The sequence below is a fragment of the Arthrobacter sp. 05L421 genome, from assembly GCF_056397785.1.
In genome coordinates this window covers 56808-114000 of record NZ_JBFTOC010000010.1, presented here as the reverse complement: position 1 = coordinate 114000, position 57193 = coordinate 56808, and the positions used below count along the sequence as shown (strand labels likewise).

General features: G+C 68.0%; 48 protein-coding genes (2 of these 48 only partly in view). 17 read left to right on the top strand and 31 right to left on the bottom strand.

Annotated elements, in window-relative coordinates:
• From AC1DKQ_RS13315 to AC1DKQ_RS13305, 3 genes are all read left to right on the top strand, one after another.
• Positions 1-1509 carry the 3' portion of an ABC transporter substrate-binding protein gene (locus AC1DKQ_RS13315; protein ID WP_476919256.1) on the top strand. It extends 147 nt beyond the left edge of the window, so the window shows 1509 of its 1656 coding nt (coding positions 148-1656); the start codon falls outside the window, past its left edge; it ends in the stop codon at positions 1507-1509.
• Positions 1510-1587: 78 nt separating this feature from the next.
• Entirely contained in the window at positions 1588-3090 is a 1503-nt protein-coding gene (locus AC1DKQ_RS13310) for a malate:quinone oxidoreductase (RefSeq protein WP_476919229.1), read from the top strand.
• A gap of 105 nt (positions 3091-3195) precedes the next feature.
• Positions 3196-6411 (top strand): efflux RND transporter permease subunit, encoded by a 3216-nt coding sequence (locus AC1DKQ_RS13305; protein WP_476919228.1) that lies wholly within the window; start codon positions 3196-3198, stop codon positions 6409-6411.
• Here the strand turns inward: AC1DKQ_RS13305 and AC1DKQ_RS13300 are convergent.
• The 5 genes from AC1DKQ_RS13300 to AC1DKQ_RS13280 form a co-directional block, all read right to left on the bottom strand.
• Entirely contained in the window at positions 6408-10679 is a 4272-nt protein-coding gene (locus tag AC1DKQ_RS13300; RefSeq protein ID WP_476919227.1) for a Pls/PosA family non-ribosomal peptide synthetase, read from the bottom strand. The genes AC1DKQ_RS13305 and AC1DKQ_RS13300 overlap by 4 nt on opposite strands.
• Positions 10680-10694: 15 nt before the next feature.
• Positions 10695-12146, bottom strand: coding sequence for an aspartate kinase (locus tag AC1DKQ_RS13295; protein WP_476884718.1), 1452 nt, complete (start codon positions 12144-12146; stop codon positions 10695-10697).
• Between the two features lie 78 nt (positions 12147-12224).
• The gene (gene ectB, locus AC1DKQ_RS13290) at positions 12225-13496 is read right to left on the bottom strand and encodes a diaminobutyrate--2-oxoglutarate transaminase (protein WP_476884717.1); all 1272 of its coding nucleotides are present in this window, start codon (positions 13494-13496) and stop codon (positions 12225-12227) included.
• 461 nt (positions 13497-13957) lie between these two features.
• Positions 13958-14881, bottom strand: coding sequence for a M20/M25/M40 family metallo-hydrolase (locus tag AC1DKQ_RS13285; RefSeq protein WP_476919226.1), 924 nt, complete (start codon positions 14879-14881; stop codon positions 13958-13960).
• A gap of 148 nt (positions 14882-15029) precedes the next feature.
• Complete coding sequence (locus AC1DKQ_RS13280) at positions 15030-16484, bottom strand: MFS transporter (RefSeq protein WP_476885664.1); 1455 nt, start codon at positions 16482-16484, stop codon at positions 15030-15032.
• Positions 16485-16693: 209 nt separating this feature from the next.
• Between AC1DKQ_RS13280 and AC1DKQ_RS13275 the strand changes: the two genes are divergently transcribed.
• Together AC1DKQ_RS13275 and AC1DKQ_RS13270 are read left to right on the top strand one after the other, a co-directional pair.
• On the top strand, positions 16694-17818 hold the full coding sequence (locus AC1DKQ_RS13275) for an LLM class flavin-dependent oxidoreductase (RefSeq protein WP_476885663.1): 1125 nt from the start codon (positions 16694-16696) through the stop codon (positions 17816-17818).
• Positions 17818-18279: a MarR family winged helix-turn-helix transcriptional regulator gene (locus tag AC1DKQ_RS13270; protein WP_476885671.1), complete on the top strand. Its 462-nt coding sequence runs from the start codon at positions 17818-17820 to the stop codon at positions 18277-18279. Before AC1DKQ_RS13275 ends, AC1DKQ_RS13270 begins: the two co-directional genes overlap by 1 nt.
• A 6-nt stretch (positions 18280-18285) precedes the next feature.
• Here AC1DKQ_RS13270 and AC1DKQ_RS13265 read toward each other — a convergent pair whose 3' ends face one another.
• The 3 genes from AC1DKQ_RS13265 to AC1DKQ_RS13255 all read right to left on the bottom strand — a co-directional run bounded on the left by AC1DKQ_RS13265 (position 18286) and on the right by AC1DKQ_RS13255 (position 21478).
• On the bottom strand, positions 18286-19089 hold the full coding sequence (locus AC1DKQ_RS13265; RefSeq protein ID WP_476885662.1) for a transglutaminase-like domain-containing protein: 804 nt from the start codon (positions 19087-19089) through the stop codon (positions 18286-18288).
• Positions 19090-19174: 85 nt separating this feature from the next.
• Positions 19175-19984: a hypothetical protein gene (locus AC1DKQ_RS13260; protein WP_476885661.1), complete on the bottom strand. Its 810-nt coding sequence runs from the start codon at positions 19982-19984 to the stop codon at positions 19175-19177.
• A gap of 30 nt (positions 19985-20014) precedes the next feature.
• The gene (locus AC1DKQ_RS13255) at positions 20015-21478 is read right to left on the bottom strand and encodes a M20/M25/M40 family metallo-hydrolase (RefSeq protein ID WP_476885660.1); all 1464 of its coding nucleotides are present in this window, start codon (positions 21476-21478) and stop codon (positions 20015-20017) included.
• A 124-nt stretch (positions 21479-21602) separates the two neighbouring features.
• Here AC1DKQ_RS13255 and AC1DKQ_RS13250 point away from each other — a divergent pair, with 124 nt between their 5' ends.
• Positions 21603-22277: a DUF1684 domain-containing protein gene (locus AC1DKQ_RS13250; protein WP_476885659.1), complete on the top strand. Its 675-nt coding sequence runs from the start codon at positions 21603-21605 to the stop codon at positions 22275-22277.
• Positions 22278-22281: 4 nt separating this feature from the next.
• Positions 22282-22767: a GtrA family protein gene (locus AC1DKQ_RS13245; RefSeq protein ID WP_476885658.1), complete on the top strand. Its 486-nt coding sequence runs from the start codon at positions 22282-22284 to the stop codon at positions 22765-22767.
• Between the two features lie 78 nt (positions 22768-22845).
• Here AC1DKQ_RS13245 and AC1DKQ_RS13240 read toward each other — a convergent pair whose 3' ends face one another.
• From AC1DKQ_RS13240 to AC1DKQ_RS13220, 5 genes are read right to left on the bottom strand one after another with little or no spacing between them, the layout of a single operon-like run.
• Positions 22846-24012 (bottom strand): cysteine desulfurase family protein, encoded by a 1167-nt coding sequence (locus AC1DKQ_RS13240; protein WP_476919225.1) that lies wholly within the window; start codon positions 24010-24012, stop codon positions 22846-22848.
• Positions 24013-24020: 8 nt separating this feature from the next.
• On the bottom strand, positions 24021-24980 hold the full coding sequence (gene nadC / locus AC1DKQ_RS13235) for a carboxylating nicotinate-nucleotide diphosphorylase (protein WP_476885656.1): 960 nt from the start codon (positions 24978-24980) through the stop codon (positions 24021-24023).
• On the bottom strand, positions 24977-26839 hold the full coding sequence (gene nadB / locus AC1DKQ_RS13230) for an L-aspartate oxidase (RefSeq protein ID WP_476919224.1): 1863 nt from the start codon (positions 26837-26839) through the stop codon (positions 24977-24979). The genes nadC and nadB overlap by 4 nt, the downstream gene beginning before the upstream one ends.
• The gene (gene nadA, locus AC1DKQ_RS13225) at positions 26836-28143 is read right to left on the bottom strand and encodes a quinolinate synthase NadA (RefSeq protein ID WP_476919223.1); all 1308 of its coding nucleotides are present in this window, start codon (positions 28141-28143) and stop codon (positions 26836-26838) included. Before nadA ends, nadB begins: the two co-directional genes overlap by 4 nt.
• Positions 28140-28793, bottom strand: a complete 654-nt coding sequence (locus AC1DKQ_RS13220) for an NUDIX hydrolase (protein WP_476885670.1) — start codon at positions 28791-28793, stop codon at positions 28140-28142. The genes nadA and AC1DKQ_RS13220 overlap by 4 nt, the downstream gene beginning before the upstream one ends.
• Before the next feature lie 304 nt (positions 28794-29097).
• Between AC1DKQ_RS13220 and AC1DKQ_RS13215 the strand changes: the two genes are divergently transcribed.
• Positions 29098-29757, top strand: a complete 660-nt coding sequence (locus tag AC1DKQ_RS13215; protein WP_476919222.1) for a maleylpyruvate isomerase N-terminal domain-containing protein — start codon at positions 29098-29100, stop codon at positions 29755-29757.
• Positions 29758-29817: 60 nt separating this feature from the next.
• On the opposite strand, the gene AC1DKQ_RS13210 is transcribed toward AC1DKQ_RS13215, so the two are convergent.
• On the bottom strand, positions 29818-30291 hold the full coding sequence (locus tag AC1DKQ_RS13210; RefSeq protein WP_476919221.1) for an Lrp/AsnC family transcriptional regulator: 474 nt from the start codon (positions 30289-30291) through the stop codon (positions 29818-29820).
• Between the two features lie 183 nt (positions 30292-30474).
• On the opposite strand from AC1DKQ_RS13210, the gene AC1DKQ_RS13205 reads away from it, so the two are divergent.
• The 5 genes from AC1DKQ_RS13205 to AC1DKQ_RS13185 all read left to right on the top strand — a co-directional run bounded on the left by AC1DKQ_RS13205 (position 30475) and on the right by AC1DKQ_RS13185 (position 35251).
• Positions 30475-31887, top strand: coding sequence for an amino acid permease (locus tag AC1DKQ_RS13205; RefSeq protein WP_476919220.1), 1413 nt, complete (start codon positions 30475-30477; stop codon positions 31885-31887).
• A gap of 106 nt (positions 31888-31993) precedes the next feature.
• Positions 31994-33031 (top strand): thiamine pyrophosphate-dependent enzyme, encoded by a 1038-nt coding sequence (locus tag AC1DKQ_RS13200; RefSeq protein ID WP_476919219.1) that lies wholly within the window; start codon positions 31994-31996, stop codon positions 33029-33031.
• Positions 33024-34097: an alpha-ketoacid dehydrogenase subunit beta gene (locus AC1DKQ_RS13195; protein ID WP_476919218.1), complete on the top strand. Its 1074-nt coding sequence runs from the start codon at positions 33024-33026 to the stop codon at positions 34095-34097. Before AC1DKQ_RS13200 ends, AC1DKQ_RS13195 begins: the two co-directional genes overlap by 8 nt.
• Positions 34090-34419 (top strand): biotin/lipoyl-containing protein, encoded by a 330-nt coding sequence (locus tag AC1DKQ_RS13190; protein ID WP_018775751.1) that lies wholly within the window; start codon positions 34090-34092, stop codon positions 34417-34419. Before AC1DKQ_RS13195 ends, AC1DKQ_RS13190 begins: the two co-directional genes overlap by 8 nt.
• A gap of 4 nt (positions 34420-34423) precedes the next feature.
• On the top strand, positions 34424-35251 hold the full coding sequence (locus tag AC1DKQ_RS13185) for an alpha/beta fold hydrolase (protein WP_476885647.1): 828 nt from the start codon (positions 34424-34426) through the stop codon (positions 35249-35251).
• Between the two features lie 92 nt (positions 35252-35343).
• Here the strand turns inward: AC1DKQ_RS13185 and AC1DKQ_RS13180 are convergent, their stop codons facing one another.
• The 3 genes from AC1DKQ_RS13180 to AC1DKQ_RS13170 all read right to left on the bottom strand — a co-directional run bounded on the left by AC1DKQ_RS13180 (position 35344) and on the right by AC1DKQ_RS13170 (position 38941).
• The gene (locus tag AC1DKQ_RS13180; protein WP_476919217.1) at positions 35344-36678 is read right to left on the bottom strand and encodes an MFS transporter; all 1335 of its coding nucleotides are present in this window, start codon (positions 36676-36678) and stop codon (positions 35344-35346) included.
• A 191-nt stretch (positions 36679-36869) separates the two neighbouring features.
• A complete protein-coding gene (gene hpaB / locus AC1DKQ_RS13175) occupies positions 36870-38324 on the bottom strand; it encodes a 4-hydroxyphenylacetate 3-monooxygenase, oxygenase component (protein WP_476919216.1) in 1455 nt (484 codons plus the stop codon).
• Positions 38325-38401: 77 nt separating this feature from the next.
• Entirely contained in the window at positions 38402-38941 is a 540-nt protein-coding gene (locus AC1DKQ_RS13170; RefSeq protein WP_476885644.1) for a flavin reductase family protein, read from the bottom strand.
• 178 nt (positions 38942-39119) lie between these two features.
• Between AC1DKQ_RS13170 and AC1DKQ_RS13165 the strand changes: the two genes are divergently transcribed.
• Positions 39120-39836 carry an IclR family transcriptional regulator gene (locus AC1DKQ_RS13165; protein WP_476885643.1) on the top strand — a complete coding sequence of 239 codons (717 nt, stop codon included), beginning with the start codon at positions 39120-39122 and terminating at the stop codon, positions 39834-39836.
• 79 nt (positions 39837-39915) lie between these two features.
• Here AC1DKQ_RS13165 and AC1DKQ_RS13160 read toward each other — a convergent pair whose 3' ends face one another.
• From AC1DKQ_RS13160 to AC1DKQ_RS13135, 6 genes are all read right to left on the bottom strand, one after another.
• Entirely contained in the window at positions 39916-41349 is a 1434-nt protein-coding gene (locus tag AC1DKQ_RS13160; protein ID WP_476919215.1) for an MFS transporter, read from the bottom strand.
• A gap of 149 nt (positions 41350-41498) precedes the next feature.
• The gene (locus AC1DKQ_RS13155) at positions 41499-44585 is read right to left on the bottom strand and encodes an AAA family ATPase (protein WP_476919214.1); all 3087 of its coding nucleotides are present in this window, start codon (positions 44583-44585) and stop codon (positions 41499-41501) included.
• A complete protein-coding gene (locus AC1DKQ_RS13150) occupies positions 44582-45763 on the bottom strand; it encodes an exonuclease SbcCD subunit D (protein ID WP_476919213.1) in 1182 nt (393 codons plus the stop codon). The genes AC1DKQ_RS13155 and AC1DKQ_RS13150 overlap by 4 nt, the downstream gene beginning before the upstream one ends.
• Positions 45764-45848: 85 nt before the next feature.
• Positions 45849-46868 (bottom strand): MIP/aquaporin family protein, encoded by a 1020-nt coding sequence (locus tag AC1DKQ_RS13145; RefSeq protein WP_476919212.1) that lies wholly within the window; start codon positions 46866-46868, stop codon positions 45849-45851.
• Between the two features lie 172 nt (positions 46869-47040).
• Complete coding sequence (locus tag AC1DKQ_RS13140) at positions 47041-47382, bottom strand: DUF202 domain-containing protein (protein WP_476919211.1); 342 nt, start codon at positions 47380-47382, stop codon at positions 47041-47043.
• Positions 47379-47735: a YidH family protein gene (locus tag AC1DKQ_RS13135; RefSeq protein ID WP_476919210.1), complete on the bottom strand. Its 357-nt coding sequence runs from the start codon at positions 47733-47735 to the stop codon at positions 47379-47381. Before AC1DKQ_RS13135 ends, AC1DKQ_RS13140 begins: the two co-directional genes overlap by 4 nt.
• Positions 47736-48057: 322 nt before the next feature.
• Between AC1DKQ_RS13135 and AC1DKQ_RS13130 the strand changes: the two genes are divergently transcribed.
• A complete protein-coding gene (locus tag AC1DKQ_RS13130; protein ID WP_476919209.1) occupies positions 48058-49248 on the top strand; it encodes an ADP-ribosylglycohydrolase family protein in 1191 nt (396 codons plus the stop codon).
• A gap of 446 nt (positions 49249-49694) precedes the next feature.
• Here AC1DKQ_RS13130 and AC1DKQ_RS13125 read toward each other — a convergent pair whose 3' ends face one another.
• Both AC1DKQ_RS13125 and AC1DKQ_RS13120 read right to left on the bottom strand, forming a co-directional pair.
• Positions 49695-50273: a DUF4395 domain-containing protein gene (locus AC1DKQ_RS13125; protein ID WP_476919208.1), complete on the bottom strand. Its 579-nt coding sequence runs from the start codon at positions 50271-50273 to the stop codon at positions 49695-49697.
• A gap of 138 nt (positions 50274-50411) precedes the next feature.
• Positions 50412-51428, bottom strand: a complete 1017-nt coding sequence (locus tag AC1DKQ_RS13120; protein ID WP_476919207.1) for a 3'-5' exonuclease — start codon at positions 51426-51428, stop codon at positions 50412-50414.
• A 103-nt stretch (positions 51429-51531) separates the two neighbouring features.
• Between AC1DKQ_RS13120 and AC1DKQ_RS13115 the strand changes: the two genes are divergently transcribed.
• Positions 51532-52299: a VTT domain-containing protein gene (locus AC1DKQ_RS13115; RefSeq protein WP_476885669.1), complete on the top strand. Its 768-nt coding sequence runs from the start codon at positions 51532-51534 to the stop codon at positions 52297-52299.
• Positions 52300-52407: 108 nt separating this feature from the next.
• Here AC1DKQ_RS13115 and rdgB read toward each other — a convergent pair whose 3' ends face one another.
• The 6 genes from rdgB to clpS all read right to left on the bottom strand — a co-directional run bounded on the left by rdgB (position 52408) and on the right by clpS (position 56780).
• Positions 52408-53085: an RdgB/HAM1 family non-canonical purine NTP pyrophosphatase gene (gene rdgB, locus AC1DKQ_RS13110; protein ID WP_476919206.1), complete on the bottom strand. Its 678-nt coding sequence runs from the start codon at positions 53083-53085 to the stop codon at positions 52408-52410.
• Positions 53082-53840, bottom strand: coding sequence for a ribonuclease PH (gene rph / locus AC1DKQ_RS13105; RefSeq protein ID WP_377985165.1), 759 nt, complete (start codon positions 53838-53840; stop codon positions 53082-53084). Before rph ends, rdgB begins: the two co-directional genes overlap by 4 nt.
• Positions 53841-53923: 83 nt before the next feature.
• Positions 53924-54721 carry an MBL fold metallo-hydrolase gene (locus AC1DKQ_RS13100; protein ID WP_377985166.1) on the bottom strand — a complete coding sequence of 266 codons (798 nt, stop codon included), beginning with the start codon at positions 54719-54721 and terminating at the stop codon, positions 53924-53926.
• On the bottom strand, positions 54718-55752 hold the full coding sequence (gene murI, locus AC1DKQ_RS13095) for a glutamate racemase (RefSeq protein WP_476885668.1): 1035 nt from the start codon (positions 55750-55752) through the stop codon (positions 54718-54720). Before murI ends, AC1DKQ_RS13100 begins: the two co-directional genes overlap by 4 nt.
• A gap of 103 nt (positions 55753-55855) precedes the next feature.
• Positions 55856-56422: a DUF2017 domain-containing protein gene (locus AC1DKQ_RS13090; RefSeq protein WP_476885631.1), complete on the bottom strand. Its 567-nt coding sequence runs from the start codon at positions 56420-56422 to the stop codon at positions 55856-55858.
• Positions 56415-56780 (bottom strand): ATP-dependent Clp protease adapter ClpS, encoded by a 366-nt coding sequence (clpS, locus tag AC1DKQ_RS13085; RefSeq protein WP_377985169.1) that lies wholly within the window; start codon positions 56778-56780, stop codon positions 56415-56417. Before clpS ends, AC1DKQ_RS13090 begins: the two co-directional genes overlap by 8 nt.
• Positions 56781-56817: 37 nt before the next feature.
• On the opposite strand from clpS, the gene AC1DKQ_RS13080 reads away from it, so the two are divergent.
• Positions 56818-57193, top strand: the 5' end (the start) of a protein-coding gene (locus tag AC1DKQ_RS13080; protein WP_476885630.1) for a nicotinate phosphoribosyltransferase. The gene runs 953 nt beyond the window's last position; only the first 376 of its 1329 coding nucleotides appear in the window; its start codon is at positions 56818-56820; its stop codon lies off the right edge, out of view.

The window sequence follows — 57193 nt, the reverse complement described above, 5'->3', positions numbered from 1 at the left end:
GGCTCGGAACCGCTGGGGCTCGATCCTGCCCTGGTCTCCGACGTCGAGTCCTACCGCGTCACCCGGCAGGTCCTGGAAGGCCTTGTGGGCGTGGACCAGACCACCGGCGAGCCCACGCCGCTGCTGGCCACCGAGTGGTCCCAGACCGATGACGGCCGGACCTACGAGTTCAAACTGCGCGAGAACGTCAAGTTCCAGGACGGGACGGCGTTTGATGCCGCCGCTGTCTGCACCAACTTCAACCGCTGGTTCAACTTTTCGCCGGCCCTCCGCAAGCAGGCCTCGGGCACCACATTCAAGGGTGTGTTCAAGGCCCACGCGGACCAGGCCCCGCTGTCCATCTACAAGGGATGCACAGCCGTGGCGCCGGACAACGTGCGGATCGGCCTCACCCAGCCCTTCACGGGATTTCTCCAGGCCCTCACCCTCCCGGCCTTTGCGATCTCTTCGCCCAAGGCCCTCGCCGCCGAGCACGCGGACGTCCTGAACCAGAGCCGGGGAGGGCAGGCGATGTCCGCCTACGGCCTCCACCCGGTGGGCACCGGACCGTACGTTTTCGGCTCCTGGGACTCGGACAGAGTCACCCTGGCCAGCAACAAGGACTATTGGGGCGACAAGGGTCAGATCGGGACCATCAAGTTCGTGACCTACGATCAGCCGCAGACCCGGATGCAGGCACTCCTCGAAGGCAAGATCGACGCCTACGACGCGGTCACGGTCGGAAACTTCGATCAGCTGGTCAAGAGCGGTAAGCAGATCATCCAGCGGGACCCCTTCTCCGTGATGTACCTGGGCATGAACCAGGAAGTTCCCATCCTGCAAAACCTCAAGGTGCGCCAGGCGATCGAGATGGGTCTGGACAAGGACACGCTGATCCGCAGGTTCTTCATCGACAACACAGCCCAGGCGTCCCAGTTCGTTCCGCCCAAGCTCAGCGGCTTCAACAACAACGCCGCTGCGCTCGGCTACAACCCGGGCAAGGCCAAGGAACTCCTCGCCGAGGCCGGCTACAAGGGTGAGGTGCTGAAGTTCTATTACCCGCTCAACGTCACGCGGCCTTACCTGCCGACGCCGGAGAAGGTGTACGCCGAAATCAGCCGTCAACTGACCGCCATCGGGCTCAACATCAAGCCCGTGCCCGTGGACTGGGCGGACGGCTATCTGCAGAAGGTCACCTCCCCGGGCGACCACGCCCTGCACCTGCTGGGCTGGAACGGCTCCTATTCAGACCCCGACAATTTCGTGGGCCCGCTCTTTGGCGCGAACACCGGCGAATTCGGCTACCAGGACCCCCAGGTCTTCTCCAAGATCGCCCGGGCCCGGGGCCTGCCGGACGGCACGGACCGCACTGCGCAGTACCAGACCATCAATGCGCAGATCGCGGCCACGGTGCCCGCGGTGCCCATTGCCTTCCCGATCTCGGCACTGGCGCTCTCGGACCGGGTCCTGAAGTACCCGGCGTCGCCGGTGCTTAATGAAGTTTTCACAAAGGTCGAGCTAAAGCCTTGACGCACGGGGCCAATTTCAGTTAGTGGGCGGTGCGGGATATTCTGTGACAGCCAGAGCCGCTGCTATCGGAGACTGATTGTGACTTTCATTTCCAAGACCCAACATGCCGACGTCGTCCTGATTGGCGGCGGCATCATGAGCGCCACTCTCGGTGCTTTCATCAAGCAGCTTGAGCCGAACTGGACCATCTCGCTCTTCGAGAAGCTCGACGAGCCGGGACTGGAAAGCTCCGGCCCGTGGAACAACGCCGGCACCGGACACGCGGCCCTGTGTGAGCTTAATTACTCCCCCGCAGCCAAAGACGGCTCGGTGGACCCCGGCAAGGCCCTGAACATCAACGAGCAGTTCCAGCTGTCCCGCCAGTTCTGGTCCCACCTCGTCTCGAATTCCCTGATCGGCTCCCCCAAGGGCTTCATCAACACCGTTCCGCACATGAGCTTCGTGATCGGCGAGGACCACGCCAAGTTCCTCCGCACCCGCTACGAGGCGCTCAAGCCGAACCCGCTGTTCCGGTCGATGGAGTACTCCGAGGACCACGCCCAGATCGCCAAGTGGGCCCCGTTGATCGTCAAGGGCCGCGACCCCAAACAGCGCGTCGCGGCAACCCGCGCAGCCGAGGGCACCGACGTCGATTTCGGCGCCCTGACCCGCGAGCTGACCACGTACCTGGGCAACAACGGCGTGGAGATCAACTACGGCCACAACGTCAGTGACATCAAGCGCGCCTCCGGCGGCGGCTGGGACCTGTCGCTCAAGCACCCGCAGTCCGGTGAGCACGGCTCCATCCACGCGAAATTCGTGTTCGTCGGCGCCGGCGGCGGCGCCCTGCACCTGCTGCAGGCTTCCGGCATTCCGGAGAGCAAGGGGTTTGGCGGCTTCCCCGTCTCCGGCCAGTTCTTCCGCTGCACCGACGAGGCCCTCGCGGCCCAGCACAGCGCGAAGGTCTACGGCCAGGCATCTGTCGGCGCCCCGCCCATGTCCGTGCCGCACCTGGATACGCGCTACGTCAACGGCAAGCGCTCCCTGCTGTTCGGCCCCTACGCCGGCTTCTCCACGAACTTCCTCAAGAACGGCTCCTACCTGGACCTGCCGCTGTCCATCCGCCCCTCCAACATCATCCCGATGCTGGCCGTGGCCAAGGACAACATGGACCTCACCGCCTACCTGATCAAGGAGGTCGCCAAACGCCACGGCGACAAGGTCGAGGCCCTGCGCGAGTACTACCCCGAGGCCCAGGACGGCGACTGGGAGCTCATCACCGCCGGCCAGCGGGTCCAGATCATCAAGAAGGACCCGAAGAGGGGCGGCGTGCTGCAGTTCGGCACCGAGGTCATTGCCGGACGTGACGGCACCATCGGTGCCCTGCTCGGCGCCTCCCCGGGCGCGTCCACGGCCGTGCCGATCATGATCGAGCTGCTCCAGAAGTCCTTCCCCAAGAACTTCAAGGGCTGGCAGTCCAAGCTCAAGGACATGATGCCCGGCTACGGTGTCAAGCTCAACGACAACCCTGAGCTCGCCGCGCGCCTGGAGGCCGAGACGGCCAAGACGCTGCAACTCGAGCAGGTCTCCGCCCGCAACTAAGCCGGGTGTCGGGCCCTGGCTGGTCTACACTGCTGGTTTGGGACCGCTGCAACTCCTTGACGTCCCCGTTGGCAGTACGTTCTCGATCCACCAGGAGACCATGAGATGTTCCGGCTCGCAAAGCTCTCGCTCGCCAACCGGGCCCTGATCGCGCTGATCACCGTGTTCGCGTCGGTATTCGGCGTGATCACGATGTCCTCGCTGAAGCAGGAGCTCATCCCGTCCATCGAGTTCCCGCAGATCACCGTCATCTCCTCGATGCCCGGCGCGTCGCCGGAGGTGGTCGACAAACAGATCAGCGCCCCGCTGGAAACGGCCCTCAACGGCGTCGAGGGCCTGGAGTCGACGTCGTCAACTTCGCGCAACGGCGTCTCCCAGATCACCCTGGCGTTCACGTACGGCACCAACCTGGACCGGGCCCGGAATCAGATCGACCGCGCAATCTCCAACGCCAAGCAGGCCCTGCCGAAGGTCGTCCAGCCGCAGGCGATCGCCGGGAGCATCAGCGACTTCCCGATCGTGTTCCTGGCCGTGTCCTCGGATAAACCGCTCAGCGAACTGAACGCCGACCTCGCCCGGCTCAGTGTCCCCCGGCTGCAGAAGCTCGACGGCGTCAGGGGCGCCGACGTCACCGGCGGCGCCACCAAGCACATCCAGATCCTGCCGCGGCCCCGGGACCTGGCGGCGTCGGGTGCGAGCATCCAGTCCATCAGTGAGGCGCTGAAGAACAACGGCGCGCTGGTTCCGGCCGGCACCATCGAGGAACAGGGCAAGACCCTCTCGCTGCAGATCGGCAGCCCTGTCGACTCCCTCGACGCCATCAAGGCCCTCCCCCTGGGCGCTGCCCGCGATGCGGCGACCATCGGCAGCGTGGCCGACGTCAGCTTGGTCGAGGACGCCCGCACGTCCATCACGCGGACGAACGGCAAGGAAACCCTTGCCCTGTCCGTGACCAAGAAACCCGAGGGCGACACTGTAGCGATCTCCCACGCGGTCAAGGACGCCATCCCGCAGCTCGAGGCAGAGCTTGGCTCCAACGCCAAGTTCACCCCGGTCTTCGACCAGGCACCGTTCATCGAGAAGTCGATCAAGGACCTCACCACCGAGGGCTTGCTGGGCCTTGGCTTCGCCGTCGCCGTGATCCTGGTGTTCCTCATGTCCGTGCGCTCCACCCTGGTCACTGCCGTGTCCATCCCGCTGTCACTGCTGATCACGTTCATCGGCCTCTCGGCCACCGGCTACTCGCTCAATATCCTGACTCTGGGCGCGCTCACCATCGCGATCGGCCGCGTGGTGGACGACTCGATCGTCGTCATCGAGAACATCAAGCGGCACCTGAGCTACGGCGAAACCAAGATCACGGCAATCCTGACCTCGATCCGCGAAGTGGCCGGCGCCATCACGGCCTCCACCCTGACCACTGTGGCCGTATTCCTGCCGATCGCCTTCGTGGGCGACCTGGCCGGCGAGCTGTTCCGGCCGTTCGCCCTGACTGTGACCATTGCCCTGCTCTCGTCGCTGCTGGTTTCGCTGACCATCGTGCCGGTGCTGGCGTACTGGTTCCTGCGCACGCCCGCCGACTCCGCTGCTGGTGCCCGTGCCGCTGGTTCTGGGGATGGTTCAGGCGCTGGGCCTGCCGCTGGCATTGCGGCAAAGGCGCATGAAGCCGAGCAGCGCACGCTCCTGCAGCGCGGCTACCTGCCCGTCCTCGCCGGTACCCAGCGGCACCCGGTCCTCACGCTGATCGCCGCGGCTCTGGTGCTCGGCGGAACCGTGGCGATGTCCCCGCTGCTCGCCACCGATCTGCTCGGCCGCTCCGGCGAGAACAGCATGACCGTCCGGCAGGCCATGCCGGCGGGCACCAGCCTGGCCGAGGCCAGCGCATCGGCGATCCGGGTTGAGAGTATCCTGCGCGGCATCGACGGGGTCAAGGACGTCCAGTCCACCACCGGCAACGCCCAGACCGGTTTCTCGGCCCTGCTCTCCAGCGGCGCATCGAATTCGACGTTTACGGTGGTGACGGACGAGAAGGCAAACCAGGGCAAGCTCCAGGACACTGTCCGCAGCGAGCTCGCCCAACTCGGCGACGCCGGCAAGATCACCGTCGGTTCCCAGCAGGGCGGCTTCGGGACGTCAGCGACCGTGGACATCACTCTCAAGGCGGCCTCGACCGCCGACCTCCGGACGGCCAGTGACGCGATGGTCAAGGCCATGGACGGGGTCCCGGGCAGCAGCGAGGTGGCCACCAACCTGGCCGCCAGCCAACCGGTGGTCCAGGTCAAGGTGGACCGGGCCAAGGCCGTCGCCGCCGGCCTGAACGAGGAGCGCGTGGCCGGGGTCCTGGCCGCCACGATCAGCCCGATTCCGGCGGGGACGATCCGCATCGACACCAACGACTTCCCGGTCCGGATCGGCGAAGGCACCCGCTTCACGAGTATCGCGGCGGTTGCGGCGATCCCGCTCCCGACGGCGGCCGGCACCGTGCCGCTGGGCAGCATCGCCTCCGTGGAACAGGTCGACGTGCCTGTCTCCATCACCGCCAGCAACGGCCAGCGCACCGCCCGGGTCTCGGTGACGCCGTCGGGTGCCAACCTCGGCGCGGTCAGCACCGAAGTGCAGAACCGCCTCAAATCAGTCCAGCTGCCACCCGGGGTCACCGCCACCATCGGAGGCGCCACCACCCAGCAGGCCGACTCGTTCCGGCAGTTGGGCCTCGCGCTGCTGGCCGCCGTCGCGATCGTCTACGTGATCATGGTGGCTGCGTTCAAATCCCTCATCCAGCCGCTGATCCTGCTGGTCTCCATCCCATTTGCGGCGACCGGAGCCATCGCCCTTCTCGTCGTGACCGGTGTGCCGCTGGGGCTGCCGTCGCTGATCGGCATGCTGATGCTGGTGGGCATCGTGGTGACTAACGCGATTGTGCTGATCGACCTCATCAACCAGTACCGCCAGCCCCGCAACGGGGAGCCCGGGATGGGCGTGGCGGACGCGATCACGCATGGCGCGCGCCAGCGCCTCCGCCCCATCCTCATGACGGCCCTGGCCACGGTGTTTGCCCTGACGCCGATGGCACTGGGCCTGACCGGCGGCGGCGGCTTCATCTCCCAGCCCCTGGCAATCGTGGTGATCGGCGGCCTGATCTCCTCAACCGCCCTCACGCTCATCCTGGTCCCCGTGCTGTACCGGCTCGTGGAAGGACGGCGTGAACGCAAGGCCCTGCAAAAGTCCCTGCCCCGCGGGCGTCATTCCGCGCCGGCCGTGGCCGAGGACTTCCCGGATGACTTCCCCGAAGACGCTGCCCTACCAACGGGTTCGCACTAGGAACCAGAACTCGGTGCCCCGGCCTTGTCCCGCGATGCCCGGTGCGTTCCGTGGGCACCATGGGTTCCGTGGGCTCCCTTGGGGAGTTTCGGCCGGCCACTGGCCGCCGCGGCTGCGTCCCTGTGACGGGGTCCGCTGGACGCCAGGGCCGCGATGGTTGCGGGCGCGGACGGGTTTACCTCGCGAGCCGGGTTCCCGGAATACGTAGCATTCTCCGGGACGTCTTCGCCCTTCATCAGAAGGGCGTCGGCACCGAGTGACGAACCGTCGCGCATAGTTATCCCGTAGTTGGCCCAGGAATCCACGCCCAGGGAGCAGCGGTTGCCGATCACGATGTAGTCGGACTTGAACGCGCCGTCTTCCATGGAATGGCCCTGGAGGGTTGTTCCTTCATTGAAGGCACAGTGATCACCAATCGTCACAAGTGTTTTCTCCGGCAGGTTGGCGCCTGCATCGTAGAGCCGCTTGCCAACTTTGACGCCCAACATTCTCCAGATCAAGGGCTTGAAGGGCGTTCCGTTGAAGGCCGGCATGGCCAGGAGCTTCCAGAGACGCTCGTGCCGCCAGAAGTAGGGGTCGTAGATAGAGCAGTATTGCGGCTTCAGGCGGCGGAAGCCCATGACCGAGCGCTCCACCAATGCGGTAAACAGCACCCGGAACACCAGCAGGACGAGCATCATGGCGGCAATCACCGGCACACCGACAAGGCTGAAGGCCGACACGGCAACGGCGCTGAGAAGCGTGGCGACGAAAAACAGGAACCAGCGCACCGCCAGGAACAGAACCATGCTCACGATGTTATGCCGGTTCTTTGCCGGGAGAGCCCGGTTCCTGGCGTCCTCCATCTTTTGTTCATCAAACTGGGCGTCACGCTGAACCGACCGCGGAATCTCGAAAGGAGGTGACCCCAGCAGCCCCACATCCCTCCGGATCGGGCCGTCAATCGGAATCATCACCTTGGTGGCCAGCAGACAGTTCTCCCCGACCCGGGATCCGATCGGAACCGAGATGGCGTTACCGAGAAAGTTGTGGCCGGCGAGGCGGACGGTCGAAAGCCGGAACGAGGTGCTGGAGAAATCGGCGTTCATCATGTTCAGGCCGTCCGCAACCATTGTTCCGGTCCCCACTGAGTTCAGGAACGGCGACTCGTGGGCCAGCGTGGGGCCGAAGTTTGACCCGGTTTGTTCCACCTTGCCAAGGTTGTACCCCAGCGCCTTTAGGTAGTGCACGATGTAGGAACTGTCGCCAAAGACGTCTTTGTACAGCCTGACGTTCGAAACGCGGGAGCTCAGCCGCTGGATGGTGAAGTGCACCCCGTACAGCGGATAAACCTTCTCCGGTTTGATGAAGCGCTTGAGTAAGCGCGGGACCGTGAAGACCGTGATCAGGCCGGTGATCAGTCCGACAACAAAGAGCACCAGTGAGGCGGCGAGTATGTCGATGAAGAAGCTCAGGGCGCCCAGCTGCAGGTGCCCCGTACTCAGATAGGACGGCAGGAGCGCCGCCAGCGCGAGGATGGCGGCCGGAGCCACCAGGACGAGCCGGTTGAATAACTGGAACAGGCTGAAAACGACTCTCCGGCGCGTGCTGCAGTTCATGGCGGGGACCCGCCGGTATTCGGTGGTGGTTCGCGCCGCAGGTGAACCGTGCCAGCTCTGCCCGTCAGGAACAGCCTGCGGTGTCTGCAGCGATGAGGCGTGGCCCAGCTGAGTGTCGTCCCCCATCGACGTGCCGATGTCCAGGGTGGTCTTCTCCGACACCAGGGCATTTTTGCCCAACGTCACCGGACCGGTGTCAATCATGCCCGAGCGTGCCCGGTAGCACTGGAACGAAGAGTTCTTGTGGATGACGGTATTCTCACCGATGGTGAGCAGGTCCGGGCACGCGGGCACTTTCCGGGAGAAGATCACCACGCCCTTGCCGATCTTGGCCCCCAGGAGCCTCAGGTAAAGCACGTAGAGCGGTGAGCCGACAAACAGCACGAGAGGGTTCGCGCGCGTAAGGGTCTTCGCAGCCCAGAACCGCAGGTAGGCCAGGCTCCATAGTCGAATGTGCCCCGGCTTCCACCGCCCCACCAGAATCCACTTGGCGAGGATCGGGGTCACGGAAAGGATCAGGAACATGGCGGCGCCAAAACCAATGGACCGCAACCACATGTCCAGCAGGTCGCTTCCCCCTGAGGTCCACTGGTAGCCGATAACCAGCAGCCAAGCGGCGTACATCATGTAACCGAGGAAAACCAGCAGTTGGATCGCACCACAAAGACCGTACTGGAAAGCGCTCACCGGGAGCATCGATGCCGGGGCTACAGCGTCGGCCTCAGGTACGGCCGCGCTGTGAACAGATTCGCTGTGCCTGGATTCGAGACACGCGGCAAGCTGCCGAACCGTCGGGTTCTCATAGATATCCTGCATCGCTGCTGCCGGCAGGGCGGTTTCTTTCCTGATGCGGGCACAATAGCGCGCCATCAACAACGAGTCCGCACCCAGGTCGTTGAAAAAATGGGCATCGGTGGAGACCTTGTCAAGACTCAGCACGGCGCCAAGCTGCGCTGCCAGGGCCTCTTCGGCGGCGGTCGTTGGGGCGGTATAGGTCCCGGCGGCCGCCTGGCTGATCCTGTGCTCTGGACGAGGCAACCGCTTCCGGTCCACCTTGTCACTTGCCATCATGGGAATGGCGTCCAGCTCTTCAAAATAGGCCGGGACCATGTACCCGGGGAGCCTGGTGCGCAGCATCCGGTGGAGGTCGTGGGCGTCAACGCCCGCAACGTCCTGGCGCAGCGTGTAATAGGCGGCCAGTTCCACGGTTCCTTGTTCCGGCTCATAGGTCTGAACGACTGCCTGCGCGATCCCCGGGAGCTGCAGGAGCACCGATTCGATTTCGCTCAGCTCGATGCGGTAGCCGCGTATTTTGACCTGGGTATCGATCCGGCCGAAGTATTCGAGTTGCCCGTCGTCGTTCACGCGTCCGAGATCCCCGGTGCGATAGATCCGGCCGGAGGGGTTGTTCTCGATTCCCAGGAAATCCGGGACAAACGCGCGGTCCGTCAGGTCCTGACGGTTTACGTACCCCCGCGCCAGGCCAACCCCTGCCAGGCCGATTTCCCCGGTTTCGCCGCGCGGCAAGACCCGGAGCTCAGCGGGATCCACAATAACCGCCGTGTACGTGGGCAGCGGCACACCTAGTGAGACGGGCAGGTCCGGGTCGAGGACCGACCACGTGGCGGTCACGGTTGCTTCGGTCGGGCCATAAACATTAAGGAAGCGACGGCCGGGGCGATGCCAGCGCATGACGAGGTCCTTGGGGCAAGCCTCCCCGGAGACCAGCAGGAACCGCAAATCGGGCAGATCTTCGTCAAGTGTCGCGAGCAGCGTGGGAACACAGCAAAGAGCTGTGATCCGTTTTTCCTGCAGGTACTCCGCGAGCTCGGCACCGAGCATGCTGGAACGTCCCGGCTTAGGCACCAGGGTGGCTCCAACCATCCAGGCCACCCAGATTTCCTCGACCGAAAAGTCAAAAGCGATCGTCATGCCTTGGTACACGCGGTCGGTGGACTGAATGCCGTAAATGTCGGAGGCCACCCGGACAAAATTGCAGATGCTTGCTTGGTCCACCGCCACGCCCTTCGGCCGGCCCGTCGAACCAGAGGTGTAGATGATGTAGGCCAGCTCATCCTTCGTCCCGCCAAGTTCCGCATCGTCTAGCCGGGCGGTGTCCTGAGCGTCAATCTGCGCCTGCACCTCGTCAACACTTACCGTCACAGCGGCCACTTCGGGCATCAGGTCCTTCAAATGTGACAGTGAGAGGATCATCGCCGCATTGGCGTCTTCCACAATGTACTGGAGACGGTCGGGCGGAAACCCCGGATCAAGGGGAACATAAGCCGCGTGGATCTTCAGCACGGCAAGCATCGCCACATAGGCCCGCCAGGGCTGGTCAAACAGCAGCGCGATGCGGTCACCGGGCCGGGCCCCGCACACCAGGAGATGGCGCGCCAGCTGGTTGGCCCGTTCGTCCAGTTCCGCGTAGGTCAGGACGATGTCCCCGGCATCCACGGCAACCTGGGCGGCCAGCCCCTGTTCCCGCAACCGGTCACAGCTGTCCTCAAAAAGTTGGTCCAACCGCTCGCCCCGGCGCCACCGCGCCGCGTGATCCAGCGCAGCCGACGTCAGGATGGTTCCCCCCGCCAAACCACCGATCACCGACATTTTTCCGCGCAACTCAGGGGGTTTGGTGAGGCTGTTGCCGATCCTCGCGGTCTTGCCCATCCTTTAGCTCCTTCGCTAGAAGTGACGTGCCACTGTTCTGTCCCCCTGCGGGACAGGGGTCAGATCCTCGTCAGAAATTGCAGCCCACGTCTCGATCGGGGGGCCAACAGTGGGCATGAGGTGGTCCTCATGAGCCACCATCGCGTCCTCGGCCGCCGGGGCCATGCCGAATGCCCGTCGGACGGCCCGCTCGGCGTCCGCGAGCCGGTGGGCGGGTGTGACGGCACCCACTGAGGTCTCGGATATGTCGAAGAGATCGAGGTCAACGTTGGCGTCCGAGAGGGCCTTGAGAAAGGTGCAGAAAATTTCAGGGGAAGAGCGCATACCCAGCCCGGTGATGGACACCCTGCCCACCTCGCTGTCGTGCTGCAAACCCTGAAAACCAATTGTTCCCTTTTCAGCATCCAGCACCGCCAGGGCTGTGCCCGCATGGGCGGCCGGCACGATCAGGGCAACGTCGGAACGCTTCGAGCCCGGGCCGGCCGTGTTCTGGACAATTGCCTGGACGTGCGCTCCCGAACGCGAGAGGACGTGCAGGATGCGCGCCATGCTGTCCGGCTGGTCAGGAATTCCAACAACTGTGATTTTCGACGCCGAGTTGACCCCGGCCACGCCGGTCACCTCCGGTTGCTCCCGCGCGGGCTGGAGGACTGGATGACGGTCAAGGCCTGGCAGGATCAACGTCCCAGGCTCGGGCACGAATGAAGACCGCACATGGATTGGAAGACCGAACCGGCGGGCATATTCAACACACCGCAGATGCAGTACCTTGCACCCGGAGGCCGCGAATTCAAGCATTTCCTCGCTCGAGAGAACCTCGATCTTTCGCGCTGTCGGGACAACCCGCGGGTCCGCGGTGTAGACGCCGTCGACGTCCGTGTAGATTTCGCAAATGTCGGCCCCGAGTGCTGCGGCCAGCGCGACCGCGGTGAGATCCGAGCCGCCGCGACCGAGCGTGGTGACCCTGTTCCGCTTCTGCGTCCTGCCCTGGAATCCTGCCACGATGGGAACTTCACCACGGTTCAAACTGTTGCGGACGCGGTCCGGCCTGACATCAGTAATGTGTGCCTTGCCATGGATGCTGTCGGTAATGAGGCCGGCCGCACTGCCGGTAAAGGTGCGGGGCAGTTGGCCGAGATCCGCCAGGGCTATCGCCAAAAGTGCCGAGGACACAAGTTCGCCGATGCTCAGAAGGGCGTCAAGGTCCACAGCAAGCGGCCGGGCGGAAACTTCCGCAGCAAGGTCGCATAGTTCATCGGTGGTGTCCCCCATGGCGGACACCACGGCCACGACCCGGTAGCCGTTGGTCCGCGTTTTGGCGATCCGCTCGGCTGCCCGGAGAATACCCGCGGCATCCGCCAGGGATGAACCGCCAAATTTTTGTACGATGACACTTCCCGGGCGAATCGCCCGGTCGGTTTCCGCTAGATCACTGTCGTTAAGAGCTGTTTCCTTGCGGGTACCCATTTCTCTCCCCGAAATCTACTTCGATTCTTGCAAGCGGTACTGGCCCCTGTGGGCCCTCTCTGCCCTCTGTACGGATCCTCAAATGGTTGATCCCAAGGCCACCGGCTCTCCGGTCACTGTCACTGCGGCTGCAGCGAGAATATCGAGTCCCTTCTGCAGGTCTGCGGGGCTGATTGTCAGCGCGGGCATCGTCTTGAGGACCTCACCTTCCGGGCCCGAAGTTTCCACCAGCAGGCCCCTGGCAAACGATTCAGCCGCAATCCTTCCCGCCGTCTGAGAGTCGGGGTAGTAGACACCTGCGAGCAATCCCCGGCCACGGACGGTGGCGCCTTCGACGCCCGCCGCGATCTGTGTAAGCCCCTCGTGCAGTTGCGAAACGAGCCCTGCGACCTTCGACTGGAAGCTGCCGTCCTGCCAGTAGTGTTCCAGGGCAGCCGCGCCGGTGACGAACGCCGGGTTGTGCCCCCGGAATGTTCCGTTGTGCTCGCCAGGCTGCCAAATGTCCAACTCGGGTTTGAACAGGGTCAGTGACAAAGGCAGTCCAAAGCCCGAGATGGATTTCGACAGGCAGACGATATCAGGGGTGATGCCCGCCTCTTCAAAACTGAAAAATGTCCCGGTACGTCCGCATCCGGCCTGAACGTCATCCACGATGAGCAGGATGTCGTGTTGGCGGCAGAGCTCCGCAAGGCCTCGCAGCCAGGACGCCCGGGCGGCCCTGAGCCCACCCTCGCCCTGGACAGTTTCCACGATCACCGCAGCGGGCTTGTCGAGTCCCGAGCCCCTGTCCTCCAAGGCCTGCCGGAGCCACAAAAAGTCCGGTACCTGACCGTTGAAAAAGCCGTCATAGGGCATGCTGGAGGTGTTCGTCAGAGGAACGCCGGCTCCTTGCCGTTTCATTGAATTGCCCGTAACTGACAGCGATCCCAGCGTCATCCCGTGGAAGGCATTGGTGAAGCTCACGACATGCTGCCTGCCGGTGACCTTCCGGGCGAGCTTCAGGGCCGCCTCCACGGAGTTTGTTCCCGTCGGACCGGGGAACATGACTTTGTAGTCCAAATCCCGCGGTTTGAGGATCAACTCCCGGAACGTTTCCAGGAAGCGCCGCTTGGCGGGCGTCTTCATATCGAGTGAGTGGACGATTGAGCCCGACAGGAGGTAGTCCACCAGCGGCCGCAGCAGTGCCGGATTGTTATGTCCGTAGTTCAGCGCGCCGGCGCCGGAAAAGAAATCCAGATATTCTCTGCCGTCTTCGCTGTAGAGGCTGCTGCCGGCCGCACGATCAAACACGGTGTCCCAGCCGCGGCAGTAGCTGCGAACCTCAGACTCCAAACTTTCGAAGATATCCATCTGTCGATCCCCCGTACTTCCGACTAGCGAAGTTTCCTGAGCGTAAACCCAACTCAGGCTTTCTAGATGACGGGCTCGGAATGGAGACAGCGCAGCATCTGTGGCGCACTGACCGTTGGTTTACGGGCCCCTATTTATTCACGTATTGAGGTTTTCTATACGTGAACTGGGCAGATCACTTGCGCTGCCCGACTGCTTATTCGTTCCTTATCGTAAACTCAGCAATCTCACAGCACCTGAGTAGCGGGTACCTGTTTTTTCCGCTGAAATGGCTGATTAACTACCCGAATCAGCGAAGGTCCAAAGCCTCTAGCCGCGCCTGGCTCCTTGGAAAAATGCGCCGGCGGCGGGGCACCCTTGGACGTGGACGCCGACGGCCCGGACGCCCGGCTCGCAGACGCCCGGGACGCCCGATGACGGCGGATGGGACGGCTTTTGGAACGGCTGATGGGAGCAGTCGTTTAGCTGGGCTTGCCCATCGCGTAGGCCACGGTGGCGTAGGCCAGGGCGCCCGACATTTCCTTGAGCAGTTCCGGGTTGGTGTTGGCGACGGTGTCGCAGGCCTCGTGGTAGCAGGGGTCAAGGACCTTGCCGGCCGCCCCGCCAAAGGACTGCGCCTGGGCCTGGGTCTTCCTTTCCACATCGCCGGTGAACAAGCCGCCGCCGGGAATGCCGGCCGAGAGGAAGGCGTCGTAGTCGGAGCCGCCGTCAAAGGGCGTGGTCTCGGCGGTCAGCGCGTTCTCCTGGAAGTAGCGGAACAGGATGTCCTCGATCGCCTTGGACCCAGCCGGGCCGGCGTGGCCGAAATCGGATCCGTCCCCGTCATGCACGGACCGCACACCGTTGGGCGAGGCCGCCATGTCCACGTTCAGGTTCGCCGCGGTCTGGCCGACCTCGGCCTGGCTGAGCTCGTCGACGTAGTGCTGGGACCCGTACAGCCCGTCCTCCTCCCCGCCCCAGAACGCGAACCGGACCCTGTTGGCCGGCTTGATCCCGGCCTCCTTCATCCACCGCGCGGTTTCCAGGACCGCCGCTACCCCGCTGGCGTTGTCGTTGATGCCCGGGCCCTGGCGCACGGAGTCCAGGTGCGCGCCCACCACCACGGTGTGTCCGGCATCGCCGCCGGTGTCGGCGAGGATATTGAAGGATTCCACCCGCGGCTTGCCCCGGCCATCGCCCCGAAAGGAGAAGGTCTGCCGCACCGGTTCATACCCGGCCGCGCGCAGCTGCTCCTCCACATAGCGGCCCGATTCCTCATATCCGGACGTGCCCGAAGCTCGGTTGCCGCCATTGGCATCGGCAATGCGCTGCAGCGCCTGCATGTGCCCCGCCATGTCCCGGGACTTGAAATCCTCCAGCACGGTGCGCGCGTCCACGGTGCTCACAGGATCCAACCGCGACGCAGTACATCCCGAAAGCAGGACACTGATCGCCACCACGACGGCCGCGGCCGCCGCTCTTCCCCGTCTGATCCCTCGTGTACCCGTCACGGTACGAACATACTTCGTCAGTAGTCGAGGAGGAAGGGTCCGGCTAGTGCGAGCCGGCCGGGAGGCGTGGGACGACGGCGGCGGGGTCGGAGAAGGCCAGGCGGGGTACCAGCACCAGGGCGGCGGCCGCGGCCAGCCCGGTAACCCCGCAAATGGTCCATACCGTGAGGTAGCCAGCGAGCGGCGCAGCGCTCTGCCCGGCGTCTCCCGCGCCGGCCCCGGCGTCGGCCAGGACGTGGCTCAGCAGGGCGATGCCGAACACGGCGGACGCGAAGGCCCCGCCGATGGTCTTGGTGGTGTTGGTCAAGCCCGTGGCCATCGCGGTGCGATTGAGGGGCGCCGCCGCAGCGGCCGCCGAGGGCAGCGCCGCGACGAGGGCCCCGGAGCCGACGCCGGCGATCGCCATGTTGGCCAGCGCCTCGGCGAGGCTGTCATGGAAGGGCAGGAACAGCAGGTAGCCCAGGCCCACGAGCGCGGCGGCGCCCACGAGCGTCCAGCGCGGGGTGAGGCGGCGGGTCACCACCGGGTACAGCAGGGCGCCGACGAGCAGCGCCAGCACGTAGACGCCGATGATGATGGATACCTGCCCGGCGCGCAGGCCCAGACCGTAGCCGTGCAGCGCAGGGTCCGTCCGGGCAAACGTGGACAGCGGAGCCTGGGCGCCCAGGACCGAGACGCCGAAGAGCCCGGCGGTCAGCTGGACCGGCCGCATGGATTTGCTGCGCAGCATCCTGATGTCCACGAGCGGATCTGCCTGGCGCAGCTCGAACCGCGCGAACGGGATGAACACCAGAATCCCGGCTCCCACCAGCGCCCACGGCCACCAGGCACCGGCTCCGTTGAGGCGCATGAAGGTCAGCCCCGAAATGATGAGCAGCAGTCCGACGGCCAGCAGCGTGAAGCCGCGGGTGTCCACGCGTCCGCCGCTGCGCTCAAGGGACTCCGGCACGCCGAACCGGATGGCGAACCAGCACGCGGACACGGCCACCGCCGGAACCAGGAGCACCAGCTGCAGCTGCCCGGCGAACACTTCCACGAGCGCGCCGGCCGCGAGCGCCCCGGCGATGACACCGGCCTCCAGCGCTCCGACCAGTACACCGGCCGCCCGCCGGGTGCGGGCGGCGCCGTCGGGCAACTGGTGGACGCGGCTGAAGATCAGCGCGATTTCCAGCGGCAGCCAGACCACGTAGAAGCCCTGGAACGACCACGCGGCCAAGAACGTCCAGAAGTCCGGGGCGAGCGCGACGCCCCAGGAGGCGGCGGCGGTGACCAGCGTGGAAGCCAGCAGGATTTTCCGGTGCCCGTACATGTCTCCGAGCTTGGCCAGCACCGGCACCGCGAGGGCACTGACCATGAGCTGCGCGGCCTCGAACCAGTTGACGTCGGCGTCGTGGATCCCCAGGTGCCGGGCGATATCGGTGAGGATGGGCGTGTAATAGCCCTGCAGGATTCCGCTGGTGAGCTCTACCAGACACAGAAAAGCTACGACACGTCGCAAGGGGGGCCTTCCGGGCGGGCAGGCACCTCATGGCCAGCCGATTGATTGCATCCTAGGCCCGCGCTCCCCCGCACGCGGGAAACCCGGCCGGAACGGTGCGGGAATATTCGTCCGCACCGGGCGTTATACCCGTCGATAGATGCAAATGCATGTAAATCAGTTATAGTAGAAGCAGCTCCCGGATCACCCCGGCCACGGAAAGGCACATCATGCAGATCGGCGTATTCAGCGTCAGCGACATCACCACCGACCCCACCACGGGCCGCACCCCGACGGAGCACGAGCGCATCAAGGCGTCCGTGGCGATCGCGAAGAAGGTCGAAGAGATCGGCATGGATGTCTACGCCTTGGGCGAGCACCATAACCGGCCGTTCTTCTCCTCCTCCCCCACCACCACGCTCGCCTACATCGCGGCCCAGACCGAGCGCATCATCCTTTCCACTGCCACCACGCTGATCACCACCAACGACCCGGTGAAGATCGCCGAGGACTTCGCGATGCTCCAGCACCTCGCAGACGGACGCGTGGACCTGGTCCTGGGCCGGGGCAACACTGCCCCCGTCTACCCCTGGTTCGGCAAGAACATCCAGGACGGGATCGAACTCGCGATTGAGAACTACTCCCTGCTGCGCCGCCTCTGGGACGAGGACACCGTCAACTGGTCCGGCAAGCACCGCACCCCGCTACAGAACTTCACCTCCACGCCCCGCCCGCTCGACGGCGTCGCCCCCTTCGTGTGGCACGGCTCGATCCGCACGCCGCAGATCGCCGAAGTGGCCGCATACTACGGTGACGGTTTCTTCGCCAACAACATCTTCTGGCCCAAGGAGCACTACCAGCAGCTGATCAGCCTCTACCGCGAACGCTACGAGCACTACGGCCACGGCAAGGCGGACCAGGCCATTGTGGGCCTCGGCGGCCAGTTCTTCATGCGGAAGAATTCCCAGGATGCCGTCAAGGAATTCCGCCCCTACTTCGACAACGCCCCGGTGTACGGCCACGGCCCCTCGCTGGAGGACTTCACCTCCCAGACCCCGCTGACGGTCGGGAGCCCGCAGGAAGTGATCGAAAAGACCCTGACGTTCCGGGAGTACTTCGGCGACTACCAGCGCCAGCTTTTCCTGATCGACCACGCCGGCCTGCCGCTGAAGACCGTCCTGGAACAGCTGGATCTCTTCGGCGAAGAGGTGCTGCCGGTGCTGCGCAAGGAATATGCCGCACTCAAGCCCGCACATGTCCCCGAACCGCCGACGCACGCCGGCCGGGTGGCTGCCGCACTGGCAGCGGACACCGTCGACGCCGCCGAGGCGGAGCCCACCACCAAGGGTTCATGATGCCGGCCAAGACCACAGAATCGCCGGTACGCCTGGCCGCGGAAACCTGGGAATCCCTGTTCCGGGCCCAGGTGGCGGTGATGCGCAAGCTGCAGGCGGCGCCGGCGTTCAAAGCCCTGGCGCTCAACGAGTACGACGTCCTGTTCACGCTCTCGCGCTGCCCCTCCGGGTGGCTGCGCCTGAACGAGCTCAACGACAACGTCCTGCTGAGCCAGTCCAGCCTCAGCCGGCTGGTGGAGCGGCTCGAGAAGCGCGGGCTCGTCGAACGGACGCCGGCCCCCGATGACGGCCGCGGGATCCTCATCCGGCTCACCGACGACGGAAGGGACCTGCAGAAGCAGATCGGCCGGGAACACGTGCGCGACATCGCCGCCCTCGTGGGCCCGGCCCTCTCCGCCGCCGAACAGCAGGAGCTGCTGCGGCTGACCGAGAAGCTCCGCGCCTCGGTTGCCGTGCGCTAGGCCTGTCTACTGGATGGCGACGAGCTTCGCCGGGTCTTCCAGCGGCAGCTCATCGACGACGGCGGTGACGCTGAGTTCCTTCAGGGACAGGCTGCCGCCCACGGTGGACAGGAAGGCGGTGTCCGAGGAATCCCGCCCGGCCGTGATCCGCAGCATGCTCTCCCGCGGTGCCAGCCCTGTCGGATCTATGACGTGCCAGGCACCGTTGATGTGCGCTTCGGCGACGGCGTGGAAGTCCATCGGGGTCAGGCCAGGGGCATAGACGGCGGCCAGCCGGGCCGGGACGTTCTTGGAACGCAGCAGGGCAATGGCGAGGTGGGCAAAGTCCCGGCAGACGCCGCGGCGGTGCAACAGGGTTTCGACGGCGCCGTCGGTCCCCCGGGAGGATCCGCTGACGTAGCGCAGTTCGCTGAAGACCCAGTTGCGGATGGCGTGCAGCAGCTCTTCGCCCTGAAGCCCGCCGAATTCGGCATAGGCAGTCGGCAGCAGCCGGTCCGATTCCGCGTAGCGGCTGGGCCGGACATACCGGATCAGTTCCATCAGCCCGGGTTCCTCGGGACGGGCAAAGCCGGTGACGGTAGCCGAATACTCAACCAGCACGTCCGTGGGTTCGGCAAATTCCATGTAGTGGAAGCGCCCGCCGTGATGGTCCGAGAGTTCGGTCAGCGGCACGTCCTCGCCTCCAGCGGTCACCGTGAGCGATTCCTGGACCGAGCCGTACCCGGCGTTCCGGGCCACGGCCACGGCCAGAGCCACCTTGGTTTCGGCTGCGGTCTTGAAGGCCAGGCGGGCGGCTACAGCGCGTTCCATGAATCTCCATGTCTCCGGGATGTGGGATGTGAGGCGGGTGCGGGGAAGTCGCCGTCAACGGCCCGGGATGTGCGGGCGGGCGGGACTAGTTCTTGATCTTCAGAGACATTAGCATCCGCTGGACGTCGGCGAATTCGGACCCCTCGTTGACGTACTTGGCAGCCTGGTCGAGAGTGTCGAATGCCTTTGCGGGGGCGACCTTCCGGTCCGGCGCCAGCGTCTTCAGCACCGTCAGATCCCCAAACGAGTAATCCCCCTTGCCGGCCGGGCCACGGACCACATTCTGCAACGCGCAGCTCTTGCCGCCGGCGCCGCCCACCACGTTGGTGATGCCGTAGGAGCCGAAGTACTTGTAGCCCTGGATAACCCGGAACACCACGTGCGGGTCAAGGGTTCCCTCGCCGCCGGCGTGCGGCAGGTCAACAGGCACGCTGCTGACCACGACGTAGTCCCGTGCGGCGCCACCCGGGCAGGACGGCGGCGGCTGCGGAGGCAGGCCGGTCTGCAGGGTGGCCAGATAAGCGCCTTTGGCGTCTTTGACGATGATCTTCAGCGCCCCCGGCAACGTACCCGCGTCGGGAGCAACGGACTGGACTATCCAGTCCTGCGGCACTTCAAAGCTGACCGTCTTTGCCGGATCGGTAAAGACTTTCCAGGCCGCCGCACTCGAGCCCGGGGCGGCGGAAGCGCTGGCCGACGACGCCGCCGCGGGGCTGGCCGTCGACGTCGTACTCTCCGTCGCGCCGCTCCCTGCTGTCCACGCCGGACTCCCCTTGCCGTCGCTGCTGCAGCCCGTCAGGGCTGCCGCCGCGACCACGAACGCCGCGCCGGTGCGCAGCACAGCGCTCCGGATTCCGCCGGTGCCTGGTCCTCGGGGTGGCGCGGTCCCAGTCATGATGCCAGCGTAGCCGGGGCGCCGCATGGCTCAGAGTTTCCGCATCAGTGTTTCGTAGAAGCGGACCCCCTGGTCCAGCGTCTCGAGGGAAATTTTCTCGTCCACGGCGTGGATGGAGCCGCGGGCCCGGACGTCCATGAAGAACGGCGCGAACCGGTACACGGCACCGCAGATCCCGGTGAAGCGGCGGGAGTCCGTGCCGCCCATCATGATGTACGGCGTGATGATGGCTTGGGGGAAGACCTGCCCGATGCAATCCGCCAGCAGTTCCCACTGGGCCCCGGAGGACGGGGAGACCGGTGACGGGTCGTTGCCCTCCACGATGCGCAGTTCGACTTTCGGGTCACGGATGATTTTCCGCAGTCGTGCCACGGCGCCTTCGACGCTCTCCCCCACCGCCACCCTGATGTTGGCGTTCGCCTTGGCGGTGGCGGCAAGGACGTTCGCCCCGGAGCTGCCTTCGAGGGTGGTGATGGCCACGGTGGTTCGGGTCATCGCGTTGGTCTCGTTGCCGAGCCGGCCAAAGAGCCAGGTGATCGGTGCCCGGAGCAGTGCCACGTTGGCGAACACGGCCCGCAGCGGCGGGGGCGTATGCGGGCCGAAGCGGCGCAGCATCTCCGCGGTCACCTCCGGCAGCGACTGCGGGAACGGGCTGCGTTCGATCCGGGTGATGGCGCGGGCCAGCCGCGCCGTCGCCCCCATCCGCGGCGGCGTGGACGCGTGTCCCCCCGGGTCCCGGGTCAGCAGCTCCACGTCCAGGATTCCCTTTTCTGCCACGCCGACGACGGCGGCCGGGCGGCTCACGCCCGGAAAGGCACCGCCCGCCACGGCACCGCCCTCGTCCAGCACGAGCCAGGGCTTCACGCCGCGGCCGGCCAGCAGCTCCGCGGCAGCCGCCGCGCTGTTGCCGGCCGTCTCCTCATTGTTGCCGAACGAGAAGTACAGGTCATGCGCCGGCCTATACCCGGCCCGGAGCAGGCTCTCGGCGGCCTCCAGGATGGCCACGAGCTGGCCCTTGTCATCGAGGGTCCCGCGGCCCCACAGGAAGGTGCCGTCGTTGTGGCCGGCGAACGGCGGCCGCGTCCACTGCCCCGGGTCGGCCGCCGGGACGACGTCGTAGTGCGCCATCAGCACCGACGCGCGCTGCGCGGCCGCCGGGTCCTCCGCCAAGGCGCTGCCGGGCCAGCGGTACAGGAGGGCGTGGCCGTTGACGCGCTCCAGTTCCAGGGCGGCATGGACCGCCGGATACAGCCGGGGCAGGGCGGCGATGAAGGCCTCGAACTGGTCTGGCTCCACGCCGGCCTCCGCCGGGGAGGACCCCTTGGCCCGGATGGAACCCTCGGCTCGGACAGAGACAGTCCGGTACGTCACCAGCTCCGCCAGCGACGCCGCCGCGCGCCCGGCACTGCCCGGTGTGTCCCCGGAGCTGCCCGGTTCCTCCCCGGCGCTCCTGGGGGTAGTGCCGGCGGCCTCGTTCTGCAGGGGGTTGCGCATGGGCGAAAGTCTAAGGGTGGACGGCTCACCGAAACGTCCATTCCGCGCGCGGGTCCTGCCGGAACCTTGGGCACAAATTTCGGCGCACAAATTTCGGTCCCGGGAAAGCAGATACTGTGGGGGCATGGCCGAACATGACTTTGACGGAACGCACTTTGGGGACCAGGGCGACGTGGCAGGCATGTCGGCGCTCGATATCGCTGACTGGCGGCTGCGGACCTTTGCCCTTTATGCCACTACGCGGAAAATTGCCGCGGACAGCCCGGCAGAGGCACATTCCTACTGGCGCCAGGAGCGGGACCGCATGTTCGGCACGCACCCTGCCTCGGCGCTGACGGCGGAGGCAAAGGCCAGCTTCGGCGGCCTGAAGACGGCGGACTACGATCCGATCTACCGTTTCCACGTCCCCCTGACTCTCGAGGGCGCCGGCCGGGAGATGAATGTGGAGACCGGGACTGACGGACTGGTCCGGTTTGTGCGGCTGGGCACCTTCGACCTTCCCGAGATGGGGCAGCTCGCAGTCTGGAAACTCAGGGGCTACGGCGGCGGCATCTTTGTGCCGTTCCGCGACGCCACCGCCGGCCAGCCCGGCGGCAGCTACGGCGCCGGTCGCTACCTCCTGGACACCATCAAGGGGGCTTTCCACGGCGTACGGGGTTCCGGGCCCCAGGCCGAATTCATCCTGGACTTCAATTTCGCCTACAACCCCTCCTGCGCCTACAACGAAGCCTGGGCATGTCCGCTTGCCGGCCCGGCGAACCGGCTGGCTGTGGAAATTCCCGTGGGCGAGCTGTACTGAGCGGATGGCGTCCCAGCTCGAACAGCAGGCTCCTGCCGCCGCCGTCGTCCGCGGGCAGAGCTCCCGCCGCCACCGCGGAGTCCTCCGCTACCCCGTGGTCCGCCAGCTCATCCGGTTCACCGGCGTCGGGATTGTCTGCACCCTGACTTCCCTTGCCCTGTACGCCCTTTCCCGTCCTTGGCTCGGGGCCCAGCCGGCCAACGCCGCGGCCCTGATCCTGACATCGTTCATGAATACCGCTCTCAACCGGCGCCTGACGTTCAAGATCACCGAAACCCGCCGGATGAAGCGGGACCACCTCAACGGCCTGATCGTTATCCTCGTCGCGCTGCTGATCACCGGCGGCAGCCTGGCCGTATTGCACTGGGTCAACCCCGATGCCACCGTGGCCGAGGAGCTGTGGACCACCACCCTCTCCGGCTTCGCCGCCACTGCCGTGCGGTTCACCATGCTGCGGCACTGGATCTTCCGCCGCGCCCGCCACCGCTAGCTTCGCCTGCCCAGCTGGCCGCCCCGCCTTCCCGCCCCGCCTGCCCAACTGACTAGCAGCAGGGGCCGTTCTGGGCGCTCAGAACGGCCCCTGCTGCGAGCTGGTTGTGCCGAGGGAGCGGACGCTGCCGACGGCGGTGCGGACTGCGGCCGCCGCCTCCTGCAGCTGCGCTGCCGTGACGGTCGAGTCGAAGCTGAACCGCACCGCCGTCTGGGCGACCTCGGGCTCGATGCCCATGGCCAGCAGCACGGGCGAGGGTGCGTCCGAGCCCGCGGCACACGCGGAACCGCTGGAGCAGACGATGCCCTGGCGTTCGAGTTCCAGCAGCACGGACTCGCCGCTGGTGCCCGGGAAGCAGAAGGAGGCCACCGAGGGCAGCCGCTCGGTGGGATGGCCGGTGAGCAGCGCGCCGGGAACACCGGCCAGCACAACGTCAATGAACCCGTCGCGGAGGGCAGCGAGGCGCCCTGCCGGTTCCCGGGGCAGCGTCAGGGCCGTTGCCAGCGCCACGGCCCCGGCGACGTTTTCCGTTCCCGAGCGGCGGCCGCGCTCCTGCCCGCCGCCGTGAACCAGCGGTTCAACCCGGAGCCGTCCGCGCACAAACAGCGCGCCGCTGCCCTTGGGGGCGCCAAGTTTGTGGCCGGAAATGCTCAGCGCGTCCACGCCCAGTGCTCCGGTGTCCAGCGGCAGCCAGCCGGCGGCCTGGACGGCGTCGGTGTGGAACGGGACGGCGTGGGCGCGGGCCAGCGCCGCGAGCCGGGCGATGGGCTGGACCGTGCCGACCTCGTTATTGGCGTACATGATGCTGACCAGGGCCGTCCCAGGCTGCAGCACCGCCGCAAGTGCCCCTTCCGTCACTTGCCCGAAGCGGTCCACGGGAATCACGTCGACCACGAAGCCGTGCACCCGTTCGAGGTACCTGGCGGATTCTTCCACGGCGGGATGTTCGACGGCGCTGATCGCCACCCGGTTCAGGTTCGGGTCGGCGGCGCGCCGGGCCAGGGCGATGCCCTTGACGGCAAGGTTGTCCGCTTCCGTGCCGCCGGAGGTGAAGACGACTTCGCCGGGGCGGCACCCCAGGGCCTTGGCGGTGGCGACGCGGGCCCCGGCGAGCGCCGTGGCGGCCGCCGCCCCCAGGGAGTGATGGCTTGACGGGTTGCCGAACTCGCCCGTGAGGTAGGGCCACATGGCCTCCAGCACCTCGCGGCGGACCGGGGTGGTGGCCGCGGCGTCGAGGAAGATCACGGTGCGCCTCAGCCGGCCGTCTGTTCCGGGGCAGGAACGGGCCCGGCGCCGGGGTCGACATCAAGCTCAATGTCCAGGCCGAGGTCCAGGGCCGTGACGCTGTGCGTCAGGGCCCCGATCGAGATGACGTCCACCCCCGTGGCCGCAATGTCCGCCACGGTGGCGAGACTGACGTTCCCGCTGGCTTCGACCCGTGCACGGCCGCCCACCAGCTCGACGCCGGCCGCCAGCTGGGCCAACGAGAAGTTGTCCAGCATGATGGTGTCCACCCCGGCGGCAAGTACCGGCTCGATCTGCTCCATGGTGTCCACTTCCACCTCGAAGTGTGTTGTGTGGCCAAGCTGGGCCTTGGCGCCGCGCAGCACCTCGGTCAGCTTCGCCGGATCACCGCCGGTGAGGACGGCCAGGTGGTTGTCCTTCGCCAGGACGGCGTCGGACAGGCTGAAACGGTGGTTGGCGCCGCCGCCGCAGCGCACGGCATAGCGTTCCAGCACCCGCAGTCCCGGCGTCGTCTTCCGCGTATCGGTGATCCGCGCCCCGGTGCCGTCCACCAGCGCCACGAACTCGGCGGTCCTGGTAGCAATGGCGCTCATCCGCTGGACCAGGTTCAGCCCGACGCGTTCGGCCAGCAGCACGGCGCGGGCGTTACCGGTCACGCGGGCCAGGGCGGTTCCGGCAGCGAAGGCCTCGCCGTCGTTGACCAGCAGTTCGACGACGGCGCCGGGGTCGGTCAGCTTCATCGCCGCGGCGAAGACCTCCCCGCCGCTCAGCACGCCGGGAACGCGCGCATTGAGCACCGCCGTCGCCCGCGCCTGAGCTGGGATGAGCACCTGCGAGGTGATGTCCCCGTACGGGGCGTCCTCCTGCAGCGCCGTGCGGAGGACGGCCAGGACGGCGGCCTCGGGCAGGCTCCCGGCGAGCGCCGGCTGTGCGGTGGACCGGGTTTCCGGGACAACGGTTGCTGTCATGACGAGATCCTTTGCTTGTGTCGGGATGCGGAGGCATGCCGGGGGCCGGACTTACCGGCCGTCGAGGTGGAGCGAGCGGGGGCAACAAGGACCGCGGAGTGCGCGGCGCCGGCCGTGCTGTCTGCCCGATAGTGGGCGCCGACCGAGTGGGTGCGCTTCCTTGCCGCGGCCACGAGGAGTTCCGCAGCCAGCAGCAGGTTCCGGTCCTCGTGGGCACTCTGGCTGCGCCAGACACTGTGCCAGACACTGTGCCCGTCGCGGACCCCTGCTTCAAGAGGGCCCGCTTCAAAGTCAGCCGCTTTAAAATCCACGGCTTCAAGGTCCGCGGCCCACTGCGCGAGCTGGGCCGCGGCGGCGTCGAGGTCGGCGCCCGTGCGGGTGACTCCCGCAGCCGCCGTCATGAGCCTTCCCAGCGCCGCGCGGCTGAACGGAACCTCCGCGGCCCAGGGGGCGGCTGTCGTTGGGGAAACGGCTGCCGCGGGCGGGACGCGGCTGCCGGGATGGACGTCCTCGCGTGCCGGCGAGAGCCAGGCGGCGTCCGGCACAGGTGCGTCCAGGAAGTCCTCGACCGCACGGCGGCCGAACACGAGGCCCTCCAGCAGCGAGTTGCTCGCCAACCGGTTTGCCCCCTGCGCCCCCGTGCGGGCGACCTCGCCGGCGGCGTACAGGCCGGGAACGGACGTCCGGCCCCGCAGGTCGGTGCCCACGCCGCCCATCCAATAGTGCGCGGCCGGGGACACAGGGACCGTCTCGGCGGTCCAGTCGTAGCCGGCGGCGAGGGTGGCCGCCGCGATGGTCGGGAACCGCCGGGCCAGGAAGCCCGCGCCCCGGTCCGCCTCGATGCCACGGGCGTCCAGATAGACCGGGCTGCCCGGCGCGGCCCCCGTGGCGGCCAGGTGCAGGGCAATGCTGCGGGAGACGACGTCGCGCGGGGCCAGCTCGGCATCGCGGTGGTAGTCCGGCATGAAGCGGTACCCCGCGGAATCCAGCAGCACCGCCCCCTCGCCGCGGACCGCTTCGGAGATGAGCAGGGCCGGCGGGCCGCCCGGGACCTCCTCGGTGGCGAGGGTGGTGGGGTGGAACTGGAAGAACTCAAGGTCCCGCACCGCGGCCCCGGCACGCCAGGCCAGGGCCAGCCCGTCGGCCGTCGCGACGGAGGGATTGCTGGTGCGGGCAAACAGCCGGCCGGCACCCCCGGTGGCGAGCAGGACGGCGTCGGCCGCCAGCTGCTGGGGCCGGCCGCCGGCCAGGTAGGCCACGCCGGTGACCCGGGCCGGCGTCGGCGGCGTGCTGCCTGACGAGGCGTCCCGGCGGGCGGCCGGTTCGGTCAGGAGGCCGGTGACGAAGGCGCTGGTCTCCACCCGGAGCTGGCCATGGCCAGCTCGATCCAGGACCGCGCGTTCCAGGACGGCGGCGACCAGCCCGCGGGCGATGCAGGCGCCCGTCGCGTCCCCGCCGGCGTGCAGGATGCGGGGCGCCGAATGCGCCGCTTCCAGGCCCAGGGCCGGTCCGCCGTCGGGACCGGCGTCGAAATGCACGCCGTAGCGGCCCAGGCCGGCGATGTCCCGGACGGCCTCGGTGCACAGGACGCGGACTGCCTCGGCGTCGTTCAGCCCGGCACCGGCGGCGAGCGTGTCCGCGATGTGCGCTGCCACGGAGTCCCCGGGGGCGGCATCCTCCGGTGCCAGCACGGCGGAGATGCCGCCCTGGGCGTAGAAGGTGTTGCTCTGCTCCAGCGTCCCCTTGCTCAGGAGGACCACCTCGATGTCACGGCCGCCGGCGGTGGCGGCGTCGGTGGCGAGCAGCGCGGCGTAGAGCCCCGCAACCCCGCTGCCGACAATCACGAGCCGCCTGGTCACGGCCGCGCCGCCAGCATGCGCTCCAGCGCCACCTTTGCCGGGGCGGCGACGTCCTCGTCCACGGTGATGCGGTTGAGCACCTCGCCGCGGACCAGCGCTTCCAGGACCCAGGCAAGGTAGCCGGGGTGGATGCGGTACATGGTGGAGCAGGGGCAGATCACCGGGTCCAGGCAGAAGATGGTGTGCTGCGGGTATTCTGCGGCGAGCCGGTTCACCATGTTGATCTCGGTGCCGATCGCAAACGTGCTGGGTTCCGTGGCCGCGGCGATGGCCTTCTTGATGAAGTCGGTGGACCCGGCGGAATCGGCGGCGTCCACCACCTCCATGGGGCATTCGGGGTGCACGATCACCTGCACGCCGGGGAACTCGGCGCGGGCCTTCTCGATCTGGCCCACGTTGAAGCGCTTGTGGACCGAGCAGAAGCCGTGCCAGAGGATCACCCGGGAATCGAGCAGGGTCGCCTCGTCGTTGCCGCCGAGGTCCTTGCGCGGGTTCCACATCGGCATCTGCTCCAGCGGCACCCCCATCGCCTTGGCCGTGTTGCGGCCCAGGTGCTGGTCCGGGAAGAACAGCACCCGCTGGCCGCGCTCGAACGCCCACTCCAACACCGTCGCGGCGTTCGAGGACGTGCAGACGATCCCGCCGCGCTCGCCGCAGAAGCCCTTCAGGGCTGCGGAGGAGTTCATGTAGGTGACCGGGATGACCGGGACCCGGCCGTCGGCGTCGGGCTCGGTGCCGAAGACTTCCTCAAGCTGTTCCCAGCACTCGGTGACCGAGTCGATGTCCGCCATGTCCGCCATGGAGCAGCCCGCGGCGAGGTTGGGCAGGATCACGGCCTGGTCCGGCCGGGAGAGGATGTCCGCGGTCTCGGCCATGAAGTGCACGCCGCAGAAGATGATCGCTTCCGCGTCCGGCCGGGTCAGGGCCGCATTGGCCAGCTGGAAGGAATCGCCCACGAAGTCGGCATATTCGATCACTTCGTCGCGCTGGTAGAAGTGCCCCAGCACGACGGCGCGGTCCCCCAGCGCCGCTTTGGCGGCGCGGATCCGGGCGTCGAGTTCGGCGTCGCTGGCGAGCTTGTACTCCTCCGGGAGCTGGCCCTGCCGGGGAGTCGAGACCGGTGCGACGTCGGCGGAGGAGGCGCCCGGTCCGTAGGCGGGCACTCCGGCGAGGGCCTCGGCGAGGTCGTAGTCCCAGGGCCCGCGGGCCAGCGCAGGGCTGCAGGTGGAGGCGGCAGCGGCCCCCGTCATGGTGGCGGCCTGCTCGCGCGTGATCAGCTGGATTGCCGTGTTGACGCTGCTCATGGTGTGCTCCTGTTGTCTGGGTCAAGGCCTGGGCGGCCGGTAAAGCGGTAGAGGCGTGGCGGGCGGTGCTTGCCGCCCTGCAGGTACTGATCGGTTTCTTCGATTTCCGGCGTGGCCTTGACCTGCCGGCGGAAGTTGGCGGGATCGAGTTGGCGGTCCAGGACGGCCTCGTAGACTTCCCGGACCTGGGCGAGGGTGAAGTACTCGCCCAGCAGGTGGTAGGCGATGGATCCGTAGGCCATCTTGTTGCGCAGCCGCCACAGGGCGTAGTCGATGATCGCGTTGTGGTCGAAGGCCAGCTCGCCGAGCCGGTCGGCGCGGAACCAGCGCACGTTTTCGGATTCGTCGGCGAGCGCGGCCTCCGTGGGCTGGACGAGCGCCCAGTACACAATCGAGACGACGCGCTGGGTGGGCGAGCGGTGCAGCCCGCCAAAGGCGTAGAGCTGTTCGAGGTAGTTGGGGGCCAGCCCCGTCGTCTCGCGAAGGTTCCGCGACGCGGCGTCCTGGAGGGATTCCGAGTGCGTGAGCGGGCCGCCGGGCAGGGCCCAGAGGCCCTTGAACGGCTCGCGGATCCGGCGCACCAGCGGGATCCACAGCGTGGGCCGGCCGGACTTCTCGCTGGGGCGCAGCGCAAAGATCACGGTGGAGATGGCCAGCGACGGCGGCGCGGTCTGGCGCTCCGAGACGTTGGCTGCTGTGGTGTAAACGGTGGTTCACCCGCCCTCTGCGGTCCCGGGCGGGTCCAGCGGTGGACTTCCCGGACGGATCCGGCCCGACCGCCGGATTAGTTATAGTCAAATTGACTAGAACTAATGATACGGCCGCGACGGCGGGACGCAAAATGTTTCAGGTCACACGGGCGGCCACATTTGCGGACACGGCCGCGGCCCTGAGCGTTGCCGGGGGGCGGTCCGGGCTTGTCCGCGGGAGCCGGCAACGGCAAGAATCGGGGCTATGGACGCAGAAGAGATGGACCCGGAGGGCAGGGGTTCAAAGGGCGGGGACGCAGCGGCAGTCAGAGCCCGTTACACGGGGGCGGCCCAGGCATTCCTGGAGCTCGCCGGACAGGTACCGGACCAGGCGTGGCAGCGGCCGGCGCTGGGTGAATGGGATGTCCGGGCACTGACCGGCCACACCAGCCGCGCCCTGACCACCGTCGAGACCTACCTCGCCACCCCGGCCGCCGGGGAACGGGTGGCGGGTCCGGTGGACTACTTCCTGGCCGTCCGCGGCGCCACCTCGCCGGACGCCATCGCCCGGCGCGGCAGGGAAACCGGGGAAGCCCTGGGCGAGGACCCGGCCTCAGCGGTGCGGGAGCTGGTCCAGCGCGTCACGGACCTCGTCCGGAGCACTCCGGACGGTGCCCTGGTGGCCACGCCCGCCGGGGCAATGACGCTCATCGACTACCTGCCGACCCGGACCTTCGAACTGGCCGTGCACACCCTGGACCTGGCGCGCGCCCTGGGCCTCCCGCCGCCCGCCTCCTTGGCCCCGGCGGTCGCGGCCTCCCTGGAGCTCGCCGGGGCCATCGGCTCCCGGCTGCCGGCCGCCGGTGAGTTGCTGCTCTTGCTCACCGGCCGGACCGGCCTGCCCGAGGGCCTGAGCGTCCTCTAGCCGATTCGCCGGAGCATGTCTGCCCGGCGCACAGGCCTGGCCTGTCACTTGCTTAGCCTGTCACTTGCTTGCGGCCGCGGCTTCCAGCAGCGGCAGGGTGCGCCCCTGGAAGTGCGTATTGAGCACGATCACGGATGAGGACCGCAGGACAGTCCTGGTGGCGATCATGGCATCGAGGACGCGCTGGAGGTCCGAATTGGAACGCGCGGCGATGCGTGCCATGAGGTCCGAGCTCCCGGACACCGTGTGGATCTCGATCAGTTCGGGGATCCGCGCCAGGGCCTCCACGACGGCGTCGTGCCCGAGGTCCTGGTTGATCGTGAGGGAACAGAACGCCACCACCGGGAAACCAAAGTGGGCCGGATCCGGGTGCGGCACCCACGAGCCGATCACACCGGCATCCTGCATCCGGTCCAGCCGCGACTGCACCGTCGCGCGGGCTACTTTCAGCACCCGGGAGGCTTCCAGGACCGAGGCCCTGGGCGAATCCGTGAAAAATCGGACAATCTTTGCATCCAGCGGATCAACGTCCAAGGATTTTTCCTTTCCAGGCGGCCCGGGTTGAACAAACCGCCGCCAACGCCCCAATTCAATGAGCAAACTGCCACCATGCTCTCACGGCGGGGGCGCCCCGGCGATCCGTGGCGCCGGCCCAAAGACGGTAAATTCAATAGGTCCCATAAGGACGCCCAGATCCAAACCACACGAAGGTTCGCCATGACAACGAAGTCCACCGCGACGCTACCCACCGCGGTTCCCGCCCCGAGCCTGGGGCACAGCATGAAGCCACGCCAGCTGACCATGATGGGGCTGGGCAGTGCGATCGGCGCCGGCCTGTTCCTCGGCTCGGGGGCAGGAATCAAGGCGGCGGGACCGGCCGTGCTGATCTCCTACCTTGTTGCCGGAACCCTGATCATCCTGGTGATGTGGGCGCTCGGCGAGATGGCCGCCGCCAACCCCAACAGCGGCGCCTTCTCCGTCTACACGCAAAAAGCCATGGGCAAGACCGCAGGGGCAACCGTCGGCTGGCTCTGGTGGCTGCAGCTCGTGGTGGTCATCGCGGCCGAGGCCCTCGGTGCGGCCGGGCTCCTGTTCACGGTGTGGCCGGTGATCCCCGTCTGGGCACTGTCCCTGGTCTTCATGGCCCTGTTCACCGCCATCAACCTGGCGGGCGTGAAGAACTTCGGCGAGTTCGAATTCTGGTTCGCCATCCTCAAGGTGGCCGCGATCGTGATCTTCCTCGCCATCGGCGCGGCCCTGCTGCTGGGCTGGCTGCCGGACGTCCCCTCCCCCGGCCTTAGCAACTTCACTTCCGGCTTCGCCCCGGCAGGCCTCGGCGGCATCGCCACCGCGCTCTTCGTCGTCATCTTCGCCTTCGGCGGCACTGAGATTGTCAGCGTGGCCGCGGCCGAGACCGAGAACCCGGAACGCAGCGTCGCCCAGGCGATCCGCACCGTGGTCTGGCGGATCCTCGTGTTCTACATCGGCTCGGTTTTCGTCATCGCGGCCGTCCTTCCCTCAACCTCGGCGGCCCTGAAATCCCCCTTCGCCGGCGTCCTCGACGCCGCCCGGATCCCGGGTGCCGGCGCCGCGATCACCCTGGTGGCCGTCATCGCGCTGCTGTCCGCGCTGAACGCCAACCTCTACGGCGCGTCCCGCATGGTGTACTCGCTCTCGGAGCGCGGCGAAGCCCCGAAGTTCCTCTCGAGGCTCAACTCGGCCCGGGTACCGGTGGTGGCGGTGAGCGTCTCTGTGGCCTTCGGCTTCCTGGCCGCCGTCCTGGAACTGCTGTTCCCCGACCAGATTCTGCCGGCCCTGTTCCAGCTTGTCGGCTCCACGTGCCTCGTGGTGTGGGGCTCGGCCCTGGTCTCCCAGCTGATCCTGCGCCGCCGGGCGGACCGTGACGGCACGGCGCTGCCGCTGCGGATGAAGGGCTTCCCGGCCCTGACGATCTTCGGGCTGGTGCTCCTGGCCCTGATCTTCGCCGTCGGCTTCAGCAGCCCGGACAGCAGCAAGCAGCTGTTCAGCACCCTGGCACTGGTGGCGGGCATTGCCGCGGCGTGCTGGATCGGCGCCCGGATCACCGGCAACCGCCGCGCAGGCGTAGAAGTGGACCGGCGGGTTCGCTAGACAAATTGTCAAGCTCACCGGCGGCAGGGACGGCAAAGGTGTGCAGTCTGGGCACCCCAACCTAGGCTGATTGCCCACCCCGCCGCCGGTGACTAGGGTCACAGGCATGGACACACTTCCCCCCGTGGCTTCCGGCAGCGCTGCCGGGCCGCTCACTGCCGACGAGCTCCGAGAGCTCTATTCGCTGATGGTGGCCGTCCGGCACCTCGACACCTCGGCCATCGCCTGGCAACGGCAGGGCATCATCCCCGGCTACGCCCCCGAACTCGGCCAGGAAGCAGCCCAGGTGGGCAGCGGCTACGCCGTGGACACCGCCCGGGACTTCGTCTTTCCCACCTACCGCGAAATGGGCGTCGCCCGGACCATGGGCGTGGACATGGTGGCCTACATGTCCACCCACAAGGCCACGTGGCACGGCGGCCTCTACAACCCGATGGAATCCCGGCTCGCCCCGATCCAGGCGGTCGTCGCCGGGTCCGTCCTGCACGCCGTCGGCTGGGCCCACGGCCAGACGCTCGACGGGAAAGACGGCGTCGCCCTGACCTACTTCGGCGACGGCGCCTCCTCGCAAGGCGACGTGCACGAGGCGATGAACTTCGCCGCCGTGATGAAGGCGCCGGTGGTGTTCTTCGTCCAGAACAACGGCTGGGCCATCTCGGTCCCCACCGAACGGCAGGTGGCCGGCGGCTCCGTCGCCGCCCGCGCCGCGGGCTATGGAATCCCGGGGCTGAAGATCGACGGCGACGACGTCGTCGCGGTCCTCGAGGCGACCCGCCGCGCCTTCGCGCATGCCCGCTCCGGCAACGGCCCGGTGCTCATCGAGGCCATGACCTACCGCCGCGGCCCGCACTCCACCGCCGATGATCCGGGCCGCTACCGCTCCCTGGACGAGGAACGCGACGGCGCCGGCACCGACCCGCTCGAGCGGCTCCGGCAGAAGCTGCTGGCCGACGGAATCGCGGACGAGGCGTTCTTCGCCGAGGCGCTGGCCGCGGCCAAAGCTGAAGAGGAGCAGATCCGCACGGGCATCCAGGCGCTCGGCTCCCGGCCCGGCACTGAAATGTTTGACCTGGTCTTCCAGGAAACCACCCCGGCCCTGCAGGCCCAGGCCGCCAACTGGCGCGAGGAGTCCGAACATGTCTAACTCGATTCTCGAAAGCGCAAGCGCCAGCGCCAGCGGCGAAAGCACTGCCGACGACACTGCCGAGAACACCGCCAGCCCCGCATCAACCACCGTGATGTCGATGCAGCAGGCGCTGAACCGCGCCCTGGACGAGGTCCTTGCAGACAACCCCAAGGCCGTCATCTTCGGCGAGGACTGCGGCCGGCTCGGCGGCGTCTTCCGCATCACCGACGGGCTGCAGGCCAAGCACGGCGCGCAGCGCGTCTTTGACACCCCGCTGGCGGAATCCGGCATCCTCGGCATGTCCGTGGGCCTGGCGATGGCCGGGTTCCACCCCATTCCCGAGGTCCAGTTCGACGGTTTCGCCTACCCGGCGATCAACCAGATCGTCTGCCAGATCGCCCGGGTGAACTACCGCAGCCGGGGCACCATGCCGATGCCCATCACCCTGCGCGTGCCCAGCTTCGGCGGCATCCGGGCCCCCGAACACCACGGCGAAAGCCTGGAAGCACTCTTCGCCCACGTTCCCGGGCTCAAAGTGGTCTCGCCGTCGAACCCGCATGAGGCCTACCACTTGCTCAAGTACGCCGCCACTCGGCCGGACCCGGTGATCTTCATGGAGCCGAAGTCGCGGTACTGGCAAAAGGGCGAGGTGGCTATACACGACGGCGGCTCCCCCACCGGTGCCAAGGTGATGCGCGAAGGCCGCCACCTCACGCTCGTCGCGTGGGGCGCCATGGTCTCCCGCTGCCTGCAGGTGGCCGAGCTCGCCGCCGAAGACGGGATCGACATCGAGGTCCTGGACCTGCGCTGGCTCAAGCCGATCGACGCCGAGGCGCTGGCCGCCTCCGTGCGCAAGACGCGCCGCGCCGTCGTCGTCCACGAAGCGCCACTGACCTCCGGCCTCGGCGCCGAGGTGGCGCAGCTGATCACCCAGAGCTGCTTCGATACCCTCAAGGCCCCGGTGGAGCGCGTCACCGGCTTCGATGTCCCGTACCCCTCCGGCGACCTCGAAGATGAATACATCCCGAACATTGACCGGATCCTCTTCGGCATCCAGCGAGTATTGGAGTACAAACGTGGCTGAAATTTCCTTCCCGCTCCCCGATCTCGGCGAGGGCCTGATCGAGGCAACCGTGCTGGAATGGCTGGTTTCACCGGGCGAGCAGGTGGAGCGCAACCAGCCGCTGGTGGAGGTCGAAACCACCAAGTCGGCCGTTGAATTGCCCAGCCCGCAGGCAGGTAAGGTAGTGCGTATCTACGGCGGGCCCGGCGACAAGATCAATGTCGGCGAGCCCCTGATTGTGTTTGAGGTGCCGGACAACACCGCCGGCATCGTGGGCACGGTCCCGAAGGAAGAGGCACCAAAGCGCCGGGTCCGCCTGAGCGCCGTACTTGATGAGGACTGAGAGCATGAGCGGCAGACACACCGGCGAACTGCATTCGCACACCGTGGAGGGCACCGACCCCCAGCTGTACATGCAGGTGCACGAGCCCCAGAACGACGCCGGGCTCCGTCCGGTCCTGCTGCTGCACGGCTTCTCCTCCTCCTCCAAGCTCAACTGGGAGGACAGCGGCTGGCTTGCCGCGCTCCTGGAGGCCGGCCGGCGCGTCATCACCGTGGACCTGCCCGGCCACGGCCGCAGCGGGGCGCCGGAAGACATGGACTCCTACTCCCCCAGCCGGATCCGTGCGGACCTGCTGCAGATAGTGTTCGACGCCGGCGCGCGTCCCCTGCGCGACGGCGACCCCGCCAGCGGGCTGGACGTGATCGGCTATTCGCTGGGATCCCGGCTGGCCTGGGAGTTCGGCGCCACCCAGCACGAGCTGGTCCACCGGCTGGTCCTGGGCGGCCCCAACGTCGCCGACCCGCTGGCGGACTTCGACCTGATCGCCGCGCAGCGGTACCTGGCCGACGGCACCCCCATCGCGGACGAATCCACCGCCGGGCTGCTGAAGATGGCCATGCTGCTGCCCAGCAACAACATCTTCGCGCTGCTGTCCCTGGTCGAGGCGATCAAGACCGAGCCGTACGACCCCGCCGAAGCCGTGCCGCGCATGCCGATGCTCCTCGTGGCGGGGGAAAAGGACGACCGCGCCGCCACCATGCCGGAGCTCGCCGCCCTCGGCGCCAAGGCCGGCGGCATGGTCGAACAGCTGGTGCTGCCGGGCCGCAACCACACCAACGCCATCACCAGCCGCGCCTTCAAGCAGGGCGCCATCAGCTTCCTGGGCGTCTAAGCCCGCCATAAAAAAGCAACGCGGGGTCACTTGCGGCCCATCCGAATGATCTGGATGGGCGCGAAGTGACCCCGCGTTGCATGTGGTGGCCCCTAGTGGTGGCTGCTGACGCCGAGCGGGCGGCCCTTCGTCTCCCCGGCCAGGAGGACGCCGATCGCGGAGATGACGCAGAGGACCATGATGTAGATGCCGATCGACCCGGTCCAGTGGGTACCCTGCAGCAGGGTTTCCGCGATGGTGGCAGCAAACGCGCCGCCGAGGATGGCACCGAAGGCGTAGCCGATCGAGATGCCCGAGTAGCGCACGTTCGCCGGGAACATCTCGGCGTACATGGCGGACATCGGACCGTAGGACAGGCCCAGGCCGATGGTCAGGACGAACAGCGCGACGCCGTAGAGCACGATGTCCTTGGTGTCGATGAGGGCGAACATCGGGATCATCCAGGCGAAGACAATGCCGTAGCCGATCAGGAAGGTCTTGACGCGGCCGATCTTGTCCGAGAGCCAGCCGCCGACCAGCGTGAACATGAGCCAGCCGAAGGAAGCCAGCGTGGTGGCCAGCAGGATCTGCGGGGTGGGCATCTTGAGGGACTTGGTGGCGTAGGAGATGAAGAACGCGATCAACAGGTAGCCGGCAGCGTTGTTGCCGATGAAGATCATGGTGGAGTAGAGGACGGCCTTCTTGTGCTTGCGGATGAGCTCGCCCAGCGGCGCCTTGCTCTCTTCCTTGCGGGCAGCCATCTCCTTGAAGACCGGGCTCTCGGACACGGCGCGGCGGATCAGGTAGCCGACGACGATCAGCACGATCGAGAGCAGGAACGGCACACGCCAGCCCCAGGACGCAAAGTCCTCCTTGGACATGGACGTGTTCAGGAAGTACAGCAGGCCCGTGGCGAGGATCATGCCGACCGGAACGCCGATCTGCGGGTAGGCACCGAACAGGCCGCGCTTGCTCTTGGGTGCGTGCTCGACGGCCATCAGGGCAGCGCCGCCCCATTCACCGCCGGCGGAGAAGCCCTGGATGACGCGGAGGGTGATGAGCAGGATCGGGGCCCAGACACCGATCTGCGCGTAAGTGGGCAGCACGCCGATCAGCGCGGTGGCGGCACCCATCATGACCAGCGTGAAGACCAGCATGGCCTTGCGGCCGAGGCGGTCGCCCAGGTGGCCGGCGATGATCGCGCCGAGCGGGCGGAACAGGAAGCTGATGCCGATGAGGGCGAAGGACAGGATCTGCGCCAGGCCCGGGTCGGATGCGTTAAGCGGGGCGAGGAACAGCGGCGACAGCAGCGTGGCTGTCAGCTGGGCAAAAATGAAGAAGTCGTACCACTCGATGGTGGTGCCGACCAGGGTCCCGGCGAGGACCTTTCGTTCCTCATGTTTGCTGCTGGGACCCGCCTCGGAATCTACGGATGAAGTTACGGTCATTGGAACTCCGTTGCTGGGGGCAGAGGTACTGCCCAAAGTGGGTGCGAAGTGACTAGCTGGTGCCTCTTGAGTGCTGGCCGCGGAAATTGCCAGCCCTCGAATTACTGATCGAACGGTCAGTTAGTATCCCCAAATAATACTATGAGATGTGTGATAGGGCACACATAGTCGCGGGGAGTGTCTTGCGCGGGTCAGTCCTTGCGGTTGAGCAGTTCACGGACCCTGGCCCGGACCGGTTCGCGGTCGTAGGTGTTGACCAGGGCGCCGGCCATGCGGACCGGGTCCCCGAAGAAGAAGTACTCGTAGAGCGACTGGCGCCCGGCGAACCCGGAAATCGAGGCGTCAAAGGCCAGCTTGAACAGCCGGACGCGCTCGGGGCCGGTGAGGGTCTTGCCCTGCAGGTACAGTTCGATGTCCGCCCGGGCCTCGCTGTTGAGGTCCGCCTCGCCCGGCAGTGCCATGAGGCCCGACGCCGAGAACTTCCGGATGATCTGCGGGAAGCGCTGGGCGATCTTCGGGTACCAGTTGCGGGCCGCGTTCAGCGTGGACCACTTCGGCAGCATGACCCCGGCATCGTTGAGTCCGGCGTCGGCCTCGGAGGCGCGGACCAGCGCCTTGCCGATTTCGACGTCGATGATCAGCTCGGCGATGTCCTCCTGGATGTGCTGGAACCCGTCGATGCCGATCGCCTCGGCCAGTTCCGACGCCAGGCCCAGGAAGAACTCGCTCTTGGCGATGGTGCGGGTGACCACCTGGTGGGTCATGAGCGCCCCGGCGCCGGTTTCGGTGTAGAAGCTGTTGCACAGTTGCGGGTTGCCGAGCATGAAGATGCGCTCGCTGGGCACGAAGACGTGGTCAAAGACGGCGACGGCGTCCATTTCCTCATAGCGGGAGGCCAGCGGCTCGTCGTGGGTGCTGCCGCCGTTGTACAGCGAGGTACGGCAGAGGTAGCGCAGGCCCGGGGCATCGTTGGGAATGGCGAACGCGTAGGAGTACGGCGCGTCTTCCGGGGTGCCCCGCAGGACCGTGGACGGGAACACGAGCAGTTCGTCGGCAATCGGGGCGATGGTGGCGAGCATCCGGGCGCCCTGGATAACAATCCCGTCCGCGCGCTCCTCCACGATCCGGGCCGAGAGCTGGCCGCCGAGCTGCTCCGAGCCCGAAACCGAGCGGTTGACCTGCGGCGGGATGAGGGTGTGCGTGGCGAGGACGTCGTTTTCCCGGGCCCACTCGTAGTAGTTACGGATGTTCTCGCCGAACTTGGGGTCCGCCTGCGCGAACCACTTCCCGGCCGTGCCCAGCGCGGTGAGCGCGGAGTTCATGTAGTCCCCGGAGCGGCCCAGGAAGCCGTTGGAGGACTCGGCCCACGTGGAGATGGCGCGGCGGCGGCGCTGGAGGTCCTCGATGGTCTTGGGCACCAGGAAGGAGGCGTTGACCAGGTCCCCGGTGCTGGGCGAGGAGTAGGTGAGCGCCTCTTGGTACGTCGGGTCGTGCTGCATGTCGAAGAGTTTGGCGTAGGAGCGGGCCACGTTGCGGAAAGCCGGATGCTCGGCGATCTTCTCGCTGACCACCTCGCCGTCGATCACGACATGCGGGGTCATGGCGTTGAGCTTGTCCAGGTACTGCCGTCCGGTGCGGATACCCATTGGTCTTCCTCCAGTCGTCGTTGAACTGAGCTGAGCTGTGTTGATTGGATGCTGTGTTAAATGGATGTCGTGCGGCGCTAGAGCAGGTCCTCCATGCCCAGCTGGCTTTCCGGGATGGTGGTGAATGTGCCGTTGGCGAACGCCAGGGCATCGCCGTTGCGGTAGTTGAAGTCCACCACCTCGCCCACGTAGAGGGTGTGGTCGCCGCCGTCGTACGCCGCCCACGGCTTGCATTCGAAATAGGCGAGGACATTGGACAGCCGCGGCGCGGTGTCCCCCTCCACCCACAGCGGCTCGGGGCCGGGACGGCCGGCGAAATGCATGGCCAGGTGCCGCTGCTCGGCGCCGAGGATATTCACCGTGAAGGGCCGATCGGCGAGTTCATCGTGGGCCCTGGCAGCACGGGCGATGCTGACCAGCACCAGCGGAGGCTCCATGGACACTGAGGTGAAGGAGTTTACGGTGATGCCGTGGCGCTTGGTGACCCCGTCGAAAGTCACGATCGCGACGCCGGTGGCAAACCTGCCAAGACTCCCCCGGAAGTGGTTGGCCCGCGGGGCAGACAGCGCGCCCTGGCCCCGGACACCGCCGGCGTGGTCGCGTGGCTTGGCAATCATCACTGATCCCTCGCGTTCGATGCGGTCTTGTTCGGTCGTGGTGTGGTTGACCTGTGCTTTGGGTACGGTGTTGTTCTATAATCGAACAAGTAGTTCCCATATAGAACGCTAGCGGACCGTGAGCCGGAACACAAGGGTTGCCCGGCACGCCGGCATCCCCACCCCTAGGATGTACCCCATGACCCCGAACGACGGCACTGCCCAGGCTTCCCCGTCCCAGACGCTGTCCCGCGGCATCAGGGCGTTGGAGATCCTGGCCGAGGCGCAGCAGCCGCTCACGATTGCCGAACTCGCCGATGCTATGGGCGTCCACCGCTCCGTGGCCTACCGGATCCTGCGCACCCTGGAGGACCACTCGCTGCTGGTGCGGGACGACGGCGGCCGCGTCCAGCCCGGCCCGGGCCTGGCGGTCCTGGCGCGCGGGGTCTCCCGCAACCTGCAGTCGGCGGCCTTGCCGGAGCTGACCGTGCTGGCCAACACCCTGACCATGAGCGCCTTTGTGGCGGTCTGGGACCGGGAGGAGTGTGTGACGCTGGTGACGGTGGACCCGCGGCACAGCGGCGCCGCGGTGGTGCAGCACCCTGGGTCGCGGCATCCCATCAGCGCCGGGGCGCCGGGCATCGCCATCCAGTCCGCCTTCCCGGAACAAGAGTGGCGGGCGCTGGTCCCGGGCATCCCGTACCGGGCCGAAGCGGCCGAGGCCCGGCGCCGCGGCTTTGCCGCCAGCCATGACGAGGTGATTCCGGGGGTGTCCTCCATCGCGGTGCCGCTGCGCGTGCCGGGCGGGCGGCCGGCCGCCCTCGCCGTCGTGTATATCCGCGCCGCGCAGGATCCGGACGAGGTCGCCGGGGCGCTCACGGAGGCCGCGCGGCGGATCGAGGCGCAACTGGGCTAGAACCTGCCGGCCCACCTGACTGGCAGCAGGGGCCGTTTTCAGCCCTCAAAACGGCCCCTGCTGCGAGCTAGTTGGGGGCTTAGGCGGCCGGCGTCGTCTTCCGTCCGCGTTGCCGGAGTACGACGGCGGCTGCGGTTCCCAGCAGGAACAGCGCCGTGGCGGCGCACACGGGAACCAGGAACGCCGTCGAATAGCCGAAGTTCTGGGCCAGCTGCCCGGCGATGGAGGATCCGAGCGCGGTGCCGGCGACAATGCCGCTGGCCAGGGCCGTCATGACCGTGCCAAGCTTTCCGGCCGGAGCTACGAGGCCGCCGATGGCGAAAACTGTGACCATGAGCGGGCCCACCGGCAGGCCCAGGACCAGCAGCACGAGAACCATGGGCAGCGCCGTCGTGGGCAGCAACAGCAGTGCTGCGAGCCCTGCCATGAGCCCCGCGCACGCAATCCAGCGGATGTTCACCGTGAGGCGGCGGGGCCAGTACGCGACCGAGAGTGCGGCCGCCGCAGAGCTCAGTCCCATCGCGGCGTAGAGCAGGCCCGCGAGCTCGGACGTGGCGAAGCTGGCGGAGAAGGAACTCAGGGAGGCCTGGGTGGAGCCGAAGAACGTGCCCATGCACACCATCGCCAGTACGGGCAGGGCGACGGCGGCGAAGGTCCTGGCACGCTGGGCCGCCGTGCGGGCGTCCGCGTGCCTGTCCCCTGCCGCTGCGGGAACCACACCGGAGGCCGATGCGGCCGCCGGTTCAGCTGCCTGGCCGGAGGACGGGCGCCGTGCTGTGCGGACCACCGCGTGGTGCGTGGGGTGGACGGCGAAGGCGGGTACCAGGACAACAGTCAGTGCCGCGGCCAGGGCCAGCGGCAGCCACGGCGCGAGCAGGCTGGCCAGGATGCCGACCAGGGCCGGGCCGAGCACGAAGGTGAGCTCGTCGGCGGTGCTCTCATAGGACAGGGCCGTGTCCAGGTCAGCGGCGTTCGCGGCCGCCCCGCGCCCGGAGGTCCGGGAGGTCAGGGCCATCCAGCGGACCCGGGCCAGCGGACCGACCTGCGGGCAGCTGGCCCCGGCTACGAAGGCCGCGGCCAGCACGGGGACGGCGGCGGCAAGGTCCTGCGCCCCGGCAATGAGGTACGCCGCGAGGATCAGGGCTACGACGGCCACGGTGTTGGCAATGGCGGATACAAGCAGCACGCGGCGCTGGCCGAGCCGGTCGGCGAGGACGCCCAGGACGGGAGCACCCAGTGCGGAACCGATGCCGACGGCACCGGCCGCGGCGCCGCCAACGGCGTAGGAGCCCGTGACGGAAGTGACGAGCGTCAGGGCACCGACAGTGAGCATGGCCAGCGGCAGGCGGGCGAAGAGACCCAGCGGGATGAAGCTGCGGCCGGCGAGCAGCGGCAGCCGCGCGAAGCGGCCGCCCTTGGCCGACTCGGGGGCCGGCAGCGCAGTCGCAGTGGGGGCGTCGGTCGAAATGGGGGCGTCAAGAGTAGACGCCAAAGAAGACGGTGAAGGGTTCATGGTTTCCGGGTTCGCTCAATAATGCGCATCGTCCCTCCTCCCGATGCGCGCGACCCGGTAACAGATCAATGATAGCTGATGCCCGGACGGCCAGTCCGGGCTGGCCGGCTGCGGCCTGGGCTCAGGACAAGGGGGGTCAGGACAGGGATTCAGGCCCGGGTGTCGTCGCTGATGTGCAGGGTGGAGCCGCTGCGGCCCTTGACCACCTGGAGCTGGGTGCCGATGCGCTGCTTCATTTCCGCCACATGGCTCACGAGCCCCACTACCCTGCCGCCGTCGCGGAGGCCTTCGAGGGCGTCCATGACCTGTTCCAGCGCCTGCTCATCGAGGCTGCCGAAGCCCTCGTCCACGAAGAGGGTCTCGATGTCGACGCCGCCGGACTCGTGCTGCACCACATCTGCCAGCCCGAGGGCCAGCGCCAGTGAGGCCATGAAGGACTCGCCGCCGGAGAGGGTGGCGGTGTCCCGGCGCTGGCCGGTCCACTCATCCACGACTTCCAGGCCGAGGCCGGACTTCGCGCCGCGCGCGGCCTTAGCGTCGGTGTGCCGCAGCGTGTAGCGGCCGTCGCTCATGCCAATCAGGCGTTCCGAGGCGGCGACGGCCACCTGCTCAAGCCGGGCGGCAAGGACGTAGCTGTTCAGGCTCATGCGGTAGGTGTTGTCGCCTCCGCCCTTGGCGGCGTCGGCCACGGCGGCGAGCAGCGCGGCCCGGTCCCGCGGTTCCCTGCCGGCGGCGGCCAGTTCCGCGTAATCAACGGCGATGCGTCCGAGGGTCCGGAGCGAGTTTTCCGCCAGCCCGGCCGCCAGCACGGCTTCCCTTGCTTTCCGGCCGGCCGCCGCCGCTTCCGTCCTGAGCGCTTCGAGGGCGGCGTCGCTGACGAGCTCCCCGGCGGCCCGCTCGGCCGCCGCCAGGGCGAGGTCCTCGCCGGCAAACAGTTCCTGGATCCTGGCGGCTTCGTCGTGTCCGGCCCGGATGGCCGTTTCGAGGCTTGCTGCCGCCGGGGCCGGCAGCAGCGCTTCCCGCGCCGCCGCTGCGGTGCTGAAACCGGCTGAGGGCAGGGCCTGCTCAAGTTGTCGGCGTGCCTCCGCGGTGCGGGCGGCGGCCAGTTCGAGGGCCGACTGCGCGGCGTCCGCGTGTTCAAGGACTGAGGCGGTTGATGCCAGGGCGGCGATCCGCTGTTCGAGCGTCGCGTGGCTGGCGCGCAGCTTGTCCAGGGAGTGTTCCAGCGCCTCTGCCTGTTCGTCGATCTCGGCGATCGTGGATTGCGTTTGGGCGATGCCGGAGGCGGCGTCGGCCTGCGCCCGGTCCGCGGCGGCGATGGCCGCCTCGAGTTCTGCCAGACGGGCCCGGCTGGCGGCAAGGTCCGTGGCGGCGCGGGCGGCATCCTCGGCCCGTTCCCGGGCCAGTGCCGCCTCCAAGCGGGCTTCCTCGGGAGGTGTGCTGCCGCCCTGGGCTGCCAGGACGGCGACGTTTTGGTGGGCGTCGGCGAGCTCGCGTCCGAGGGCAGCGAAGGTCTCTTCCGCCGTGTCGCTGGCTAGTTGCGCTGCCTTTTCAGCCTCGGCGACGGCCAGGGCAGAGGCTGCGGCCGGGGCGGGTGCCGGGTGCTCCGGGCTGCCGCAGACGGGGCATGGGACTCCGGCGAGAAGTTGGGTGGCGAGCTCGGCCGCGGCGTTCGTGAGCCGTTGCTCCCGGAGGTCCAGCCAGTGCTGCCTCCGGTCCTGGTGTACGTTCCGGGCTGCGGCGTGCTGTTCAGCGATTGCCGAGCACTCGGCCTCGGCGGCGAGGAAGCGGCCAACGATGGTCACGAGTTCGTCAGCTGCCGTGGCCTCCTTGGTGCGCAGCTGGACTTCCGCAGCAAGTTCCTCGAGGGGACGGATTCCGGTGGACAGGGCCACCGACTCGGAGCGCAGGGCGGCCAGGGCAGTGGCGCCGGTCCGCTGACCGGATTCCAGCTCCTGCAACTGCTGGCGCAGCCGGCCGCGGCGTTCAGTAAGTCCGACGAGCCGGGATTCGTCGGGCAGGCGTTCGGTGAGCACGGCCTGCAGGGACCGCAGCCGTGTCAGGGTGCTCCGGACGGTTGCGCTGTCCAGCGCGGCGTGCGGGCCGGCGGCGGCGTCGTCCGCCTTCCCCCTCCCTGCGCCGATGAGAAGGTCCTGCCCCGCGAGCTCCGTGTCCGTCAGTGCCGCGGACCGAAGCGTGCGCGCGGCCTCCAGCAGGGCTGTTCCTGCCCGTTCCTCCGCTGCCGCGGCGCTGTCCACGGCCTGCAGTTGGCCGCCAAGCACTTCGGCTTGGCGGTGCAGTCCGAGGGCGGCGGCTTTCTCCGCCAGCAGAGGGGCGGCGGCGTCGGCGTCAAGCCGCCGCAGTTCCGCGGCGGCAAGTTTGGCGTGGCGGTTTGCCCGCGCGTTGGCGGCCTCCAACGCGGAGGCATGTTCAGCGGCGTGGTTCTCGGCTGCCGCGGCGGCGGCCCGCCGGCCCTCCGCGGCTGTTGCCGCGGCGTTCTCTAGCCAGGCCAGCAGGGCATCGGGCTGGTCCCTGCCGGGGGCATCTGCGGGGTCGAGCTCAAGTACCGCGGTTTCAGCCTCGGCCTGCGCCAGGAGCAGGTCAAGCTTTGTGGTGAGGCTTGCGACCTCCGCTTTGGCGGTCAGCGCCTGCCGGGATAGTTCCTGCTCCACGGCCTCAAAGCGCTGGGTGCCGAAAAGGCTCTGCAGCAGCTCCAGGCGGTCAGATGCCTTGGAGCGCAGGAACGCCGCGAAGTCGCCCTGCGGCAGCATGACCACGCGCGTGAACTGGTCCCGGTTCATGCCCAGGACATCGATGATCTCGGCCCCGGCCTCATCGTTCCGGCCGGACTTCTCCAGCCACGCGCCGTCGACGCGTTCGCGGAGCAGTGTATGGGCCTGCTGGACCGTGAAACCGTTCTTGCCCCGGGCGCTCGGTTTGTCCCAGGCGGGCGACCGGGAGACTTCGAAATGCCGGCCCTTGGCCGAGAACTCACAGGTGACGCGGGGCTCGGTGGCGGCCTCTGCGTGGTCGCTGCGCAGCCGCTTCCCGTCCTGCCGGGCCCCGGGAACCGATCCGTAGAGGGCGAAGCAGATGGCGTCCAGGACGCTCGTCTTGCCCGCGCCGGTGGCGCCATTGAGCAGGAACAGTCCGTGTGCGCTGAGCCGGTCGAAGTCGATCCGCTCCGTGCCGGCAAACGGGCCGAAGGCGGCAATCTCGAGGCGGTGGATCCTCACAGGGAGACCCCTTCCAGGCGCACGGCTTCGAGCGCCTCGGTGAGAACGGCGGCTTCGGCGTCGGAAGCTGGCCGGCCGCGGACGTGATCGAGGAATCCGCAGCAGACGGAGAGGTCATCCTCGGCTTCGGCCAGCCGGCTGCTGTAGCTGGCCTTCGGCGCCGCGCCGGAGCCATCGGGATCAAAGCCAAGCACCAGGGTGTCGGGGAACCGTGCCCGCAGGCGGTCCATCGCCTGGGCGGGGCGGGCGGCGTCCGTCAGCGTGATCTGGCAGTAGGCGGCCTCCGCCCAGGCGAAGTCCTCCGACGCGAGGAGGTCATCCAGCTTTCCGCGGAGCACGGCGAGGGCACGGGGCGCTTCCCACTGCACTTCGCGCACCCCGCCGATTCCGTCGGCGTCGACCTCCACGAGCCAGCTGCCCTTCTTGTGCTTCGCCTCCGAGAAGGAGTATGCCAGCGGCGAGCCGGAATAGCGCACCGCCGGGGAGAGCTCCTGCCGGCCATGCAGGTGGCCCAGCGCCGTGTAGCCAAAGCCGTCGAAGAGATCCAACGGAACGGCGCCGACGCCCCCGATGCTCAGATCCCGTTCGCTGTCAGAGCTGATGCCTCCGCTGGCGAAAGTGTGCGCCAGGACCACCGAATGGACGGTCCGGGTCTGGCTCCGGTGCCGCACGTCTGCACGGATCCGTTCGGTGGCGGCGCGTGTGACCTCGAAGTGGCTCGCGGTCTCGACGCCCAGCTGCTCGGCGACCAGCCGGGGCTCCAGCCAGGGGATCCCGTAGATGGCCAGCACCGGCGCCGTATCGTCCCCTGCGCCGTCCCCGAGTGGAAAGAGCACGGGCTGGTCCAGTTCGTTCAGCCGGGTGCGCAGATGCACTCCCCCGCGCTCGAGCAGCCGCGACGCGAACCCCAGCCTGATGGCGGAGTCGTGGTTGCCGCTGGTCAGGACAACCTGGGCGCCCGCACCCGTGAGGCGCACCAGAGCGTCATCCAGCAGGCCGACGACGTCGACTCCCGGCAGTGCGCGGTCATAGACGTCCCCGGCGATGAGGACGACGTCCACGCTCTCTTCCCGGACAAAGGTCACGAGCTGGTCGACGAAGGCTCGCTGGGCATCGAGCATGCCGATGCCGTGGAAGGACCGGCCCAAGTGCCAGTCGGAGGTGTGCAATAACCGCATATTCCTACGGTATCGGCTGGCACCGACACTCTTGCGCCACCACCCCGGAAGGGTGACCGAAGTCAAAGGAGGTCCGGAGGTGTTGCTACTTTCCACCCTTGCGGTCGAAGAAGCTGCGGGCCTCGTCGTCCTGGGCTACGGTGCGGTCGGGCGCCGAAGCGGCGGCGACCCTCCCGTTGCCCCTGTGGCCGGCGCCGACCTTCTGGCCGTCGTCCAGGCCGTCGGTCAGCTCCGCGTCATTGAAGTCCGCGTCGTCGAAGTCGGAGTTCACATCGGCGTCGTCCAAGTCGGCGTCGGTGAGCGTTGCGCCGGCCGGGTCAGTGGTCCGCCCTGTCTGAACAGTGCTCTGGGCGAAGCCGCGGAAAACCAGCCCGGCGACGGCCGCGCCGACCACCGGCGCCACCCAGAACAGCCACAGCTGCCCGAGCGCGTCCGGGCCGCTGAAGATGGCCGAGGCCGTGGCCCGGGCCGGGTTGAAGGGAACATTGCCAAGCGCCTGGCCCAGCTGCAGGAGCATCGCCGTCGTCAGGCCCACCGCGAAGGGGGCAGCCGCCCTGGCAGGATTCCGGCTGGCCGTCGTTGCCAGAAACACGGCCACGAGCAGGGCGGTACCGAGGACCTCCACGAGCAGAACGCCTGCCATGGGCACCTGGATGATCGAGTGCTCGCCGAATCCGGCCGCCACGGTGGCGAATGCGCCCTGGCTGTCGTTGATCGTCGGAATCGTGCGCAGGACGCCGAACAGGGCAACGGCCCCGAGCGCGGCGCCCACGAGCTGCGCGCCGATGTACGCGGCGGCGTCGGCCAGCCGGATCCGGCCGGCGATGGCGTTGCCCACGGTGATGGCGGGGTTAAAGTGGCCGCCGGAGACGTAGCCGACGGCCAGCATCGCGGCCGTCAGCGCCAGGCCGGCGGCCAGTGCGGCGGGCAGCGGGTTGGACTGCGGAATGGTGAAGAGCGGCACGCCCAGGCCTGCGACCACCACGATCAGGGTCCCCAGCGCCTCAGCGGAGAGCCGGGCCACGAGTCGGGGCCGGGGCGAAACGCCGCTGGCGGCCGGTGACTGGACGCCAACGGATTCGCGGGCTGGCACAAGCAGGGTCATAGTGAGGATTCCTTTGCTGGTGGCGGCGCGGCCTGGGGCTGCAGTTGCGGCGTCGCTGGCCCGCCGCCGGGCGGTGGTCCGGGTGCGGCCTCGGCCGCCCGGGAGAATGGGTCCGCCAGCAGTCTGCCAGCGGAATCTGGATGTTCGCTGGATTCTGGCCTAGTGCCCCAGTTCAGTGCCCCAGGGCGACCGCGGCCACGGCGCTGGCGGCAAGGGCGACGACGGCGGCGGCGGCCCAGCGCAGGAGCGCAGCAGGCGGCGCGGCGTTGGAGCGCCGGAGCTCCCGCCCGCGGACCAGCACGCACACAGCCACCACCAGCGTCGCGGCCATGGCGGCCAGCGCGCAGACCCCAAGGAAATCAACCGGCCCCGGAACGCCTCCGCGGGACCCCGCGAGCGCCCAGCTGCGCCAGATCAGCAGGTCCGCCACGATCAGGGTCAGCAGCGTCCGGCGCCAAGACAGGGATGTCCGCTCGGGCTGCAGTCCGGGATCCCGGACCGCCTCAGGCCTCACCGCGCCACCAGGATCAGGGCGGCGAACACCAGCGCCGCGGCCGCGACGCCGATGGTCATCACCAGCATCACGCCGGAGAACGGCAGCTCCTGGTTGTTACGCATGGCAGCCTCCATGAGTCCCCACCGGCGGTAGGACAAGGCGGCCAGGCCTGCGCCGAGGAACGCGAGGACGACGCACAACGCGATCCGCACGGGTCCGGGGGCGATCTCGGGAGCCAGCTGGTCAATCGCGAGGGCTCCGGCAATCAGGGCCAGGGATGTCCGGATCCAGGCCAGGAACGTCCGCTCGTTGGCCAGGGAGAATCTGTAATCGGGGGTGGTCCCGGTCTTCCGCCACGCTGGTTCGCGCATTCGTTTCCTCCGCTGCCGGACGGATACGCCGCCGGCGGTTGCTTCGCCTGACCGCTGGACGGGTCCTAACAGCACCCTACCGGCGTTCCGCATCCGCCGCCCGCGGGATTGGGGACAGCTGCGCTGGTACAGCGGCATTGGGTCCGCGGCACTGGGTCGGCGGCACTGGGTCGGCGGCACTGGGTCGGCGGCACTAGCCGGCATTAGCCGGCATTGCAGCGTGCGGGCAGGGTCCTCGGGGCTGGGACGACGGCATTGCAGAGTCCGGGGCAGCCTCGGCGGCATTGCAGAGTGCGGGGCAGCGCCGGGTAAATTTGAGGGCATGAGCACCGAGCCCGGGACCAGCCCCGCACCCGCCCCATCACCCGGCCAGCCACACTCCCCAGCACCGGCCCACGGCTCGCGCATCCACGGCTGCCTGCTTGGCGGTGCGCTCGGTGATTCACTGGGTTACGCCGTCGAGTTCGACGACATCTCCGCGATCCGGGCCCGGTTTGGCCCCGCGGGCCTGCAGGACTTTTCTGCGCTCGACGCCGGCAGCCCGTTCTCGGACGACACGCAAATGACGCTGTACACCGCGGACGGCCTCCTAGAAGCGCTGGAATGGGCGAACGACGGCGTGGCATCGGACATCAACGCGTGCCTGTGGCTCGCATACCTGCGCTGGCTCGCCACCCAGGGCGTCGCAGTGCCGTCGTCGGCCCCGTTCCAGCCGCCGCGCTGGATCGATGCCCAGGCCGTCCTGAAGAACCGGCGTTCGCCCGGCAAGGCGTGCCTGAGCGGACTCGCCACGGGCGAGATGGGCACCGTGAAGCGGCCGGTCAATCCAGATTCGAAAGGCTGCGGCACCGTGATGCGTTCGGCCCCGTTCGGCCTGATCCCCCATCTCGAACCCGAAACGGTCTACAAGCTCAGTGCCGATGCCGCGTCCCTGACGCACGGGCACCCCGCGGCACGGCAGAGCGCAGGAATGTTCAGCCTGGTCATCCACGCCCTGTCCTCCGGCCACGGTTTGCGCCAAGCGGCGGAATCGGCCCTCGGGCACCTGCGCGGCGGCATCCTGCGCAAGGGCGAGGATCCGGATCCGGATGTTGTGGCACGGCTGGAGGCAGCCCTGCGGCTGGCCGGCGACCTGCCCGGCGGCGGAGGCGTGCTCAGCCCCGAGGACCTGGTCAGCGAACTCGGCGAGGGGTGGGTGGCCGAGGAAGCCCTGGCCGTGGCGCTGTACGCCGTGCTGGCCACTGTTCCGGAGCCGGAGACGGGGTCAGATGGCGAGCCGGCAACGGCGGACGCCGGCCCTGCCGAAGCCGACGCCCAGTCGCATTTCCGGGCGGCAATTGCGCTGGCGGTGAACCACAGCGGGGACAGCGACTCGACGGCGTCGATCGCCGGAAACATCCTGGGGGCTTACTACGGCGAGCGGTGCCTGCCGGCCGACTGGCTGGCGGCACTCGAGGCGCCGGAGGTCATCCGGGGCATGGCGTCGAGGTTGGCGGCCGTCACCGGCGCGTAGCGTCACCGGGCAACTGTCCCCGGGGCATGCCCCGTGGCGCCCCAGTGCAAAGAACATGTCCATCCGCCAATGCCGCGCAACGAGGACATGCCCATCCCCGGCGGCGGGGACTGGACATATTGCCATCATGTCCGGTCGCCAGAGCCTCCGCGGGACATGTCCGGCGCTCCATCTGCTCACCGAAGGACATGCGCATCTCCGGCGGCGGGGACTGGACATATTGCCATCATGTCCGGTCGCCAGAGCCTCCGCGGGACATGTCCGGGCCTCCATCAGCGCACCGAAGGACATGCGCATCTCCGGCGGCGGGGACTGGACATATTGCCGTCATGTCCGGCCGCCAGAGCCTCCGCGGGACATGTCCGGCGCTCTATCAGCGCACCGAAGGACATGTTCCATCGCTGGTGGCCGCATCGCCGGGACATGTCCGGGTCTGGTTGCGGATCCTAGGCGCCCCGGAGCGAGATGTTGTTGCAGGCTTCGCAGACGTCCGCGGGGATGAGTCCGCGGCGCTGCAGGAAACCGAAAATGGTGCAGCCAAGGCAGAACCCGGCGAACGCCTCAAGGGACGCGGCGGCTATCAGCACCGCGAGCAGGACCCACGCCGCAGGCGCAAGGCCGGCAGCCAGCAGCAACGCGGCCGCCGTCGACACGGCTGCGCCGATGCCCTGGGCGAAGCGCTTTGGCGGGCCGGGAACGAGGCGGGTCCGGCCGAGCCAGGGCGTCAGGACCTTGACCGAGAGCAGGGCCAGGGGCGAGATCCGGGGGCCGAAGAGCACGCGCAGCCAGAACCCGGTCGCGATGATGGCGAGCCCCCAGCCGAAACCGGTCAGCAGGGTCACCGCGGACAGCGCCACCACCAGGGCAGCGGTGATCCGGGCGGCGTATTCGTTCACCGGGTTGGGGAACGCGAACACCCACCGCCAGTCAACGCCGCGCGGCTGAACGGACTTCGAGGGCACTGACTTCGAGGGCACGGACTTCGAGGGCACTGCGGGAGTCTGTGCATCCGTGGGTTTGCTCATCGCCCAAGGCTACGAGCGGGCGCGCCGGGGCGGGAATGATTGTTGCGCCATGTGACCGCGGATTCAGGCAAGGCTGGCTCAGCCGGGCCCGGCTCCGGCAGGGCCGGTTCAGCCAGGACCGGCTCAGGCGGGAAAAGTTCAGAAGGGTGCTGCCGCCAAGTGTCCGCCGACCAGCTGGAGGAATTCACCCTCGGACAAGACCTCGATCCGCTGCCCGCGGTCGTGCAGTTCCAGGACGCGGCGCGCCTTGCCCGTGAGCCGGCCGGAGCGCAGGTCCGCGGCCACAAACCCGTCGCCCACCACCAGGACGGTGGTGCGGGCCGTGACCCGGCTTTCAGGCCGGGCGCCCAGCTCGGCGGAGCGGACCTTGGCTTCGGGGCGGGGAATCGCCAGTTCGCCGGTGAACACGACGGTCTGGCCGAACAGCGGATGGTCCGGGCTGGCGGCGGCATTGGGCACCGGGTTGGGGCCTTCCTCCGGCCATCCGGCCACGAACCGCCGGCCAACAGGTGCGCCGTCAGTTCCCCCGGCGAGCGCGTCCAGCGCTGCGAGGGTGGCCTTGGACAGCGGGTCGCGCCGGGGGTCGAAGGCGGGCTGGTGCGAGACCGTGAGGCCCAGGGACAGATAGAGTTCGGCGATGCTCGCCGCCCCGTTGCGGGCGGCGATGTCGATCAGGATGCCGGCACAGGCCCGGGCGTCCTCGGCGGCATCGTGGTGATTGACCAGCGGGACGCCTGCCTCCTCGGCGGCATAGGGCAGCGAATTGGACACCAGGGAGTAACAGCGCCGGGACAAGATCACCGTGCAGACGTAGTCGTAGGCCGGCCCGGCCAGCCCGGACACCTCGAGCCCAGAGCGGATCACACCGAGATCGAACCCCGCATTGTGGGCCGCCAGCACGTCGCCGCCGATGAACGCGCCGATCTCCGGGAACAGCTCACCGAACCGCGGCAGTCCCGCCACCTGGTCCGGCCGGATGCCGTGGATCCGGACGTTGTGGTGATCGAAGGTGTCATGGTTTTCCGGCGGCCGCATGAGCCAGGAGGCTTCCTCGACGACGACGCCGCCGCGCACCTTGCTCAGGCCAACAGCGCACGGTGAACCGCGGAAGCCGTTCGCGGTCTCAAAGTCGATCGCCGTAAAGTCCAAAGTCACGGCCCAACTTTACCGCCCGCGGGCGGCGCCTCCCGCACCGGGAAGGGCACCCGGGGGCCGGCCGGCGGCCGTCAAGTACCCTTAACGGGTGAACGTACTAGCAATGAGCGACCTCGCCGTGTCCGCCCTTGGCGGCGCCGGCCCCGTCCAGCCGCAGCTGGCCTCCTTCCTGCCAGACTGGCTCAACCCGCAGGTTTTCCTGGCGAATCCGGCCTTCGCGCCGTGGGTGGTCCTCCTTGTCTGCGGCATCATCTTTGCCGAAACGGGGCTGTTGATCGGTTTTTTCCTGCCCGGGGACTCCATGCTGTTCACGGCCGGGCTGCTCGTGGCCACCGGCACCATCCAGGTCAACATCTGGGTCCTGACCGCGCTCATCATCGTCGCCGCGATCGTCGGCAACCAGGTGGGCTACCTGATTGGATCCAAGGCGGGACCAGCCCTGTTCAACAGGCCCAATTCCAAGCTGTTCAAGCGTGAAAACGTGGACAGCGCACACGCCTTCTTCGAAAAGCACGGCGGCAAGGCCCTGATCCTGGCCCGGTTCGTCCCGATCATCCGCACCTTCGTCCCGGTGATCGTGGGCGTCGCGCAGATGAGCAAACGCAAATTCTTCACCTACAACGTGATCGGCGCAGTCCTCTGGGGCGGCGGCGTCACGCTTCTGGGCTACCTGCTCGGGGACAAGGTGCCCTGGGTCAAGGACAACCTGGACATCATCTTCATCGCCATCGTGCTGGTCTCCGTGATACCGATCGCCATTGAGGTCATCCGGGGTGTCATCGCCAAGCGACAGTCCGAGGAGTACGGCACGGGCGTGGTGGATGAGTTCATCGAGGAGCATGAGCCGGAAGAAGAGCGCCGGACCCCGTAGTCAAAGACGCCGTATCCCGGCACAGCAGTGCGCCCCAGTTAACAAGGAAGGCGCCCCACCGTGTGGGGCGCCTTCCTTCGTCTTCCGCCTCGCCGGTGTGTGGCTCGGCTACTTACCGGCCAGAGTCTCGACGATGGCCGGCAGGAGCGCCCGGAACGCGTGGCCCCGGTGGCTGATGGCGTTCTTCTCCTCGGAACTGAGCTCGGCGCAGCTGCGGTCCAGCCCGCTCGGCTGCAGGACCGGGTCATAGCCGAAACCGCCCTCCCCGCGCGGCTCCCGCAGGAGTGTCCCTTCCAGCTGCCCGTACTCCACAACTTCCCGGCCGCCGTCGGGCGAGGACCCGGGCACGGCCAGCGCCGCGGCGCAGACAAACGCGGCCCCGCGGTACTCATCCGGCACGTCGGCCAGCTGGGCGAGCAGCAGCTGCAGGTTCGCGGCGTCGTCGCCGTGCCGGCCGGACCAGCGCGCGGAGAAAATCCCGGGTGCGCCGCCAAGGACGTCCACGGCTAGTCCGGAGTCGTCGGCGATCGCGACGAGCCCCGTGGCCTCGGCCACGGCCCGCGCCTTCAGCAGCGAGTTCTCCGCGAAGGTCACGCCGGTCTCGGCGACGTCGGGGGCACCGACGGCACCGGCGTCCACCACCTGCGTGTCGACGTCGAGGCCTGGCACCTGGCCACGCAGCAGCTCGCGGAGTTCCCGGAGCTTGCCTTTGTTGTGGGTGGCCAGGACCAGCCGCGGGGCCGGGCCGTCAGCGGCCGGCCGGTCCGCGAACGGCGCCTGCGTCACGGGGCCTCCGCCAGGGTGTCGCGCTGGATGGCGGCGAGCTGCTCGGTGCCCAGCAGCGCCAGGTCCAGCAGCTTGTTCAGCTCGTCGCGGTCGAAGGGTGCGCCCTCGGCGGTGCCCTGGACCTCCACGAACTTTCCGGAGCCGGTCACCACGACGTTCATGTCGGTCTCGGCGCGCACGTCTTCGACGTAGGGCAGGTCGAGCATCGGCACGCCGTCGATGATGCCGACGGACACGGCGGCGATCGTGTCAATCAGGGGCTCGGCGTTGCGGCCGATCATCTTCTTCTCGCGGGCGAAACGGATGGCGTCCGCGAGTGCCACATAGGCACCGGTGATGGCCGCGGTGCGGGTGCCGCCGTCGGCCTGCAGGACATCGCAGTCCAGCACGATCGTGATCTCGCCGAGAGCCTTGGTGTCGATGATGGAGCGCAGCGAGCGGCCGATCAGCCGGGAGATCTCGTGGGTGCGGCCGCCGATCTTGCCCTTGACGGACTCGCGGTCAGAGCGGGTGTTCGTGGCCCGGGGCAGCATGGCGTATTCGGCGGTGACCCAGCCGCGGCCCTCGCCCTTGAGCCAGCGCGGCACGCCTTCGGTCAGGGAGGCCGTGCACAGGACCCGGGTGTTGCCGAACTCGATCAGGGCCGAACCCTCGGCCTGCTTGGACCAGCCGCGCGTGATGCTGATCGGGCGCAGCTGGTCGGGGGTACGGCCGTCGGCGCGGATGACGGGGACACTGGGAGCTTGGGAAGTCATGCCTTTAGCTTATCGACTCACCCGCCCCCGCCGGCGCCGCCGGCCAGCTGTACGGTGGCGGCCAGCTGTACGGTGGCGGTCAGCTAGACGGTGTAGTGCACACCGGCGACGGCGACGGCCACGTCCTTGCCGAAGACGTCCTTGGCCTCGGCCATGACGGTGGTGGGGGACGTCCAGACGGGAATGTGCGTCAGCAGCAGTCGCCGCGCTCCGGCGGCCACGGCGGCCTCCCCGGCCCGCTTGCCGGTCAGGTGCACGTCCTTGATGTCGTCGTCGCGGCCTTCCTCGAACGCCGCTTCGCACAGGAAGAGGTCGGCGTCGCGGGCTGCGTCCTCAAGGCCCGCACAGGAGTCCGTGTCCCCGGAGTAGCTCAGGACGCGGGTCACGGGCGTGCCGTCCTTGGCAGGCTCGGTGACCTCCACACGGAGGGCGTAGGCCTCCTCGACGGGATGGTTCACCGCGTAGGGCGTCACCGTGAACGGGCCGACGCTCACCGGCTTGCGCTCGGACCAGTTGCTGAAGTCGAATTCCTCGTGCATGCCAGGATCCAGGTCCAGGCCGTAGGCTGTGGCCATCCGGTCAGCGGTGGCGGCGGGCCCCCACACCGGAATCCTGCCCCGTCCCCAGCCGCCCGGCTTCCAGCGCACGGCAACGTGGAGCCCGCACAGGTCCATGCAGTGGTCCGGGTGCAGGTGCGTGAGGAAGATTGCGTCAATGTCCTCCAGGTCCGTGTAGCGCTGGATGGCGCCGAGCGCCCCGCTGCCGAGGTCCAGGACGATCTTCCAGTTCCGCTCGCCGTCGTTGGCGGTCAGCAGATAGCACGACGCCGGCGAGCCCGGGCCCGGGAAGGACCCGGTACAGCCCACAATGGTCAGCTTCACAGCAGCTTTCCCCCGCCCGCGGATCCGCCCACGAAGTTGGATATCCGCGGCCGGCCGGCACCGGCCTGCGAGGTGGCGGCCTGGGCGGCGGCGATCATCTCCGGGGTGATCCGGGCGAGGCTGCCCGTGGGGTACTGCGCCGCGACGTGGTCGACGTGCCGGACGCTGAGGACCTCGGGGCCGAGGAAGCGCCGCGCGAGGTGCTCGAACTGGGCGGCGTCGCCGGTGGCGATGAAATTGTGCTCGGGGGCCGCGGCGTCGGTGCGCTCCAGGCCCCGGGAGGCCAGCGCCCGGTAGACGTCCTTGGCCGTTTCCTCGGCGCTGGAGACCAGCGTGACGTCCTCGCCCAGGACGAACGAGATCACGCCGGTGAGCAGCGGGTAGTGGGTGCAGCCGAGCACCACGGTGTCCACGCCGGCCGCAATGAGCGGCGCCAGGTACTCGCGGGCGACGGCAAGCAGTTCCGGTCCCGTGGTGATCCCTGCTTCCACGTAGGGCACGAACGCCGGGCAGGCCACGGACGTGATCGACAAATCCGGGGCAGCGGCGAAGGTGTCCTCGTAGGCGCGCGAGCCCACCGTGGCCGAGGTCCCGATCACGCCCACCCGGCCCGTGCGGGTTGCCGCGACGGCACGCCGGACGGCCGGCTGGATCACCTCGACCACCGGAATCCCGTAACGGGCCGTGTACCGTTCGCGGGCGTCGCGCAGCACGGCGGCGGACGCGGAGTTGCAGGCGATGGTCAGCAGCTTTACGCCGGAATCCACGAGCTCGTCCATGACGCCGAGGGCGTTGGCCCGGACTTCGGCGATGGGAAGGGGGCCGTAGGGCCCGTGCGCGGTGTCGCCGACGTACAGGATGGATTCGTTGGGCAGCTGGTCGATGATCGACCGGGCCACCGTGAGGCCGCCGACGCCGGAGTCGAAGACGCCGATGGGGCGTGACCCCAGCGCGGATGCCGGTTCGGGCCCCGTGGGGCCGGTTGCGGTGCTGCTCGCTGGGGAGTCCGCAGCAGCCACTGCCGGATCCATACTCGATGCTGAAGTCATGATTATTCGAGGATAGGACAACGCCTGCTGGGCAGCCATCACATTGTGGCGTGCAACTCGTGTCTCATGGGTCACACGCTCGGGCTCAGCGCCGGGCATCGAGCGAGTGCACCATCGCCTGGACCAGCGACTCCTGCAGCCAGGTGGTGAAGTTGTACACGAGGGCCAGGTAGCTTTCCACGTCCTCGGCCTGGGCCCAGTCCTGCATGAGGTGGACGTTGTCGGCGTCGGCGTCATCACGGATGTCGAGGCGTTCGGCCAGCACCAGCCGGACATCGTTGAGCGCGGTGGCCCAGTGCCGGGCGTCGTCGGGTGTCAGGACGAGGTGTTCCCGGTCCAGGCTCAGGGCGGCCGCCTTGAGCGCGCCGATCTTGTTTTCGCGCAGCGACCGTTCGGTGTACCGGCGGAACTCAAGGGAGGCGGCGTCGTCGTTCTTCATGACGTTCGGCAGCAGCCGGCGCAGGGCGCGGTCCGAGGGTTCGCGGGCTTCGGTGTCCAGCCCCACCAGGGCCGCCAGCGGGTCCTCGTTGGCGCGCTCCTCCGGCTCCAGCATGGAGATCACATCGTCAAAAAGGCTGCGCAGCAGTTCCCGTTCCGCCGGCTCAAGATGGCCCCTGATGCCCTTGAGCCCGTATTTGAATGCCTTAGCCACGTTTTCCCTTGCCTTTGCCGGAGCCGCCTGCGTTGCCGCCCGTGGCTTTTTCCACCGTCGCCCAGAGGCCGTAGCCGTGCATGGCGACGGCGTGCTGCTCCACCTGCTCCTTGCTGCCGTGCGCCACGATCGAGCGGCCCTTCTTATGGACCTCCATCATGAGCTTGTTGGCCTTGGCCTCCGAGTAACCGAAGTAGCTGCGGAACACGAAGCTCACGTAGCTCATCAGGTTCACGGGATCGTTCCAGATCACGAGGTTCCAGGGGATGTCCGGGGCGGTCAGCACGTCGCCGGACGTCACTGTTCCGGTCTGGGTGCTCTCCCGGGTGTCGGGGCCGAGCGCAACGCTGAGGGTCATCTGTCCATTCTATGGGGATGCACACTAGAGTGAATTTGTGAGTACCTCTGCTGGCTGGGACCGTCCCCGCACGTCCCTGTACACCGACCATTACGAGCTGACCATGTTGCAGGGGGCTCTGCAGTCGGGCGCGGCCCACCGGAAATCGGTCTTCGAGGCCTTTGCCCGGAGGCTCCCGGACGGGCGCCGCTACGGGATCGTGGCCGGCACCGGCCGGCTGCTGGAGGGGATCGCGAACTTCCGCTTCGGCGAGCCGGAACTGGACTACTTGCGCCGCACCAAGGTGGTCAACGACCAGACCCTGGAGTACCTGGCCGATTACAGCTTTTCCGGCGACATCTGGGGCTATCCGGAGGGCGAGGCCTACTTCCCGAACTCCCCCGTGCTGATCGTGGAGTCCACGTTCGCCGAGG

What these genes read in the sequence shown, in the direction of transcription:
- AC1DKQ_RS13305 (WP_476919228.1), top strand. Translation starts at nt 3,196, where the DNA reads ATGTTCCGGCTCGCAAAGCTCTCGCTCGCCAACCGGGCCCTGATCGCG.
- AC1DKQ_RS13300 (WP_476919227.1), bottom strand. Translation starts at nt 10,679, where the DNA reads ATGGGCAAGACCGCGAGGATCGGCAACAGCCTCACCAAACCCCCTGAG.
- AC1DKQ_RS13295 (WP_476884718.1), bottom strand. Translation starts at nt 12,146, where the DNA reads ATGGGTACCCGCAAGGAAACAGCTCTTAACGACAGTGATCTAGCGGAA.
- ectB (WP_476884717.1), bottom strand. Translation starts at nt 13,496, where the DNA reads ATGGATATCTTCGAAAGTTTGGAGTCTGAGGTTCGCAGCTACTGCCGC.
- AC1DKQ_RS13275 (WP_476885663.1), top strand. Translation starts at nt 16,694, where the DNA reads ATGCAGATCGGCGTATTCAGCGTCAGCGACATCACCACCGACCCCACC.
- AC1DKQ_RS13270 (WP_476885671.1), top strand. Translation starts at nt 17,818, where the DNA reads ATGCCGGCCAAGACCACAGAATCGCCGGTACGCCTGGCCGCGGAAACC.
- AC1DKQ_RS13265 (WP_476885662.1), bottom strand. Translation starts at nt 19,089, where the DNA reads ATGGAACGCGCTGTAGCCGCCCGCCTGGCCTTCAAGACCGCAGCCGAA.
- AC1DKQ_RS13260 (WP_476885661.1), bottom strand. Translation starts at nt 19,984, where the DNA reads ATGACTGGGACCGCGCCACCCCGAGGACCAGGCACCGGCGGAATCCGG.
- AC1DKQ_RS13255 (WP_476885660.1), bottom strand. Translation starts at nt 21,478, where the DNA reads ATGCGCAACCCCCTGCAGAACGAGGCCGCCGGCACTACCCCCAGGAGC.
- AC1DKQ_RS13250 (WP_476885659.1), top strand. Translation starts at nt 21,603, where the DNA reads ATGGCCGAACATGACTTTGACGGAACGCACTTTGGGGACCAGGGCGAC.
- AC1DKQ_RS13245 (WP_476885658.1), top strand. Translation starts at nt 22,282, where the DNA reads ATGGCGTCCCAGCTCGAACAGCAGGCTCCTGCCGCCGCCGTCGTCCGC.
- nadC (WP_476885656.1), bottom strand. Translation starts at nt 24,980, where the DNA reads ATGACAGCAACCGTTGTCCCGGAAACCCGGTCCACCGCACAGCCGGCG.
- nadA (WP_476919223.1), bottom strand. Translation starts at nt 28,143, where the DNA reads ATGAGCAGCGTCAACACGGCAATCCAGCTGATCACGCGCGAGCAGGCC.
- AC1DKQ_RS13215 (WP_476919222.1), top strand. Translation starts at nt 29,098, where the DNA reads ATGGACGCAGAAGAGATGGACCCGGAGGGCAGGGGTTCAAAGGGCGGG.
- AC1DKQ_RS13205 (WP_476919220.1), top strand. Translation starts at nt 30,475, where the DNA reads ATGACAACGAAGTCCACCGCGACGCTACCCACCGCGGTTCCCGCCCCG.
- AC1DKQ_RS13200 (WP_476919219.1), top strand. Translation starts at nt 31,994, where the DNA reads ATGGACACACTTCCCCCCGTGGCTTCCGGCAGCGCTGCCGGGCCGCTC.
- AC1DKQ_RS13195 (WP_476919218.1), top strand. Translation starts at nt 33,024, where the DNA reads ATGTCTAACTCGATTCTCGAAAGCGCAAGCGCCAGCGCCAGCGGCGAA.
- AC1DKQ_RS13185 (WP_476885647.1), top strand. Translation starts at nt 34,424, where the DNA reads ATGAGCGGCAGACACACCGGCGAACTGCATTCGCACACCGTGGAGGGC.
- AC1DKQ_RS13180 (WP_476919217.1), bottom strand. Translation starts at nt 36,678, where the DNA reads ATGACCGTAACTTCATCCGTAGATTCCGAGGCGGGTCCCAGCAGCAAA.
- hpaB (WP_476919216.1), bottom strand. Translation starts at nt 38,324, where the DNA reads ATGGGTATCCGCACCGGACGGCAGTACCTGGACAAGCTCAACGCCATG.
- AC1DKQ_RS13170 (WP_476885644.1), bottom strand. Translation starts at nt 38,941, where the DNA reads ATGATTGCCAAGCCACGCGACCACGCCGGCGGTGTCCGGGGCCAGGGC.
- AC1DKQ_RS13165 (WP_476885643.1), top strand. Translation starts at nt 39,120, where the DNA reads ATGACCCCGAACGACGGCACTGCCCAGGCTTCCCCGTCCCAGACGCTG.
- AC1DKQ_RS13160 (WP_476919215.1), bottom strand. Translation starts at nt 41,349, where the DNA reads ATGAACCCTTCACCGTCTTCTTTGGCGTCTACTCTTGACGCCCCCATT.
- AC1DKQ_RS13150 (WP_476919213.1), bottom strand. Translation starts at nt 45,763, where the DNA reads ATGCGGTTATTGCACACCTCCGACTGGCACTTGGGCCGGTCCTTCCAC.
- AC1DKQ_RS13145 (WP_476919212.1), bottom strand. Translation starts at nt 46,868, where the DNA reads ATGACCCTGCTTGTGCCAGCCCGCGAATCCGTTGGCGTCCAGTCACCG.
- AC1DKQ_RS13135 (WP_476919210.1), bottom strand. Translation starts at nt 47,735, where the DNA reads ATGCGCGAACCAGCGTGGCGGAAGACCGGGACCACCCCCGATTACAGA.
- AC1DKQ_RS13130 (WP_476919209.1), top strand. Translation starts at nt 48,058, where the DNA reads ATGAGCACCGAGCCCGGGACCAGCCCCGCACCCGCCCCATCACCCGGC.
- AC1DKQ_RS13125 (WP_476919208.1), bottom strand. Translation starts at nt 50,273, where the DNA reads ATGAGCAAACCCACGGATGCACAGACTCCCGCAGTGCCCTCGAAGTCC.
- AC1DKQ_RS13115 (WP_476885669.1), top strand. Translation starts at nt 51,532, where the DNA reads ATGAGCGACCTCGCCGTGTCCGCCCTTGGCGGCGCCGGCCCCGTCCAG.
- rph (WP_377985165.1), bottom strand. Translation starts at nt 53,840, where the DNA reads ATGACTTCCCAAGCTCCCAGTGTCCCCGTCATCCGCGCCGACGGCCGT.
- murI (WP_476885668.1), bottom strand. Translation starts at nt 55,752, where the DNA reads ATGGATCCGGCAGTGGCTGCTGCGGACTCCCCAGCGAGCAGCACCGCA.
- clpS (WP_377985169.1), bottom strand. Translation starts at nt 56,780, where the DNA reads ATGACCCTCAGCGTTGCGCTCGGCCCCGACACCCGGGAGAGCACCCAG.